Raw genomic sequence first — 57671 nt, 5'->3', positions numbered from 1 at the left:
TCGCCCGCCAACTCGTGCGGTACCCGGCGAGGGGAGCCCGATCGGTCGCTACTCGCCGCCCTCCCCGCGGTGGAGGTACGCCCCGCACGACTCCCGGACCACGAGCCGGGGCGACAGTGACACCCCCCGCGCCGGGAGCCCGGGATCGGTCACCCGATCGAGCATCGCCCGGAACGCGGCGGTCGCGATCTCCCGGCACGGCTGGTGGACCGTCGTCAGTGGTACGGACAGCAGGCCCGCGTACCGAACGTCGTCGAACCCGACCACCTGCACGTCCCGCGGTACCCGGACGCCCTCCCGCGCGAAGGCGCGCAAGAGTTCGGCCGCGAGGTGGTCGTTCGCGCAGATGACCGCGTCCGCGCCGCCGGCGCCGGTCAAGTCGCGCACCAGGGAGCGGTCGGCCGGGTCGCCGATCCGCACGAAGTCCGGCGGGGCGCCCGGTCCGCGGGCGATCACCGCCTCCCGGGCCCCCGCAATGCGGGCGGCGACGGTCGGGGCCGACAGCGGACGGGCCAGGTAGACGGGCCGCCGGCACCCGAGGCGGAGCAGGTGGTCGGCCTGCAAATACCCTCCGGCAAAGTTGTCCACCCCGACCAGATCGAACGGACTCCGGGCCGGGAACGGGACCACGTCCCGGTCCAGCAGAACCACCGCGATGCCCGCCTTCTGGAGCCGCTCGGTCACCCGCAGGTTAACGTCCCGCGCCCGCGGCGCCTGCTCGGCCGGGGCGAAGAACACCCCGCTCACCTCCCGTCGGACGATCTGCTCGCAGATCGCTTCCGCCGCCTCCGGGGACGTGTCGCCCTGCGCGCCGGCGAGGCTCCCACCGCCCCAGAACAAGCCGTACTCGTGGACCCGTGCCAGTCCGGCCAGCTCGCCGCAGACCGCCTCGAAGAACTCCGTCGTGCCCAGCCCCGGCGTCAGCAGCCCGAGTTGCCGCAGCGCCCCGGGTGCGGCCGGCGCGCGGCGGCTGACGAAGCTGCCGGACCCGACCCGCCGCTCGATCAGCCCTTGCTCCTGGAGGTCGCGCAGTGCCCGCGCAACCGTCGGGCGGGACGCGCCGAACCGGGCGACGAGCTGGGACTCGCTCGGCAGGCGGCCGGCCGGTGCGTACCGGCCCGCGGCAATTTCCGTCATCAATTCGCGGGAAATCTGACGGTGCTTGGGTTCACTCGGCATGATGCCTGCCAGTGACAGGTGGAACAATTGTTATGACAGGTATTTTAGCAGGAATGGCATCCTGTCAACACACAGGGCGATTACCGGGCTAAAGTGCCAATGGAAGAATGGCCTGTGGCGGGCACCGACGAGTTCCCCCTCCGGGACCATCCGCCGCCACAAATTGAAGAGCGCGGTGGGGCGTAAGGTCGCGTTCCGTGTCACCAGCGAGGGGCATTCGATGGATCGGGTTCTGGGCGGGTCCGGCGAGCGGCGGCGGGCGGTCTCGCAGTGGTTCCTGATGAACGGGTTCGTGACCGCCTCCTGGGTGGCCCACGTGCCCCGCCAGTCGGCCGCCCTCGACGCGCCCCCCGGGGCACTCGGCCTCGCCCTGTTGTGCATGGCCCTCGGGTCCGTCGTCGGAATGGCACTCGCTCCGCGGGCGATCGGGCGCTTCGGACCCGGACGGACGGCGTGGGCGGCGGGCCTGGTTTACGCCTTCTTGCTCCCGCTCCCGCTACTGGCCGGGTCGGTCCCCGCCCTCGGGCTCGCGCTCCTGTGTTTCGGGGCGGCACACGGACTGATGGACGTGACCATGAACGCGGCCGCGGCCGCCAGCGAGAAGGCCCTCGGGCGGCCGGTCATGGCCGGGTTCCACGGGTGGTTTAGCGTCGGGATGGTGGCGGGCGTGGGCGGCGGGGTGGCGGCGCTGGCGGCCGGGGGCGGGCCGCTCGCGCACGCGGCGGTAACGATCGCCCTGGCCCTGGCCCTGCTGCTGACCGGCCGGCCGGCGCGGGGATTCGCCCCGTCGCCCGCGGCGCCCGGACCGAATCGGCCGACTGGGGCCGATCGCCGCGTTCTCGCCCTCACCGGGCTGGCGTTCGCCTGCCTGTTTCTGGAAGGAGCGATGGCCGACTGGGCCGGGCTCCTCGCCGTCGCGTTCGGGGCGGGGCCGGCCGTCGCTCCGCTCGCATACGGGGCGTTCACCGCGGCCTGGGCCGGGGGCCGGTTCCTCGGCGACCGGTTGACCGCGCGCGCCGGAGACGTGGCCGTGGTCCGCGCCGGCGGAGTGCTCGCCGCGGCGGGCATCGGCCTGGGCCTCTGGGGTGGAACGCCGGGCTGGGTGGCGGCCGGGTGCGGGGTGGTCGGACTGGGGCTCGCGAACGTCGTTCCGGTCCTGTTCCGGGCGGCCGCGGGCGACACGTCCGGCCGCGGGCTCGCCCTGGTGACGGGAGTCGGGTACTTCGGGTTCTTGGTCGGCCCGCCCCTTGTAGGCTTCACGGCCGAGGCGGTCGGGCTCCCGCGGGCCATGCTGCTGGTCGTCGCCGGCGGGGCCGTGTTGGCCGCAGGGGCCGTCGCCCTCCGCCCCCGCTCGCTGGGCGCGAGTGGCCAAGTACCCGATCTCGGCCACCCGCGGACGAATTTACAATCCATTGAGGAGACCGATCGTGAACGACCCGAACGCATTAGCGTGTGATGCCGCCCCGCCCCGGCCCGACGAAGACCGATCGGACCGCGGAGCACCGCGCCCCGACTCCGGCCCATCGCCCGAGATGCCGCCGGCCGCGGGTGCGCCCTTTTCCCTCCTACCGGTCTGGCGGAACCTCATGCTGCCGTAACCACACTACGTGGGCCACCCAACTGGCACAGCACTTGCTGTAATTACCTCTGCCGAATCGCCCGCACTGACAGGGGATAGATCATGGGCAAGAAGAACAACACCGCCCCGGTGCCCGCTGGTAACCGGACGAATGCCGGAACTTCATTCGACGAGCCGAACTTCGAGGAGCCGAATCAGGACGAGTCCGGGAAGACCGCTGCACCCCAGAGCGAACAGGGGCTGAAAAAGGGGCAAGGCGAGGACGACGCGACGCGGCTCAGCAGTGCGAAACGGGACGAGCCCCGCCCGATGTGACCGAATCGTTCGAGCACTCAGCAAGGAGCCGCGAGATATTTCGCGGCTCCTTCGTTTGGATTCACCCCGGCACCAGTTCTGCGAACCCCTTCGCGATCTCATCCGACGGCGGCCGAACCGCTTGGCTCACGACCCGACCGTCGCGCAGGAACACCAGCGTCGGCCACAGTTTGACCCGGAACGAGCGCCCCAGCGGCTTTCCCTTGCCGTCTTCGACTCGAACGTGCCGCACCTGCGGGTACTTGGCGAGCAGGTCGGTCACGAGCGGCTGAATCGCTTGACAGTACGGGCACCAGTCGGCTCCGAACTCCAACACGACCGGCCCGGTCATCTGGTCCATTTCTTCGCGCGTCGGCTCGGACATGGGAACCTCGGTCGGGGGCGCCACCACGAACGCGCCGGTTACCCTTCAGAATACGCCGCCCGCGCGGTGCGGGATACACTCAGTGCCCAATGCAAGTGGTGCAGATCAGGTGCTTGACACATTTCAGATTGGCACATCACTTGCGTGACCATTTCCCGCACTCGCCCGCACAAGTGGAGAACGCGCCATGAGCAAGAAGAACCATAGCCCCGGACCGGTGCCGCCCGCGAACCAGCCGCACGCGGGCACGTCGTTTAAACCGCAAGACGACGAGCAGAACACGGTCGATCAGGACGGCACGGGCTTCCAAGAGGAAGACCCGAAGCGTCGCTTGGGCGACTTCACCGGCACGGGTGAGCACGCGAGGCAGCAACCCGGCCCGAAGAACGACGGCGGACAGCGGCACGGCGAAGACGCGGGGTGAGTCAACCACTGCGCACCTGACCCCGCACCTAAGGAGACACTCGTGCCAGAACGCACCCAGCGTGGCGAGGAAGACCGGCGGGCGTCGCTACAGTGGGGCCGGTCGGGAACGTTCGGTACGCAGGCCCTGAACGCGACCCGGATAAGGGCGCTCTACCCGCCGACGACTACCAACGCGGGGCCGACAAGAAGAGCTAAAGTCAAACGCGCCATTGAAGAAGCCGCGACATGGGTTCGCGGCTTTGTTCGTTTGGCGCCCGCCATCGGAATCGGCCTTGCACCAGCCCCGTGCCAGAGTCTACGCTCTCCCACCAATTCTACTGTTCGGAATGGAGGCCGACATGAAGACCCGTTATCTGATCGCCGTGGGTGCCGTCCTGCTGGCCGTGGTGGGGGCGACCGTCGCGCAGCAGCAGACCCAGCCGAAGCCTGTGCCGGGATCACCGGACGCGGCCCCACCGACCGCGATTCGGCCGGAGAGAACATTGCTGCCCTCACCGGCAACAGACCCGCTCGTCGTGGTCGGCCCCGCGCCCCGCACGCTATCCGCCGAGACCAAGCCGGAGTCCATGACCATCGAGCAGTTGATCGACGCGGTGGACGGGTTCCGCGAGCAGAAGGCGGAACTGGAGAAAAAGGAGCGGGCGTACCTCAAGGTGCTGCACCGGAAGGCCGAGAAGCAGAAGGAGCGGATCGACGGGCTGGGCGGGGACGTGCCCCATCTGCCGCCGACGCTGAACCCCGTGCCGATCGCGCCGTCCAGTTCGTACTAACCGTCCGTCACGCTGCTGAGGAAGAGCCGCGACCGAGTTTCGTGGCTTATTTGTGGCGCTCGGGTAACAGATTTTGGAAGCGATTTTGGAGCGATCAGACACCTTCGCCGATTGATCGCAAAAAACGCCACCGTCCCCCGCCTACCTCGGTGCGCGAGGGACGGTGGCGTTTGTGGGCCGGTTCGGGCACCGCAAAGGACAGGTTCGGGCGGGGCAATCGGGGCGAAATCCGGGATCGGCATTCGCGCGGGGCGATGTGCAGGGTATAATTCCCCTACGCGGGTCGACCGATCCGCATGTTAGGAGTCAACGCCCTGTTTTGCCCTCTTGGTTTGCCCTCTCTGAGTCAACCCCTCACAGTCCCCAAGACCGCTAAACTGTCGGCGCGGTACCTAACCGGCCCCGGCCATTCCGGCCGTCTGCCGTCCGTATCCCGGGCTCCGGCCCAAAAGGTGAGTGCATTTTGAAGAAGCTGTATGTTGGCAACCTTCCGTTCGACGCCACGGCCGACGAACTGCGGGAGCTGTTCTCCGCGCACGGCCGGGTGATGAGCGCGACCATCTGCACGGACCGCGAGACCGGCGCCAGCCGCGGGTTCGCGTTCGTCGAGATGGTGGAGGGTGCCGAGGAAGCGATCCAGGCCCTAAATCAGGCCCGGCTCGGGAACCGGAGCCTGACCGTGAACGAGGCCAAGCCCCGTGAGGATCGGCCGTCCGGCGCGGGCCGCGACCGGTACGCCCGGACCAACTGACCGGCCGACCCGGTGAGATAAACAGCTCCGGCGCCCACGAGGGATGCCGGAGCTGTTTGCGTTTGTGGGGCCGCAGCTACTTGCCCTCGCCTTGTCCCTCGTCTATCGCGTTCGCCGCCGCCAATGGTGTCGATCACGTTTTCGGCCCCCTGAACCCCGCCGGAGAGTCGCACCGGGCACCAACCGCGGCCACCAGAGTGTGGTGGACGTCCCAGTCGGCGGCCGCCGACTGAGTTTCTCCGGGTTGCACTTTCGCGCCGTGGTTGCCTCGTGGTAAGAACGGGCGCCCCGTGTCATTCCAACGGAGCCGGCTCTGCCGCGTGCGGATGCGCGGGTCGCTCCAGTTCCGCCAGCGGCACCACCCGCGGGCACCACGTTCTATTCGGTTCGGCGTCAAGTCGGGCGGCCCACCGAATCGATCTCGCGACCAGGCCCCGTACCAGAACCCTCCCGTCAGGCGCATGAACACTACGACACAACGACCCGCTCTGTACGTCCGAAAAGTCCGCGGCATGGGGCGCGGGGTGTTCGCCGGCCGGTCCTACCGGGCGGGCGAGGTGATCGAGGTGTGCCCGGTCATCCGCCTCCCGGCCTCGCCCGAGGGGGCCGGCGGGAAGGCGCTGGAGCACTACGTGTTCCAGTGGGGCGAGGGCACCGGCGAACTGGCCGTCGCGCTCGGGTACGGGTCGCTGTACAACCACTCCTCGGACCCGAACGCCCGGTTCAACCCGCGGGCGTCGCGGGACGACATCGTGTTCCGGGCGCTGCGGGACATCGAGGCCGGCGAGCAAGTGTTCATCGACTACCGGTGGGACGCGACCGAGTACGAAACGTTCCGTGAGGGCTCGTGACCGATCACCGGGACGTGTTCCTGGGCCAGCGCGTCCCGCGGTCCGGTCGGGGCGCCACCACCCGGGAACTGCTGTCGCGCGACTGTGCGGTTCCCCCACAGAAAAAGCTGACGGCGCGGGGACTCGCACACGGAGCTGAACTAACTGGCCGGGCCAAGAGGTGGTGTAAGCGCGCCGAGGGGAGCGGGGAATACTGCTTGTTGTCGGGTCGGGGGCGGGTAATATCTTAACACCAGGGCACGCCTTAAAGAGCCAAAACGCTCACCGACCCCGACGCACGTCCGAACCGCACGCGGAGTTCCCATGAGCGCTACCCCTCCGGCCGCGAACCGCACCCCGGAAGCCGCCACCGCGGTGGTCAAGTTCCATGCGTCGCTAAACGTCTCGGATCTCGCGAAATCGGTCGAGTTCTATACCGCACTGTTCGGTACGAAGCCGGTAAAGGTGTACGCCGACTACGTCAAGTTCGAGGTCGACGTCCCGCCGCTCGTTCTGTCGCTTAAACCCAAGCGGGCGTGTGCCGGCGGGCCGCTCAACCACCTCGGCCTCCGCGTGGTCACCGTCGAGCAATTGCGGGCGATCCAGGAGCGGTTGAAGGCGGTCGGGGCGCACATGGGCCAGCAGGATGATGTGAAGTGCTGCTACGCGCACCAGACGAAGATCTGGGTGACGGACCCGGATCAGACGATGTGGGAAGTGTACGTGCTGCACGATGATGTGCCGAATTGGGGCGAAAAGGACAAGAAACTCAAGCTCCTCGTTCCGCCGTTCAAGGCACTCGGACTGTGGGGTTCGATCCGCCGCGGTTGGAACAACAAGTTCGGCCGGAAGGCGTCTGCCACTGACGGCGGGGCTTCGATCGCCGAACACGCCGAACCGGTCGCGGCCCCCGCGCCGGTGAGCGCGGAGTCCTGCACGAGCGTCGCCGCCAAATGACCGCGAACCGGCCGCAACTCGGCCGTGCCGAACCCGCTGCGGTCCCCGCGCGCCGACACTGCGACGGCATCGGGTACTGGTTCGGCATCCCGTTCCGTTGGCTCTACCAAATGGGGCACAACGGTTTGGGTATCGTGCGCGTTCTCGACATCACAAAATTCCGCCCGATGGCGCACGGGCTCGTCGATGCCGATCACCCGTGGGTGACCGGCATCGACCCGGCCACCGGGCAGTACATCTGGCACGACAACGTCATTTTCCGCTCGCCGCGCGGCCCGAACGAGGACGCGCTCCCGATCGACGACTTCGTTGTCACGAAGACGGGCCAGTTCCTCGCGTACCGCGTGGGGCTGTCAACAGGTCCGGAAGAACTCCCGATCGGTCCGCGACGCCGGATGCCGCACGGCATCAGTTACATCCACGGCACCAGTCACTACAACAGCGGCCAGCTCATCTTCACGGACTTCCCGGACGCGATCTCTTACTTCAGCGACACGAAATTCAAACGCGAGATCTACCGCTTCGTGCGCGAAGAGCGCCGGGAAGTGCTGATCCTGTTCCGCAACCGCGAGTACCGCCCGCGCGACTACGCCTACTTCGTGTGCTGCCTGCGAACGATCTTCCCGTGGTTCTGCAACGCGAACGGCCCGAAGGGGAAGGTGCTGTGGGGTAATTCCGCGCCATATCCCGCAGCGAACCTGATTACCGGCCACTGGGCCGACGACGTGTACGCGGTCAAAAAAGACGGTGGGGCCGAAGCCGTGGTGCGCCCGGCCATCGAGAAGGGACGGTACTTCCAGGGAGAGTACGGAGGCGGTCGGCGGTTCGTGCGCTGGCCGGAAAAGGCGCTCGCTTGGGTGACGTACTGGCGCATCCGGATGCGCGGCGGAAAGGGCGGGTTGTTCTTCGTGAACCGCCAGAAAGCGTATGCGGACCACCTCGAACGACTGAAGAAAGTCGGCGTGGCCGAAGAGCCCATCGCGCGGATGTGAGCGCAGACTACTCTTTCTGCTGGTCGTTCAGCTTCCAGTCGTAGGGCAAAAACTCTACCCGGGTCGGCATCGAATCGATCTGATCGCGGGCCGCGTCGGGGAGAAACTTCCGTATCGCGGTCAGGAGATCTGCGGGCGTGGAGGTGAAGTCGGGTCCGTACCACTTGAACAACTTGGAGAGCGAAACCACCTGCTTCTCGGAATCGATACGGACGGCGTCCGGGCGCGCGAAGAACTCGCGGGCGCTCGCTTCCAATTCGTGCTGAACGGTGTCGCCAGTGAAGGCCCGCGGGCGCAGGACCGGGCAACTGTTGGACGCACACACGAGCGCGAAGTGAACCCGCGGGTCGCTCAACAGTCGCAGAACGCCGTGCTCGATTTCGGAGAGCGAAAACGTGCGATCGCCGATGTGCAGCCGGAGGTTTTTCCAGATGTTGAACCCGAACACGCGACCGGTGTGATTCCGGATGCTCGTGGTCGGGTACATGCGGAGAATGCCCGCGAGCGTGAGTGCGTTGTAGACGTTGATCCAGAACGCGAGGGCGGATTCGTGCGGAGCGGGGCCGTCGATGTCGGCCCGACCGACCGCGGTGAGGTACTTGTGGAGGGCACTCACGTCCGCGTCGCTCGCCTTCCAGTCCGCGTAGGCTACGCGCCCGTTGCTATCCACGAACTTGGCGAGGAGCGCGTCGAACGGGCCGTGATCCACCTCCGCGAGCGGAACGCGGTTCTCGCGAGGGCACGGTTCTCCGATGAACACTGTCGGGGCGAATAGCGGGAACTGCACGCGGCACCTCACTCGCGACGAAGAGACAACATACCTCTCCCACTGGATACCGACGAGCGCCCGAGCGCGGGCCACACACGAGAGCGCGAATGTTCGACGCCCGACTGCGCCGGCTGATTGATGATCCCCTGGACCGACTGGCCGCGGTGATGGCCCGGTGCGGGCTGAGTGCGAACGTTGTGACCGTGACGGGGTTCGCGTTCGGCGCGGCGGCGTGTGCGGCTCTGGCGTTTTGCCAGTACGAAGCGGCGCTCGCGCTGATCGCGTTGAACCGCGTCGCCGACGGACTCGATGGCGCACTGGCTCGGCGCCTCGGCCCGACCGATCTCGGCGGGTACCTCGATATCGCGCTCGATTTCCTGTTCTATTCGGGCGTGCCGTTCTTCTTCGCCGTCGGTCGGCCGGAATTCGCGCTACCGGCGTGCTTTCTCGTGTTCAGTTTCGTGGGCACGGGCAGTTCGTTCCTGGCGTTCTCCGCGTTCGCGGCCAAACGCGGCATCACCACGGAAGCCCGCGGAAAGAAGGCGATTTACTACCTCGGTGGCCTCACCGAAGGCGCGGAGACGATCGCGGTGTTCGTACTCGTCTGCCTGTTCCCGGACTTGTTCGCGTGGTTCGCGTGGATCTTCGGCGGGATGTGTTGGCTCACCACCGCGACGCGCCTCGCCACGGCGGTCGAGACCTTTCGCGTGACGAAGTAACATCAGGGCAGGTGTCGTGAATTTCCTGAAAGGTCGTTGACGCCGGGTGGTAATCTCCGCAACATAGTGATTATACGGCATACGTGAATGTTTTTCCGCCAGCTTGCTCTTCACCCGGGAGATCCCATGACCCGTCGTCGCGGGTTTACGCTCATTGAATTGCTCGTCGTGATCGCGATCATCGCGATCCTCATCGGACTGCTCCTCCCCGCGGTCCAAAAAGTGCGCGAGGCTGCCGCACGCATGAGCAGCCAGAACAATCTGAAGCAACTCGGACTGGCGTTCGCGAACTACGAGAGCTCGTACAACCACTACCCCAACGGGGGCGGGTACGATAACCCGAACACCAACAACACCGACCCGCTCTGCTCCACCGGGTTCCCCGGCGGCTCCAGCTACGTCCCGCGTTGGGGTAAGCCGAACCGAGCCGGTAAGTACCAACTCGGCTCCGCGTTCTACTCGCTCCTGCCTTACGTCGAGCAAGATGCGCTGTTCAAAGATCCGCTGGCGTGCTACCGGACTCCCGTCAAGACTTATTACATGCCCTCGCGGCGCTCGCCGACGGCCCAAACGGTGCCCGCAACGGACTCGGTTAACATCGGGTACACGTATTTCGACGCCGGCCTGGGAGCCAGCGCGCGGTCGGACTACGCGGCCAACGACCAGGTGTTCTGCACAACCTACGGCGCGAATTGGGGTAAGGTTTCGACCGTGGCAAGCGTCGCCGACGGGTTGTCGAACACGCTGTTTATGGGCGAGAAGGCGATGAACCCGCGGTCCTACGGCGCCGGCACTTGGTACTGGGACGAGCCCTACGTCATGGGTGGCACCGGTGGCACCGGGCGCTGCGGGGACGGTATCTATCAGGACCAGACGCTGATTAACTTCCCGACCCGGCCGGAAGAGCGAGGCTGGACGGAAGGCTCCGAGTATTGCGGTGGGGGCACGTGGGGCTCGCCCAGTCCCGCGGGGGCGCAATTCGTGTTCGGCGACGGGAGCGTTCGCACGGTTAACTACAGCATTACAAACGCCGTCCTGCGGTTGTTGATTCGTCAGGCCGACGGTCAAGTCATCCCCCAATACTGATTGCGCAATCTCACCGAGGCATTTCATAATGCGTTGTTTGTTCCTGGCCGTGGCGTTCGTCGCCGCGGCCCTTGTCGGGTGCGGGGGCAAGGGTGCTCCGAAACTCGCGCCGGTCACCGGTAAGGTGACTCAGCAAGGAACGGGACTGTCGGCCGGGGTCGTGTATTTTTACCCGGCCACCGGCAACACCTGGACCGGCGAGCCGCCCACCTCGCAGCTCCAGTTAGACGGTGGGTTCACAATAAGCACCTACCCGCACGGAGAAGGTGTGCCACCCGGGGAGTGGAAAGTGACCCTGTCGCCCGCTCTCGCCGGCCGCATCAAGCGCCCGGACTACGCCGATCGCAACAAAACGCCGTGGTCCCTCAAAGTGCCCGACGAGGGCGTCAAGGATCACACGTTCGAGGTCAAGTGACCGCACTCGCCCTCAGAGAGGCCGCACGTGATTCGGCGAATCGCTAACATCGCGTTCGGGACCGCGCTCGTCGCAATCGTCGCGGGGCTACTGCTCCCGGCGATCGCCAAGGCGCGGGCCGCGAACGCCGCGTCGCGGTCAAAAGAGAACCTGCGCACGATCGGCCAGGGGATGCAGTCGTTCACCACGACCTACCGCTTCTTCCCGGGGAACGGCGGGCCACCGGCCGAAGCGGTCACTACGCCCGACTGTCGAACCGGGTTCCCGGACAGTGAGACGTTCCGCTGGGGCTACGGGGATCCCAAGCGCGCGGGTCGGCTCCAAACCGGGTGCTGGGCGTACAGCATTCTGCCTTACATCGGCGAAGAAGAAGCGTTCCGCAAGCAGGACTACACGCGGGCGGTTCCGACCTACTACATCGGCACCCGGCGCCCTGCCGAAGCCCAACAGGTGCCGAAGGTCGATCCGATCTACGCGAAGTGGACGTACCAGGACGCGGGGCTGGGACCGTGGGGCCGCACGGACTACGCCGCCAACGATCAGGTGGTCCGCGGCGGCAACGGCAACATGATGAAGCCGGAACAAGTGAAGGACGGCCTCGCCGAGACTGCGCTGATCGCCGAGAAAGCGATGGACACCGACGCGATCAAGGCCGGCGTCTGGTACTGGGACGAGCCGATCATCTTCGGAGGGAGCGGCGGGACCGGGCGCAAGGGCGACAAACTGCTCCGCGACGCCCCGAAGCTCATCGAAACCGTTTCGGACAATTGGGGGTCGCCCGACCCCAACGGCGTGTGGTTTCTCTTCTGTGACGGACACGTGCGGAAGTTGCCCTACTCCACACCGAACAAGACCGTCGCGGCCGCCATATCGCCTACGGCCGGCGACGTGTTCGATCTCGAATGACCGCGTGCGGCTCGCACCGTTCCCGTCAGGACCATCACGCATGATTCGCTTCGCGCTCGCGCTGTTCGCCACCGCTCTCGGGATCAGCGGCGCGACAGGGGCCGCACCGGACCCGACCCAACTCGCGGCGCAAATCGACGCCCGGATCGATGCGAAATTGAGCGCTCACGGCGTGAAGCCGGCCGCGCCTGCGTCGGATGCGGAGTTCCTGCGCCGCGCGTCACTCGACATTGTGGGGCGCGTCCCCACCGTGGCCGAGGCACGTGCGTTCCTCGACGACAAATCGGCCAACAAGCGTGCGAAGCTCATCGACAAACTGCTCACCAGCCCCAGCGCAATCAACCACGCCGCGGCGGTCTGGCGCCTCGCGTTCGTGCCGCAATCCGCGGTCAACCCGCGAGTCCAGTTCCTCAACATCAGCCTCGAAGCGTGGATTCGCGACCGGCTCCGGGCCGGGCGGAAGGCCGACGAGTTGGTGCGCGACCTGCTCACGGCCCCACTCGACTACCTCGACCGCGAAGCGGACGGGCGCCCGCGCCCGGTCCCCGGCCCGTCGGCGCTTGCCTTCTATCAGGCGAACGACCTCAAAGCCGAAACGGTCGCGTCCAGCGCCGCACGGGTGCTGCTCGGGGTGAAGATCGAGTGCGCCCAGTGCCACAACCACCCATTCGACAAATGGACGCAGCAGCAGTTCTGGGAAACCGCCGCGTTCTTCGCCCCGGTGCCACCGCAGGGACCGGAAGAGAAGGTGGTCCCGGCCACGCAACTGCTCCTTCGCAAGACGGTCCCGGTCAACGACACCAAGACCGAGGCGACGCCGAAGTTCATTGACGGCGCCGACCCGGACTGGAAGGGCGTGACTGATACGCGACAGCAGTTCGCGGAGTGGGCCACGGCGAAAAAGAACCCGTTCTTCGCGCGGGCGACCGCGAACCGCATCTGGGCACAGTTCTTCGGCATCGGGATCGTTGATCCCGTGGACGACTTCAACCCGCAAAACCCGCCGAGCCACCCCGAGTTGCTCGACGATCTGGCTGCGGCACTCGTGGCCGCCGACTTCGACACCAGCGTCCTCGTGAAAGCGATCGGCCGATTGGCCGCGTATCAGCGGAGCAGCAAAGGGGCTGCGAAGACGCAGAACGACCCGCGATTGTTCGCGCGAATGAACGTGAAGGGGCTTTCGCCGGAGCAGCTCTTCGACAGTCTCGCCCAGGCGACTGGTTACCGCGAAGAGATCCCGGCCGCGTCGCGTGTCGCGTTCGGCGTGACTGCGGAATCCCCACGCGGGCAATTCCTCGCGAAGTTTGCCGGAGGTGGTCAACGTACCGACGCCCAGACGTCGATCCTTCAGGCGCTGGCGCTCATGAACGGCACGTGGCTCGCGCGCCAAACCGATCCCGAAAAGGGCGAGACGCTCATTGCGGTCGCGAGTGCCCCGTTCCTCACTGACGCGGAACGGATTGAAGTGCTGTTCCTCGCAACATACGCCCGCCGACCGACCGCCGCGGAGAGCGAGAAGTTCCTCGATCACCTCACGCGCGACGGCGACGCGGGGCGCAAGGCCCAACTCGCGGACATCCTCTGGGCGCTCGTGAACAGCCAAGAGTTCCTACTCAATCACTAACGTGGGAACGGGGAGCGCGGAATTCGGAACGCGGAATACGAAATACGAACCGAAATCGCCTTCGCTTTCTCACCTTCTCTAACACCGGGTGTGTCGTGTCTTCACTCCGCGCTCCGCACTCCGCATTCCGCGATTCTGTCGATCGGCGCCGGCTGATGCAACTCGCGGCCGCGGGCGTCGCGGTCGGGGAGGTCAGTTCACGGTTTGTTGGGGGCTAGCAGTGTTTCGAGGGCGGGATAGGAAATCCCCAACCCGTCGTCGACGCAACCTCAAGGCAGGACGAGCCATGCCGACGCCCCGCTTCACGCCCGAGGAACTCCGCCAACTCCACGACCTCGCCCGGCAGTGGGCCAAGATCGTCTCCAAGCGGGCCTTCGGCGACGACGGCCCCGGACTCGACGTGGACTTCCGAGCCATGGAGCAGATCGCCACCGCCGCGGCCCGGGGACTCACCGAGGGCACACTCGAACTGCTGCTCCAACAGCAGGCCGACAAGCTCTCCACCGAACAGCCGTGTCCGGCGTGCGGCACGCTCTGTCCCACGACGCCGCACACCCGACCGCTCACCGCGGACGGAGCCGAGGTCGAGCAGACGGAACGCAAGGCCCACTGTCCCGACTGCCGCCGGGACTTTTTCCCCCCTGCGGACGGCTCTGGGCCTGGATGAGCACGGGTACAGTTCCTCCGTCCTCGAGCGTATCGTCACCGCCGCCGCCCGGTTCGCGTCGTTCCGCGATGCCACCTTCGCCGTGCAGATGTCGCGGGTCGGCATCAGCGAGAGCCAGGTCCGCCGGCTGGCCCACAAGGTCGGGGCGGAACTGGTCGCCGAACGGGACCGGAAGGCGGTCGAGCACCGCCGCCGGCAACTGGCCTCGCGGACGGGGGTGGTTCCCGAGGTCGTCGTGGTGGAGGTCGATGGGGGGCGCATCCGTACCCGCGCGGCGGGGGCGGCCCCTGGTGTCCACGAAGCCCAGAACAAGGAGGACAAGATCGCCGGTCTGGCCACGTTGAAGGGTCCGACGTTCGCCGCCGACCCGTGCCCCGAACCGCCGGAGTCGTTCCTCTGCCCCCGCCGGGTGCAACGTCTGGTGAGCCAGATGAAGGGGCACTCGGGTCGGGACGATACCCAAGAAACCCCGGACGAATCGACCACGGCCGGAGTCGAGCCGATCGCGACCGGGTCGGCCGGGCGGTGGTCACCGGAGAAGTTGGTGCGGACGTGTGTGGCGAGCCTGGGATCGAGTTGTTCGTTCGGCCCGTTGGTGGCGGCGGAGGCCCAAGAGCGGCACTTCTACGAGGCGAGGCGCCGGGCGTTCGTGGCCGACGGGGCGGCGTACAACTGGTCGATCCACGAGGGGTACTTCCGGGACTTCGAGCCGGTCGTGGACCTGTTGCACGTGCTGTGCTACGTGTACTCGTCGGCGCGTGCGGTGGGCGGGGACGAGTCGGGCGGGTGGCGACAGTACGAGGCGTGGATGCGTTCGTGTTGGAAGGGCCGGGTCGCCGAGGTGCTGGTGGAGTTGGACGGGTGGCACGAACGCCTGGGAGAGTCGCCGGCGGGTGAGGCAAGGACGGCGGAGGACCGCCGTGACCCACGTCGGTTGGTGGCCGAGGCGAGGTGCTACCTGAGGAACAACGAGAAGCGGATGGACTACCCGAGATACCGGCGTGAGGGGTTGCCGACGACGAGCAGCCTGGTGGAGTCGCTGGTGGGTGAGTTCAGCGCTCGTGTGAAAGGGAAGCAGAAGCACTGGAACCGCCCGGACGGGGCCGAATCCATCCTGCAACTCCGGGCGGCCGTTCTGAGCGAGGACGATCGCTTGAGTCGGTACTTCACTGACCGATCCGGAAGCCCGTTCCGGAAACGGCAGCCAGTGGAGAAAGACGACACCCCAAACACGCAAACCGCGGCGTGACCTCGCGGTCGGGGCACAGGGCGGGTGGTTCAACCGGTTTGCTGAAGCCGCGGCCGCGGACCCGAAGCGGAAGCGCTCGTGCATTCTGTTGTGGATGCCCGGCGGTCCGTCGCAGCTCGACACCTTCGACCCCAAACCGGGCGAAGAAACGGGCGGGCCGTTCAAGGCCATCGAGACCGCGGTGCCGGGCATCAAAATCGCCGAGCACCTGCCGCTCGTCGCGAAGCAGATGAAGCACCTCGCGGTCGTGCGCTCGATGTCCACGAAGGAGGGCGACCACGACCGCGCCGCGTACCTGCTCCGCACCGGGCGCTTGCCGCAAGAGCCGCTCCAGTATCCGACGCTCGGTTCGCTAGTCTCGAAGGAACTCGGCGACCCAAAGGCCGAGTTACCGAATTACATCAGCATCGGCGGGCGCCGCGGATTGAGCGACGGCGGGTACAGTTCCGGCTACCTGGGGCCGGACTACGCCCCGCTCCTGGTCGGTGACAGCCCGGACGCGCCGTACACGCGGCGCCCGGGGTTGCGCGACCTGGCCGTTGCGGACATCAAGCCCGCCGTCGAGAGCAGCCGTGCGAACGATCGCGTGAAGCTGCTCGAAGGGCTGAACGCGGACTTCGCGCCCGGGCGCGAGGGGACCGTCACCGCGAGCATCCAGTCCGCCTACGAGCGCGGGCTGCGACTCGTGAACGGTTCCGCGAGCGCCGCGTTCCACCTCGACGACGAACCGGAGAAACTACGCTCCACTTATGGCAAGAACCCGTTCGGCCAGGGGTGCCTCATCGCACGGCGCCTGGTCGAGCGCGGCGTGCCGTTCGTCGAAGTGACGCTCAGCGGCGGGTTCATGGGCAGTTGGGACACGCACGCCCGAAACTTCGATCGCGTGAAGACGCTTTGCGACATTCTCGACCCGGCCTGGGCCGCGCTCGTGGCGGATCTCAAGGATCGGGGGCTGCTGGACACGACCACGATCGTGTGGATGGGCGAATTCGGCCGCACCCCGCGCATCAACGGAAACCTCGGCCGCGACCACTACCCGAATGCGTGGAACGTGGTGCTGGGCGGCGGCGGGATCAAGTGCGGCCAAGTGATCGGCCGAACGAGCAAGGACGGCTCGACGGTCGAGGAGCGCCCGGCCGACGTGCCCGACCTGCTCGCGACGATCTGCAAGGCGGTCGGCGTCGATTACGAGAAGCAACACCTCTCGAACATCGGGCGCCCCATTCGTATCGTCGATAAATCCGCGAAACCGCTGACGGAGGTGCTCTCGTGACCCCGGCTGCGTTCGCGCTAATCGCCCTTCTCCCAGGTACTGATCCCGCACCCGCCCACGACGTGCTGCTCGAAGTCGGCAGCGCGCCGGCGGTTCGCGTGCGGCTGAAAATCGAACTCGGTGGTTCGCCACTCGCGAAACTCGACGCCGACGCGAAACGTACCCGCGAAGCTCTGAAGGGCAAGCCCGGCGCGAGTGCGCTGGACAACCTCATGCCAGAGGGTTCGCTGTTTCGCGCCGAAGCACTGACCGCAACATCCCCGCACCCCGCCGCGCTTTCCCGCGCGATCTTCAGGGCGCTCGATAAGGACAAGGACGGAAAGCTCTCCGCCGATGAACTCGCGCACGCGGAGAAGGTGCTGCTCAACAGGTTCGACCTGGACGACGACGAATGTATTTCGCCGCTCGAACTGGTCCCTGACCTGCAAACCGTCGTCCCCGAAAAGCGTGCGACGCCGAGAACAGTGCGAGCGACCGTTGTTCCGGTGGAGGGCAAAGCCGACATCGAGCAAACGGTGAAACTCGGTCGCGATGCCTCGTACTGGCGCGGGAAGATCGGCGGAACGTGGGTGGAGATCCACGCGCGCCCCGGACTTCCCACCGAGAAGCCGGTTGTGCCCAAAGCACTCGCCGCCGGGCGCGAAGAAACCAAAGCCGCGTTCGAGAAGATCGCTCGCGGAGTTGTGTCGCTCACCGCGGTGCCGGGACCGGTCGGGCTGTTTGATCTGCTCGACGCCGATCGCGACGGGCAACTCAGTGTGGCGGAACTGCGGCGCGCGAAGACTGTGCTCGTGGACGCAGCGTCCACCGACACCGGCGTGTCGCTCGTGATCGTCTCGGGCATCGCGAAGCCGCCCGCCGTTCCGCTCATCCGCACCTTCACGCGCGAAGCCGGGCCGCAATGGTTCCGCGCGATGGACCGGAACGGCGACGGGTTCGTTTCGGTCCGCGAGTTCCTCGGCACCCCGGAGCAGTTCCGTAAACTGGACCGTGACGGCGACGGCCTCCTGAGCGCCGAAGAAGCCGAAAAGGTCGAGAAACCTTGAGTCGCACTTTTGTTTCTCACGCAGCGAGCACCGAGCGCTCGGCATGAACCCGCCCACAAACGACGGCGTGCGCCTCGACGCCATCACGTTCGGATACGGTCCGACGACTGTCGTTCGGGACGTTTCCCTAGCACTTCCGGCGGGAAAGCTCCTCGCGCTGCTCGGTCCCTCCGGGTGCGGTAAAACCACACTGCTGAAACTACTCGGCGGCTATCTCGCACCGAGCGCGGGGCGTGTGTTCCTGCGCGGGCGCGACGTGACCGCGTTGCCCCCAGAAGCTCGGAACGCGGGCACGGTTTTTCAGAACTACGCTCTCTTCCCGCACCTCACGGCCCGGCAGAACGTCGCGTTCGGGCTCGAAGTGCGGCGCGTGGCCCGAGCCGTGTGCGACCGGCAGGTCGATGACATGCTCGCCCGCGTCGGGCTGTCCGCGGAGGAGCGCGACCGCAAACCGGCCCGGCTCTCCGGTGGGCAACAGCAGCGCGTCGCGCTCGCCCGAGCGCTAATTATCGAACCAGACGTATTGCTTCTCGACGAGCCACTCGCGAACCTCGACCGCCACCTCCGCGACCAACTCCGCACCGAGTTGCGCACGCTACAACGGCAAACGGGTGTAACGGCAGTGCTGGTCACACACGACCAGGAAGAAGCGCTCGCGGTGTCGGACCTGATCGGCGTGATGGCCGCGGGGCGCGTGCTCCAGGTAGGTGCGCCGGCGGACGTCTACGACCGCCCGCGCACGCCGTTCGTGGCGAAGTTCCTCGGCGCAGCGAATCTGCTTCCCGGCAAAATGGTTGGCAGCGCGGCCGAGTTCGTCATGGTTCGCCCGGAACACTGCGCGCTCAATCCCGAAGGCGGGCGGTGGACGTGGACCGGCCGCGTCGCCGGCGTGACGTTCCTCGGTGCGGATTTGCTTGTTGATGTGACGTGCGACAACGGCCTGTCCCTCCGGGTTCGTTCGCGCGCCACCGAGCGCGTGCAACCCGGCGATCTGGTGACCGTGGGCGCTGCCGAACACCACCTGTGGCCGATCCCCGATGCGGACCCGCCCGAAGTGACGCTTACAGGCGCCGGAGGAGATGCGCTGTCACCCACATTCCCGCCAGCGTGAACAGCACGGTCACACACGACGCGGCCGCGAGGAGCGGGGTATCCTTATCGCGCGCTTCCGGCCAGAGCGCGGCGGGGAGCGTTCGCGCACCGGGAGTTCCCAGGAAGACGGCGAACGTGAACTCGTTCACCGACAGGATGAACGCGATCACGGCCCCGGCGAGGATCGCCGGCGCGATGAGCGGAAGGGTCACGCGCCGGAACGCGGTCCACGGCCTCGCTCCCAATCCGCGTGCCGCGCGTTCGAGTTCGGGATCGGCTTGTGCTAGTGCGTTGCGGAGCAGGAGAAACACAACGGGCAGGCTAACGAGGCAGTGCGCGGCAGCGAGTGAATAAGCCCTCCCCTGCAAGCCGGCGAGCATCACGAGTGGCAACAACCCCATTGCGAGCACCACTGCGGGCACGAACATCGGTAGCAGCACCGCGCTACTCAGAATGTACCGACCGCGAAAATGGAACCGCGTAACCGCGACCGCCAACCCCAACCCGCCAACGAGCGCACCTGCGACCGAGAGCGCTGCGACTTCGGCCGAAGTTCGGAGCGCCCGCGTCCACTTCACCGAGCCGAAGAACTCGCGGTACCACCGAACCGACCACTCTCCGGTCGGCGGTTCCAGCAATTCGCCCGGCGCAAACGACATCCACACCGCGCACACGAACGGCGCGACGAGCGCGAGAAGTGTGAGCCCACCGAGTAAGCGACCGAGGAGCCACACCGGTTTGAAGGCGCAATTAAGCACTCGCGCCTCCTAACCGGCGCAACGCACGCGCCGGCCACGAATACAGCGCCACGCATACGGCTACGGTCACCAGGCTCAGCACGGCCGTGGTCGCGGCCCGCGGCCAGTCGCCGTACCCCATACCGTCTTTTTGCACCTTCACGGCGAGCGTCGTTTGTTCCGGCCCACCGAGCAAGAGCGGGCCGACGAACGCGCCCAGCGCCCAAATCAAACACAACTGCCCCGCAACGGCCACGCCCGGCAAGGATAGAGGTAGCGTGACGCGGCGGAACGCGGTCCACGGTCCCGCCCCCAACCCGCGTGCGGCGGCAATAAGGGACGGGTCGATACGATCGAGTGCGGGCACCAGAACGAGGACCGCGTAGGGCATGATGAGGTACGTTTCGGCAACAAGTACCCCGAACAGATTGTGCGTGAGCAAGAGCGGTTCGGAGGTCAGGCCCAGTGCGAGGAGTACGCGGTTCACGGGACCGGTGCTCCCGAGCAGCAGGTTCACGCCGTAAAGGACGACGAATACGTTCGTCAGCTTCGGGAGGATCACCGCTCCGAGTGCGAGCGCCTTTGCGCGCTTGGGGAGCGAGTGAATGAAAAGTGCCAGTGGGTAGCCGATGGCCACACTCAGTGCCGCGACCGTTACCCCGAGCACGACCGTAAACGCAACGATGCCGCGCCCGAAGCGCTCACCGAGAAGTTCGGAATACGCGCTGAGCGACCACGTTCCAGGTCGGTAGAAGTCCGCGCCACCCGCACTCTGGTAAAAGCTGGTGCGGATGAGAATAAGAACCGGCCCCGCGAACAGTGCAATGAGGAGCACGATTGTGGGTGCCGCAAGCAGCCACGGTGTTGCTGAGTGGGTGGGGCGTGTCGTCACGACTTACGCAGGATCTCCTGCTCCCACGTCTTCTTGATGTGGTCCCAATCCTTGAAGTACGCCTCGTAGGGGAAATACTTCATCGTGCGGAACTGCTCGTCGGTCGAGGGGTACGTCCGCGCCCACGCCGCGTCTTCCTTCGCAACTTCCCGCGCGGCCTCGACGTGCGACGTTCCCGCGCCGCGCCGGGCCATCGCCGCTTGCACGTCCTTGGTGAGCAGGAAATCGATGGCGGCTTCGGCCAGGTCCGCGTTCGGGGTGTCGGCCGGGATCACCCACATGAGTTGCACGAACGCGCGATCGGTTTCGGGCGTTGTGAACCCGACCGTATCGGCCTTCTCTTTCGCCGTTTGTAGCATCGTGACACTGTGGGCGTTACCCGCCGCGAAGTTCCCTTGCAGCAGATCCTGGAACATCTTCGGGCCGGTCGGCCACCAGAACCGCACGCGGTCGCGCTCGCGCTTCGCAAAATCGAGCACGCTCCCGATGTCGTCGGTGAGAATTTTGTGCGCGGTTCCGGGCTTCCTGTCCGCAGCCGCCTTCATGCACGCGAACGTGTAGAGCGACATGTAGAACCACTCGTACAGCGCAACCTTGCCGTGTAAGTCGGCGCGCATCAGGTCGCCCCAACCGGTCGGCTCCGCGCCCACCTGCTTGTGGTTCCACGCAAGCGTCATTGCCGACTCGTGGAACGTGACCCCGTACCGCTCCTTTGCCACCCAGTTGTCGAGCGCGCCGGGAGCGAGCGCTTTGTGGTTCGGCACCTTGTCGAAGTCGATTTGCCGGAACATCCCGCTCTTGATTGCAGGATAGCCTTGCGTCGCGTCGGTCAGCACGAGGTCGAACGCGGGTTGTCCCTTGGGCGACGTTTTCAACTTGGCGATCGAATCTTCCCAGCCGGGATCGAGCACCACCGTCGCGCCGGTCTTGGCTTCAAACGGCCCGGCGAAGTGCTCCTGGAAGATCTTGTCCAGCCCGGAGTACACGAACACCGTGAGCGTGCGCCCGTGGAAGTCGCCCCCGCCCGGGGCGGGCTTCGAGCACCCACCTATAAGCCCGCCCGCGCCGAGCGCAGCGCCCACTGTTTTCAAGAACCCGCGCCGGTTCACATCGTGACAGTTCATAAGGTGTTACGATATCAATCGTCGATTGCGGTAACAAGCAACTGAAGCCCTCGGACGCACACAATCGGTTTCAGACCGCTCGCCCAGCCACGTCGAAGGCGGAGCCGGGATTAGCTGTCCCCCGCAGGCGTGGCCCCACGGGAGTAAGCGAGCGGTGCGGGCCGGAAACGAGCCCCGGCCCGCTCCGCTCCCCGGCACAGTTGCCGCTTTCATTCGCCGGCCCGTAGCATGTCCCGGTTGCACTCCATTCTCATCCGTCCCGCGTCCGAGTGTAACCTGGGGTGTAACCGAAACGGAAGGCACGCGCCAAGTGCTTAAATTCCCGGGTAGTCTGGTTCAGGTTGAGCAGTATACAACCCAAATCCACCCGGAGAACTTTCGATGCGCGAAGTTGCCGACGCGCTGGCCATCGTGCTGAAACACGCGAAGCCGCTAAAGCCCGAAGTGACCGCACTCGCAGCCAATGCACTCGGGCAGGTACTCGCAGCCGATGTCGTTGCGGACACGGATTCACCACCGTTCTCAAAGTCCCTACGCGATGGCTTCGCGGTACGGGCTGCGGATTGCGCCTCACCGAACGCGGAACTTCGGGTGATCGAAGAAGTGCCCGCCGGGAAGATGCCGACGAAATCCGTTGGGGCCGGCGAAGCGAGCCGCATCTTTACGGGCGCACCGATCCCCGACGGCGCGGACGCGATCGTGATGCAGGAGGACACTCAAACGCTGGAAGGCGGTCGCGTTCGCATTACCGATCCGGACGTGAAACCGCGCCAGTACGTGTACGCACGCGGCACGGAGATGCGGGCCGGCGAACCGGTCATGACCGCCGGTACGGTGATTAACCCGGCCGCATTGGGCGTGCTGGCGAACGTCGGACAGACCGCGGTCCCCGTGTTCCCGCGCCCGCGTGTCGGCATTATTGCCACCGGCGACGAACTGGTCGAAGCCGGTACGAAGCCAAGTGCCGGGCAAATTCGCAACTCGAACGGGCCGATGCTCACGGCCCAAACCGTTCGCGGCGGTGGACTTCCGCAATATCTCGGTATCGCGAAGGACGATCGCGTCGTCACAAAAGCACTCATCGCGAAGGGGCTCGCCGAATCCCAAGTGTTGCTGATCGCAGGCGGGGTGTCGGTCGGCGATTTTGACCTCGTCCCCAACGTGCTCAAGGAACTCGGAGTCTCCTTTCACGTGCAACAAGTACGCATGAAACCGGGCAAGCCACTGCTGTTCGGCACCACCGAAACCGGCGTGCTGGTGTTCGGGTTACCAGGCAACCCGGTGAGTTCGTTCGTGGGCTTTGAACTCTTCGTGCGCCCCGCCCTCCGAATCCTGGGTGGACACGAAGCCCCCGGTCCGCGCAAAATCCGTCTGCCGGTGACGGAAGGGTTGGCTGAGAGTAACGACCGCCCGACCTACCGACCAGCGCAGTTGGTGCCGGGCGAAACGGGTTGGAGCGTGCGGCCGCTGCCGAATTCCGGCGCGCCGGATCTGGCTGGCTTGCAACCGGCCGATGCGCTGCTCGTGCTACCCGCCGGCGAAGCCCGCGTCGATCGCGGTACACTCATGGAAGTGGTGCTGCTGTAACTGGCACCCCTGCCCGAATTTGGAAGGATTCCGCGTGAAGCTTCGCGTATTCCTGCCCGCGATCGCCTCCGGCGTATTGCTGTGGGCCGCGTTCTTCCCACTCGACCTGGGAATGCTCGGTTTCGTCGCGCTCGTTCCCTGGCTGACGCTCGTGCGCGCGCCCGTCTCGAACCGCTGGCGCTACCTCGCGGCCTACGCCGGTGGGGTCGTGTTCTTCGCGCTCGCGACGAAATGGGTCCGCGTCGCGCACCCCATGATGTTCATGTCGTGGATCGGGCTCGCGGTCGTGATGCCGGTATTTTGGCTGGCGGCTCTCGCGATCCTTCGGCGCCTCGATCGCGTCGGGGTGCCACTGGCGCTCGCGGTCCCGGTCGCGTGGGTGGCACTGGAATACTTTCGGATGCACTTCCCGACCGGCTTCCCGTTTATGAAGCAGATCGGCGCGTACCAGATGATCGGCTTCGGCTGGTACTATCTCGGCTACACGCAGCACTCGTTCCTGCAGCTCATTCAGATCGCGGACTTCGGCGGCGTGTACGCGGTGTCGTTCGTCGTCGGCGCCGTGAACGGCGCGTTGGCAGAGTGGATTCGACCGGCTTCTGCCCCCCTCTCTGAAGCGAAGGGAGAGCCTACTTCGAGTCCCCCCTCTCGCCAAGCGAGAGCGGCCCGAGTGGGAGGGCTCGTCTTCGCTCTCGCGCTCGTTGGTACGAGCATCGGCTACGGCTACTGGCGCTTCGATCACCCGGCGTTTACCAGCGGTCCGCTGGTCGCGGCGATCCAGGGGAACGTGTCGCAGGGCGACAAGATGGGGAATAAAGACCTGCTTATAGAATCGTATTTTTCTTTGCATCTCAAGGCGGTGAACTGGGACCAGGAGCGCAAAGCGTATAACGGGGCGCCGGTCCCGGATCTGGTCGTCTGGCCGGAGACGTGTTGCTCGACGGACTGGTGCGATGTCGGACCGGGCGCGAGAGCTGAAGATGCGCCGGACGTGTTCCAGCGGAAGCGGGCGTTCGCGCGGAAGGAGTTTCTCGGCAATCCGTGGGGAACATCGACTCTGCTCGGGCTGAACGGTCTCGAATGGGACGGTGCGCGCGTGTGGAAGTACAATTCCGCATTTCTCGTGAAGCCGCAACCGAAATCCGAAATGTGGAAGCCGGGCGATCCGACTCTGTTCTACACCATTCCGGTCGATCGTTACGACAAAATGCACCTCGTTCCGTTCGGTGAGTACGTTCCGCTCGGTGAGCAACTGCCGTTCATGAAGTGGTTCACGCCCTACGAAAAGGGCTACGAGTGTCGGCCCGGCGAAAAGTGGACGCGGTTCCCGCTCACCACGCGCGACGGGCGTTCCTTTACCTTCGGGTGCCTCATCTGCTACGAGGACTCCGACCCGTACCTCGCACGACAGTACGTTGCGACCGAGCCGGTCGATTTCCTTGTGAACATCTCCAACGACGGTTGGTTCGATGGCACCGAGGAGCACGAACAGCACCTCGCGATTTGCCGGTTCCGCGCCATCGAAGCCCGGCGCTCCGTGGTGCGCAGCGTGAACATGGGCATTTCTGGCTTGATCGATGCCGACGGGCGCGTGGTGAAAATTCCGGGCGAAACGTGGGGGCAATCGAAGAAGGTGGAGGCGGTCGTGACCGCCGTCGTACCGATCGACACGCGCCGCCCGCCGTATGCGGCCCTCGGTGACTGGGTGCCCGCCGCGTGCTGGCTGATCGCGCTCGTGGGCGTGGTCGCCGGATGGGTGAAGCGGAAATTGGTGTAACACTACCGATCGCGCAGTAGCGGGCAGGATGCCCGCGGTCCCGGGTAAGGAGGCCGCCGATTCGACTCGCGTCGCTAATTCGCGTTCGCTTCCCGCTTCCCGCAGTGCGGTTGGCGCCCGCGTTCGTCGCGGGGTGGTGCGCGTTCCTGTTCCTGTATGGCGCTGCGGCTGGTCCCGTTTACCGCACGGAATCACTGCGAGCGATCATCGGCCGATCGTGTTTAGAAGGCCACTGGCTCTACCCCGTTCTGTACGGCGAACCGTTCCTCACGAAGCCGCCCGGTCACTACGTCGCGATCGGGCTGTGCAGCCTGCCGTTCGGTGAAGTGACCGCTGCGGCCGCGCGGCTGCCATCGGTACTTGCGGCAACGCTCGCGGTCGTGCTCATGCACGGCATGTTTCGGCGCGTCTTGGGCGAACGGGCCGCGCTACTCGTCGCCGTCCTATTACCGTGCTCGGTGTTGTGGCTCGACAAAGTGCCGAGCGCGGAAATCGACATGACACTCGTCGGCTGGGTGACGGCCGTGATCGTGCTGTTCCACCGCGCGCTGGAATCGCGGGAGCGCGAGTCGTTGTGGCTTATTGTCGCAGCGCTACTCTGCGTCGCGGGCGGCACCCTGACGAAATGGACCGCGCCCGCGTTCTTCTACCTCACCGTGGTTCCGCTACTCGCATGGCGGCGGCAACTCGCGCTCCTTTTCGGCTGGCGGCACTTGCTCGCGGTGGGTGTCGCGTGCGCGGCGTGTGCGCTGTGGGCCGGCGCAGTAGTGCGAGAGGTCGGCTGGGACGCGCTCGCCGATACGATTCGCAAGGAAGCCGCGTACCGCTTCGCGCCGAAGGCGAGCAAAGGTTACCCGTGGACCGACGTCGCGACGTACCCGCTCGCCGTGTTCGCCGCACACTTACCCGTGTCCGCGTTCGCGCTGCTCACGTTCCGGCGCAGCTTCTGGGCGCAGTGGGACGAACGCGGGAAGCTCTTGCTCCAACTCCTGCACTGCTGGACCTGGCCGAATCTGTTGTTCTGGACGCTCGTGCCGAACCACAACGTCCGCTACGCGCTCCCCATGAGCGCGGGGCTGATGGGGCTGGGTGTGATGGGGCTGATCGCGTGGCTCAAGCGACCGAGCCGCCTTGAAGTGAAGGGGGAGGAAAGGCAACCTAACCCCCTAACCCCCTTCCCTAAAAAGGAAGGGGGAACAGAACCCACGATGGTTTTAAGCCCCTCTCCCCTTGGGGGAGGGGTTGGGGAGGGGTTACAGCCCCTTGCGGGCAGGGTTCGCCTGATCGTGGCCTTCCTCCTGTGTTGGCTCGTTGCGAAAGTCGTGTTCGTCGAGGTGGTAATCCCGCAGCGCACGGCGGGTCGCAACGCAGAAGCCACCGGTGCGGCGCTGCGCGAGCACGTGCCGGTCGGCGAACCGCTGTTCGTGCTCAAGCTCAAGGACGAGGGCGTCATGTTCTACTACGCCCGGCCCGCGTCGCGCCTGACGGACGTGCGGGCGTTACCACCGGGTGCGTTCGCGGTTCTCATCCGGCAGGAGTGGGAAGATCGGGCTGCATTCGGTCACCTGGAATTGGTATCGTGTATGAACGATCAGCAGGGTGATCCGATTTACCTTGTGCGCAATTCCCTGAAGTGATCGGAAAGTAATTCTGCCGCGCCGGGCCGCGAGGAACGAATGAGCGCTGTCCCCAAAACTGCCGTTCAGCCGCTCTCGGTGTCGCAGCTCACGGCACAGGTGCGCGGGACGCTGGAAGCCAAGTTCCTCTCCGTTTGGGTCGCGGGGGAAGTGTCGAACTTCACGCGGGCCGCGAGCGGGCACTGGTACTTCACCCTCAAGGACGCGAACGCACAGATCAAGACGGTCGCGTTCCGCGGGATCAACTTACGCCTGCGGTTCGATCCGCGCGACGGCATGGAGATCATCGCACGCGGGCGGCTCACGGTGTACGACCCGCGCGGCGAGTACCAGTTCATCGTCGAGGAACTACAGCCGAAGGGCGTCGGCGCCGCGGAACTCGCGCTGCGTCAACTCAAGGAGAAGTTGCTCGCGAAGGGCTACTTCAGCCCGGCCCGCAAGCGCCCCCTCCCGCGCCCGCCGCGTCGCGTGGGGTTGGTCGCGAGTGCGACCGGCGCCGCGATCCGTGACATGATCGAAGTGTTCGCCCAGCGGTGGCCTTTTACGGAACTGATCGTGCGCCCGTCGCGGGTTCAGGGCGAAGGGGCCGCACACGACATTTCGCTCGCGGTGCGACAACTAAACTGGCTGCACCGCAACAATAAGCTCTCGTTCGACGCGATCATCCTCGGGCGCGGGGGCGGCAGCGCGGAAGATTTGTGGGCGTTCAACGAGGAAGCCGTCGCGGACGCGATCTTCAACTCGAACGTGCCTGTCATTTCCGCAGTGGGCCACGAGATCGACGTCACAGTGGCCGACCTCGTCGCCGATCACCGGGCCGAAACACCGACGGCCGCGGTCGTTGCGCTCACACCCGATCGGCAGGAGTTGCTCGCCGCGCTGCGCGACCTCCGCACGCGGATGGGCGACGCCGCGGAGCGCCGGATCAAGTACGCCAAGCAGCAACTCGATCAGATCGCCACGCGCCCCGTGTTCCGGCTCCCGCTCCAGCGCATCGAGACCCTCGGGCAGCGCCTGGACGACACCAACGAGCGCCTCGCCCGGGTCGCGCGCCAGCGCCTCATTCAGATGAGGGAAAAACTCGCGTCCCTTTCTGCCCAACTGGAAACACTCAGCCCCTTGCAGGTTCTCGCTCGCGGTTATAGTCTGACGCACACGAGCGACGGCCAACTCGTTCGCGACGCGGGCGCCCTGCGCCCCGGCGACCTGCTCGTCACGCGGGTCGCCTCCGGGGTGATCCGGTCCCTCGTCACCGGCGCCCAAGGCACGGAACACGAACACTCAACGGCTCACGGCGAACCGTCACCACCGGGTGACGGATAAGTTTCGCCCCACTCGCGGGTGAAGTTCGCCGCCACGGACGGCTCCACGCTCCACGCACGGGACGCGCACTCATGCCCGACCCATCCCCGGAAGCTCCGTTGCGCTTCGAGCAGGCACTCGCCGAACTCGACGGCATCCTGCGCGAACTGGAAGACGGTACCACCACGCTCGAAGACGCGCTCGCCCGTTACGAGCGCGGGGTGGCACTCCTCCGGCAGTGCTACGGCCAGCTCCGCGACGCCGAGCAAAAGGTGAAACTGCTCGCGGGCGTCAGCGAAGATGGTGGGGCCGAACTGAAGCCGTTCGACCACGTCGCTTCCATCGAAACCGCGAAGGCCGCTGTGCGCAAACCCGCCCCCAAGTCCGCACGCGACCCGGGAATAACCGAATGACGCCGGGATCAATTACAGACGGCGCCCAAAGTCGTCTGGCTTTGCAACGCAAAGTTGATAACATTGAATCTTCCTCCGGAGCGGACCGAGGGTCCGAGGCGCGAGCGGGCGATCGGTTAATGGCCGATCTGAAATCGCGCCAGGACCGGGTGGAGCAGGCGCTTCGCGCTGCGCTCCGGGAGGTCACGCGGGACGCGCCGCCGGCTCTGGCCGAGGCGATGGCGTACAGCCTGTTTTCGCCCGGCAAGCGGCTCCGGCCGCTCTTGGTGGCGCTCGCGTGTGAGGCGACCGGGGGCTCGCTGGAGTTGGCGTTGCCGTCGGCGTGTGCGGTGGAGATGATTCACACGTACTCGCTGATTCACGACGACCTGCCGGCGATGGACGACGACGACCTGCGCCGCGGACAGCCGACGTGCCACAAGAAATTCGGCGAGGCTCTGGCCATCCTCGCGGGTGACGCGCTCCTGACGGGCGCGTTCGAGGTGGTCGCTGCGGGTTACCCCGCACGCACGGCTGCGGTTAGTTGTGTAGAGCTGGCCCGCGGCTCCGGGGCGGTGGGAATGGTCGGCGGTCAGACGCTCGACCTGGAAGCCGAAGGGCGATTGTCGGGGGAACCGGTTTCTGTCCCTTCGGAGGGAGATCGCGGGGTCGATCACCTCGAGAACATTCACCGCCGCAAGACCGGGGCGCTGTTCCGCTCCTCACTGCGGCTCGGGGTATTCGCGGCGCAGGCCGATCGGCCGACGGGAACCGACCCAAACGCGCTCAAAGCGGCTGATGACTTCGCCGCGGCGTTCGGGCTGGCGTTTCAAGTTACGGACGACCTGCTCGACGTTGAGGGCACGGCCGACAAGACCGGCAAGCGGGTGGGCAAAGACGCCGCCCGCGGAAAACTGACCTATCCGGGGCTCCTTGGAGTCGAGGAGTCCCGGCGCCGGGCAGAGGAGCTGGGCCAACACGCGGTCGCGGCGGCCGAGCAACTCGGTAGCGCGCTGCTCGCGGACTTGGCCCGGTACGTGGTCCAGAGGGATCGGTAGGCACGCACCGCCCACGAGGGGCGGATGACGGCCTCCACCCACCGCTCACACGGGCGGGGCTCGCCCAAGGGGAATGACATGACAAACTTGTTACCGCAGATCAAGTCCCCGGCCGACCTGCAGGAGCTCTCGGACGAGCAACTGCAGACCCTCTCCCACGAGATCCGCGACGAGCTGATCCGGGTGCTCACCAACCGCCCGGCGCACTTCGCCAGTAACCTCGGCGTGGTCGAGTTGTGCCTGGCGCTGCACCTGTCCTTCGACTTCTCGAAGGACAAGGACCGGCTCATCTGGGACACGGGCCACCAGATCTACCCGCAGAAGCTCATCACCGGGCGCTACGAGCAGTTCCACACGATCCGCACGAAGGGCGGGTTGATGGGGTTCCCGCACCCCGGCGAGAGCGAGTACGACCTGTTCATGACGGGGCACGCGGGCTGTAGCGTCTCCACCGCCTCCGGCCTCAAGGCCGGCGACGAACTGATGGGCCGCAAGGACAACCACGCGGTCGCGGTCATCGGCGACGGCGCGTTCCCATCAGGCATCGTGTTCGAGGCGCTCAACAACATCGGCGGGATGAAGCAGAACACGCTGGTCATCCTCAACGACAACAAGATGAGCATCTGCCCGCGCACCGGCGGGGTGGCTCAATACTTCGACCAGTGCCGCATGACGGGGCTGTACCAGGGGAGCAAGCGCAAGCTGAACCAGCTCCTCAACAACATCCCCGTAATAGGGGGTATGGCCCACTCCGCCCTGGAGCAGTTCCGCGACGGGCTGAAGGCGTTCTTCAAAGACGGAATGCTGTTCGAGGAACTCGGCTTCCGCTACTTCGGCCCGGTGGACGGGCACGACCTCGTCGGTCTACGGAAGATCCTCCGCGACCTGAAGTCGCAAGAAGGCCCGATCCTGCTGCACGTGTTCACGAACAAGGGGCACGGCGTCCCGCAAGCGGCGGAAGACCCGGTCACCTACCACACGCCCCCAGTGTTCGAGCAGGTCGGCCCGAACCGCGCCATCGTGTCCTTCAAGAAGGGCGGGGCGAAGGGGTACACGGACGCCATCAGCTTCGCGCTGCACCAGGCGATGCAGGACGACCCGACGATCGCGGTGATGACGGCCGCGATGTGCCAGGGGAACAAGCTCGAGAAGGTGCGCGAGGACTTCCCGCAGCGCTTCTACGACGTGGGGATCTGCGAGAGCCACGCGGTCGCGTTCGCCGCGGGCATGGCGAAGGCGGGCGCCAACGCCGTGGTGGACATCTACAGCACGTTCCTGCAGCGCAGCTTCGACCAGATCTTCCAGGAAGTGTGCCTCCAGAACCTGCACGTCACGTTCCTCATGGACCGGGCCGGGCTGACCGGGCCGGACGGCCCGACGCACCACGGCGTGTTCGACGTGCCGTACATGCGGCTGTTCCCGAACATGGTGAGCATGGCCCCGGGCGACGAGACCGACGTCCAGCCGATGCTGAAGTTCGCGCTCAAGCACACCGGGCCGATCTCCGTTCGCTACCCGAAGGCGAATCTGGAAAAGGTCGAGCGCACGGAAGCCCCGACGCCGATCGAACTCGGCAAGGCGGAAGTCATCGATTGGGGCGAGGACGGGTGCTTCGTCGCGTTCGGCACGCTGCTGTCCAATTGCACCGCCGCCGCGAAGAAGCTGAAGGCCCAGGGCATTCACATGGGCGTGATTAACGCCCGGTTCGTGAAGCCGCTCGACAAGGAAACCATCCTGCGGGCGGTCGAAACGCTCCCGCTGGTGGTGACGGTCGAAGAGGGGACCGTTGAGGGCGGGTTCGGCTCCGCGGTGTTGGAAGCTGCGAACTCGGCCGGGCTCGATACTCGGAACGTGGTGCGCCGCGGTATCCCCGATAAGTTCATCGAGCACGGCGAGCGCAACGAGCTGCTCGCGGACATCGGGTTGAGCGTGGACGCTCTGGTAGAACTGGTGCTCACGAGCCGCGCCGCTGAAGTCGCGAAGTGTGGGTAGCACACCCCAGATGGTGAACCCTGCCCGCAAGGGCAGCGGGTAATCCATCGGGCAGGGATCAGCTCCACCCGCTCGTTGACACCCGCGGTTCGCCATACGACTTAGGCGAACCGCGGGTGTCAACGAGCGGGTGGAGCTTTAAAGCCCCCCATCGCCCTTGCGGACGGGTTCGCTTGCAGCCCCCCGAACTCGCAGGCGGGGTTGACCGTCCATTCTGGTGTCATTCACCTATAATCACGACATCTTAGCGCACACTAGGGCGAAGCAATGTCGCTTTCGATTGAACAGGTCACGAAGGTCGCGAAGCTGGCACGGCTCGAAATGTCCGAGGCGGACCTCGCGCGGATGCAGCAACAGCTCTCCGCGATCCTCGACTACATCGACCAACTGAACCAATTGAACACCGACGGCGTCGAACCACTCGCGCACCCGCTGCCGGTGCAGAACGTGTTCCGCCCCGACGAGCCGGTCCCGTCGCTCCCCGTCGAGGCCGCGCTCCAGAACGCGCCGAGCAAGGCCGGCGAATACTTCAGCGTCCCGGCGGTCTTCGATACCGACGAACCCGTGAGCCACTAAGCGGCCGGTCCGCGCCCCTCACAGCCAAAACTCATCGAACCAATGCTTCACCGGCCGGCTCATACCGGCCGCTCGCCAGGACACATCATGAGTCTCATTGAGAAGACCGCGGCCGAACTCATTGCCCTTCAGAACGCGGGACAGGCGAGCGCGCTGGAAATCGCGGATGCGTTCCTCGCTGCGTCCGCCGTGCGCGAACCGAAGCTCAAGTCGTTCATGCTCCCGCCCGATCCGGATACGGTGCGCGCTCAGGCCAAAGCCATCGACGCGAAGCGCGCGGCGAAGGCCCCGCTGGGCAAACTCTCGGGCGTGCCCGTTGCGGTCAAGGACGTGCTCTGCACAAAGGGTGTCCGCACCACCTGCTCGAGCAAGATTCTGGAGAACTTCGTTCCGCCCTATGATGCGCACACGGTCGAGCGATTGAAGGCGGAAGACGCGATCGTCTTCGGCAAGACGAACATGGACGAGTTCGCGATGGGTTCGTCCACGGAAAACAGTGCTTATCAGGTCACCCGGAACCCGTGGGACACGGACCGGATTCCCGGTGGGTCGTCCGGTGGCAGCGCGGCGTGCGTCGCCGGGTGCCAAGCGCCGCTTTCGCTCGGAACCGACACCGGCGGTTCGATCCGGCAGCCCGCGGCGCTGTGCGGCATCGTCGGGATGAAGCCGACCTACGGCCGCGTGTCGCGGTACGGTCTGATCGCGTTCGCGAGTTCGCTCGATCAGGTCGGGCCGTTCACGCACGACGTGACCGACTGCGCCCTCATGATGGAAGCGATCGCGGGCCACGACGGGCGCGACAGCACCAGCGTGAACGAGCCGGTGCCCGCGTACACGAAGACGGTCAACGACCCGGTGAAGGGGCTGCGCATCGGCGTGCCGAAGGAGTTCTTCGGACAGGGCCTGGACCCGGAGATTGAGGCTTCCGTGCGGGCCGCACTCGACGAGTACAAGAAACTGGGCGCGACGCTCGTGGACGTGTCACTGCCGCACAGCCCTTACGCCCTGGCCGCGTATTACATCGTGGCGCCGGCGGAGGCGTCGAGCAACCTCGCGCGCTTCGACGGGATGCACTACGGGCACCGCACCGCGAAGAAGGGCGACCTCATCGCGACCTACTCGAAGTCGCGCGGCGAGGGCTTCGGCCCGGAAGTGCAGCGCCGCATCATCCTCGGCACCTACGTGCTGAGCAGCGGGTACAAAGACGCCTACTACGTGAAGGCGCTGAAGGTGCGGCGGCTCGTGAAGAAGGACTTCGACGAGGCGTTCGCGTCGTGCGACGTGGTGATGGGGCCGACCACCCCGTCGGCCGCGTTCAAGGCAGGCGAGAAGTCGGACGACCCACTCGCGCTGTACCTGTCGGACGTCTACACCGTGTCGTGTAACCTCGCGGGGATTCCCGGGCTAAGCATGCCCTGCGGCTTCACGAAGACCGGCCTTCCCATTGGTCTGCAACTGCTCGGTGCCCCGTTCGCGGAAGAGAAGTTGCTCCGCATCGCGCGCATGTACGAGGCCGCAACTGACTGGCACACGAAGCGCCCGAAGGTGTAGAATCGGGTCGTGAGTACCACGACGCTTCCCAGCCCCGCTCGATTTACAGCGGGGCTTCTTCGTTCGTATTCCCGACTTCCCGTTATCCCAGATTTTGCTGTGCTTGTGGGCGATCTCCTGCCCGTATGACACCCGTGCGTGTTGTCTCTCACTTTTCCGCGTGCGATAATCCTTGTGCGCTGTGGATCTGCTGCAGCGCCACCCACCACTGCGAGTTCTCCCATGCGCACCGCGTTGCGTTCGTTCGCCCTGTTTGCAATCGTCGCGGCACTGATCGCGGCCGCCGGGCTGTCCCCCGCGCCGGCGCTTCAGAAGAAGGCCGAGGAGGTCGGCACGATCGAGGTCTACAAGGCGAAGGACGGCTGGCGGTTCCGGGTTAAGAACACCGAGGGCAAGTCGGTCGCGATCGGCACCGTCGGCTACGAGAAGAAGGAAGAGGCGATGAAGGAAGTCGAGTTCCTCAAAGCGACGCTCGCGCGGGGGAAGGTGGTCGAGATCAAGGAAGAAAAGAAGTGATCTGCGTCGCAGGTCGTAAGGTCACAAAGTCGTAAAGTCGCGAGCCTTCACTGCTGAGATTTTCGACTTTACGACTTTCGACTTTTCGACCTTACGACGCGGCCCGTCAGGGGCCGCCAACGGTGAGCACCGTCCAAGGGTGCGGTTCGAGTGTCACAATTTCCGGGTAGTCGCGTTTCTGCTCGTCGGTCGGCTTCCACGCCTTGCCGTGCGGCGGGCCGTACATCGCGTGCGTGGCCAGCTTTTTCGCCATGTCCGCGGTGGCGAATTTCGCGTCCAGTGACGAGTCCTGGGCCAGCGTTTCGTTGGTGAACGCGACCTTCGCCGCCGCCGCATCGATCTTCCCCGCGTACTCCTTGTAGAACTTCAACCACGCCTTGTCGCGCTCGTCGGGTTCCCACTCGGTCTTTTCGGGGCGATCGTCCGCCTCCGCGGGAAGTGCTTCGAGGCGCACTGCCAGATCTTTCGCGTTGTTGTTGCCCCAATAGAAGCCCTTCGTCCCCTCGAACCATTCCTCTTTGGAACTGCGCCACAACTTCGTGGCCCTCGTGCCGAGTTCAAACATCGCGATTTCGTTCGTCTTCAGATCGCCGATGAGCCACTCGTTCGCGTACAGCCCGTTGTTCTTCTCGGAGAGCGCCTTCACGACCGCGTCGATGCTCTCGCCGTACTGAATCGCCTTGCGCGCCCGGCTCGTCAGGGTCATGCCCGTGGAGTCGAACGGCGACTGATTAATCGTCGTTTCGCACAACACGATGCCGGCGTCGTTGATGTAGTAGTCCTGGCTCGACCACACCCCGCCCGGGAACGCCTGCATCACGAACCGGTGCCCCTTCTTCGGCACCACGTCGATCCACACGTTGACGAACGGGGCACTGGTAAGCCCCGACATCGTGATGTGGCCGAACACGATCTTCCCGTCGGCCGTTGCGGGACCGGTCGCGATGAACGCCGAGCAGTGGTCCTTTTTCGCCGGCCGCGGCGCGGGGGCCTTGGGGAGCCCCGGGCGCGGGAACACTTTGTCTTCCAGACCGGTGGGCATCGTGTTGAGTGCGGAATCGAGCGACTCGAGTTCCATCCAGGTGTTCAGCACGACGATGTCGAGCAGATCAATGTCGCGCTGCTCGTAGGTCGCGCCGGCGTCGGTCGCGCCCTCCGCGATCCCCTTCATCTCTTCGAGGACTTCGCGATCGATCTTGCGGAGGAACAGCGCGTTGGCGAGTTGGCGGGCGGCCTTCCACCCGTCGGCGGGGGCCTTCACGCTGCGCTCGGTCGCGACCATCCGAATGTACGCGGCGATCTCTTTCGAGAGCAAGCGGCCCTGTTGGTACCCGCGGGTGTACGGCTCGCCCTCGACGTGGAGCACCACCCACCCGGCTTGCGGGTAGCGGTAGCCGTCGCCGTAGCGAACGACGGCCTTCGCGTCGGGCTTGTGTGCGGCGGGGATCTCGACCGCAACGGGCGGGGCCGAGATGGTGGGAGAGGCGACAAAAAGAGGGGAGAGGAGGATTGGAAGGAACAGTGCAAGGCGACGCATGAACGGAAGCCTCATCGTTTGGAAGGCAGCGTTGGGGCCGCACCCAGCATCGCACATTACCCAGTCGGTGGAAATGGCGAAACGGCTTACAGCGGGCAAGACCGGAATCGGGTACAACGTTCTGAGGCTGCTTTCCGTTACTTATCAATCCATTCCATCTATGCGCAGCGCACACTCATCTCCTACGCCCGACCCGAAAGATCTGAGTGCTGCGGTCGACGGTTTGCGCGCGTTCGCGACCGATCTGTACGCTCAACTCCGAGCCGATAGCGGCAACCTGCTCGTTTCCCCGTACAGTATCGGAACCGCACTGGCGATGGCTGCCGCGGGTGCGCGCGGAAGTACATTCGACGAGATGCAGAAGGTGCTGCACTTGCCGGCCGCTGAGAAGTTGGGAGCGGCGTATCGTGGTCTGGCCGCAACTATCGCGACCCCGCAATTGGGGGCGGGACGCACAGAACTGATCGTCGCAAACGCGCTCTGGGCGCAACAAGATCACCCGTGGAAGGTGGAGTATCTCGCACGAGTTCGCACCGATTTTCAGGCCGAACTGTTCGGCGCCGATTTTCGGACCGCGGCCCGGGACGTTCCCGCGCGCATCAACCGTTGGGTCGAAGAGCGCACGCGGAACCGAATCAGGAACCTGATCGCGCCCGGGGTGTTCGACCACAACACGCGGGCCGTACTCACGAACGCGATCTACTTTAAATCGCGCTGGGCGAACGTGTTCCAGACGCACGATACCAAACCGGCCGATTTCATCCTCTCAACGGGCGCGCAAGTGAAGTGCTCGATGATGTACCAGCGGACCCGTTTCGGGCTACTGGAATCGGAAGCTCTTCAGATATTACGGCTCCCCTACGATGACTTCTCCACGAGCATGTACATCCTGCTACCCCGAGAACCGGACGGGCTGCCGGACCTGGAGCGGCAATTGACCGCGGTACATCTGACCGGCCGTGCCGCAATCAACAACGCGACTGACGTGAAAGTGTGGCTGCCGAAGTTCACGTTCCCCGTGCCGACCGAACTCACCACCACACTCCAAAGAATGGGGGTGACCGAGGCCTTCGATTCACAGAAAGCAAATTTCCAAGGAATGACCGACCACCCCGAAGGGCTATTCCTCAATCGCGTCATTCACAAGGCGTTCGTCGCGGTGGATGAAATCGGTACCGTCGCGGCCGCCGCAACTGGGTGCGCTGGCGGCGGTTGTGCCGGCCCGCGAACGCCTCCTCCACCGCCGAAAGAGTTCCGCGCCGATCACCCGTTCCTGTTCGTCATCAAGCACGAGGAAACCGGGGCCGTGCTGTTCATGGGGCGCGTCCTCGACCCGACGCGCTGACCACATATTCGCGGTCAGAAAGCAGAAAGGGCGAGCCAATTGGCTCGCCCCCGCTGTTTCAAGAACGCCGCAGCGCATCGAGTTTACTTCTTCTTCGCCATTGCCTTCTGCACGGCGCTGCCCAGGTCGGCGGGCGTGGGGGCGACCTCGATCCCGGCCTTCTCCAGCGCCGCGATCTTGTCGGCCGCGCTCCCGCTCCCGCCGGAGATGATCGCGCCCGCGTGGCCCATGCGCCGGCCCGGGGGGGCCGTCTGGCCCGCGATGAACGCCGCCACCGGCTTCTTCACGCTCTTCGCTACGAATTCCGCCGCCGCTTCTTCCGCGGTGCCGCCGATCTCACCGATCATCAGGATCGCGGACGTCTGTGGGTCGTTCTCGAACATCTCCAGGAGTTCGATCTGGTTCGTGCCGATCACCGGGTCGCCGCCGATGCCGACGCAGGTGCTTTGCGGGAGCCCCAGGGCCGTAAGTTGGAACACGGCTTCGTAGGTCAGCGTCCCGGACCGGCTGATGACGCCGATGCCCTTTTCGCCCGCGCCACACGGCTTGTGAATGTGCCCCGGCATGATGCCGATCTTGCACTGCCCGGGGGTAATCACCCCGGGGCAGTTCGGCCCGACGAGCCGCGCGCCGGGCTTGGTCTTCAGGTAGCGCTTCGCGCGGGCCATGTCCAGAACGGGAATGCCCTCGGTGATGGCGACGATGAGCGTGACGCCCGCGTCCGCGGCTTCCATGATCGCGTCGGCCGCGCCGCCGGGCGGGACGAAGATCATGCTCGCGGTCGCGCCGGTCGCCTTTACCGCTTCGGCCACGGTGTTGAAGACGGGGAGCTGCTTTTCCGACTTCTCGCCCTTCCACGTCGTGCCGCCCTTCTTGGGCGTGACCCCGCCGACGAACTGCGACCCGTACAGCAGGCACTGGTCGGTGTGGAAGCTCCCGGCCGAGCCGGTGATGCCCTGGCAGATGACGCGGGTGGACTTGTCGACGAGGATGCTCATAGCGAGGGTCCGGATTTTTGTTGCGCGCGGATCAGGTCCGCCAGGTGCGCGGTGAGTCGGTTATTCGATTGATACAAGTGACTGCGGTGTCCGGCGAGCGCGAGGTACCCGCCGAGTGTGACGAGCAGCACCGGGCCGAGCCACGCCCACAGCGGAACTTCGGTTTCGGGGCGCACGGCGAGTTTCATCCCGCCGAACAGCCCCGCGGCTACCACAAACAGGCCGAACAGGATCTCCAATTTCGCCCACAGCGGGTTGAGCCGCTTCAGGCCGAGGTCGCGGTGCAGGCGGTCGAGCGAGTCGCCGGGCGACATTCTTCTCCCCCGAAGGGACCGACCAGGAGGCACGTGAAACAACGCGGTACGTGTTCCCACAGCGAAACATGAGACGTTCGCCGTGGGGCCACGCGCACGGCTACCTCGCTTCGGCCACCTCGCTCACGAGCCACTCGCCGGGGGTGGTGCCCTTCACGAGCTTCACGACGATCGTCTTCTTCCCGGCGGGCTTGGTGAGTTCCGCGCTGAACGTGAGGTCGGCGATTTTCGAGACGCTGAACTCCTTGGTCCCGCCGCCGTACTCGGTGGCTTTGACCGTCAGTTTGCCGGTGCTGTAGTCGTACCCCTGCTTGGTATCTCCCTCGAACGGGGGCGCCCACGAAACCCGAAGCGCGGGGACCATCGCGTGTGCGAGCGCCGGCGCACGGTTCTTCGGCTCCATCCCGCTCGCGTCGGCCAGCAGTTCCACGAACGACGTCGCCGCGAACTCCTGGAGCGCGGCGTCCGCGGTGCCGGTCGCGATGCGCCCCTTAATCTCAACGGACGTGATGACGAGCGCGTCCACCTTCCACGCGCCGGCGTCCTTAATCAGCCGTAAAGAGTACCCGCCCCCCGCGGGCGGGAGCTGGCGCCCGTTAACTTGCCCGCGCCAGTAGACCGCGTCCCCGGCCTGTTGCCGGTCCAGCACCAGCGAGAAGGTGTACCCCTCGCCGATGTACTTGAGCCACCGGGTCGCCGCGTCGGGGCTCACCCCATTCTTGATGTCGTCCGGCAGCTCGAGCGGCTTCCCCACGGCCTTGAGGAGCGCCGGCGAGAGCGCGTCCGCTTTCGCGGTCCCCTGGCCCAAGTCTTTCAGGAAGGCGTCCGCCATCGTTGCGGCGGCCGGCTCGACCGGACCGAGCGCGTTCTTCGGTTCGGCGACGGGCGTCGGGCTCTTTTTCGGGTCCGCGTCGGGGCCTTTTTTCGGGTCCGCGTCCGGCCCCTTCTTGGGTTCGTCTTTCTTCTCGTCCTTCTTCTCGGCTTGGGGCGCGGACCCGCCGCACCCGGGCAGCGCGGCCCACCCCAGCAGTGCTGCGAGAAGCGCGGCCGCCGCGCGACGGGACCTCACGGGGACAATCATCTCGGGTTCCTTTCCGGAAGAAGCGGGTAAGTCACTTGCTCAGCTCGACGATCAGCTTCGCGGCGCCCGTCAGGTCGGCGGCGGTCTTCAGGGTGGGGAGGTCGGCGGCCGCGGCCGCGAGAATGGCCCGCGCCTTTTCGACCTCGTTGCCCTCGAGCCGCACGACGACCGGCACCTTGAACCCGACCTCTTTGCCGGCCTTCACGAGCGCGTCGGCGATGGTCGCGCAGCTCGCGATCCCGCCGAACACGTTCACCAGAATGCCCTTCACCTTCGGATCGGAGAGGATGATGCGGAACGCCTCGACCGCCCCGGCCGCGGTCACGCTCCCGCCCACGTCCAGGAAGTTCGCCGGGCCGACGCCGTGGGCCGTCCCGTGGTAGTTGATGATGTCCATCGTGGCCATCGCCAGGCCCGCGCCGTTGACCAGGCACGCGATGGTCCCGTCGAGCTGAATGAAGTTCAGGTTGGCCTTGCCCGCCCGCAGTTCGGCCGGGTTCTCCTCGCTCTCGTCGCGCAGGGCCGCGACGTCCTTGTGGCGGAACAGCGCGTTGTCGTCGAAATCGAACTTCGCGTCGAGCACCACGACGTCGCCGGACTTCGTGACCGCGAGCGGGTTCACTTCGGCGAGGGTCGCGTCCTTCTCCAGGTAGACCTTCGAGAGCGCGAGCATGATCTTCTCGGCCTTCGCGACCTGGTCGCCGGTGAAGCCGAGTTCGTAGGCCAGGCGCCGGGCCTGGAACGCGAGCAGCCCGGTTTCCGGGCTGAACGGCACCTTGATGATTTGTTCGGGCGTGTCGTGCGCGACTTTTTCGATGTCCATCCCGCCGGCCGCGGACGCCATGAGTACCGGCAGCCCGATCCCGCGGTCGAACACGACGGCGACGTAGAACTCCTTGTCCGGCTCAGCGTCGGCCTGGACGATGAGCGTGCGGATCGGCTGGCCCTGCGGCCCGGTCTGGAGCGTCTTCAGCGGGTGCTTCAGCATCGTCTCGGCGACGGTGCGGGCCTTTTCTTTGCTGCTACAAAACTTGACCCCGCCGAGCTTGTCCGCGAACCCGACGAGCTGTCCGGCCCCGCGCCCGCCGGCGTGGATCTGGGCCTTCACCATGACCCCGCCGCCGTTACTGAGCTGGTCGAACGCGGCGGCGGCCTCGTCGGGCGTCTTACAGACGACGTGCCTGGGGACGTTCGCGCCCGCGGCGGCGAGCAGCTCTTTGGCCTGGTACTCGTGAACCTTCATCGTGCGGCTCCGGCAGTGAACGAGGGAGTTGTGCCGTTATAGCGGTAGTTGTTGATCGCTGAAAGAGGGACGAGGATAATGCTACCAACCCGCGTTGGCACACGGGCGCCCGCCGCGCGTAGCGCCGCCGCGGGGGGGCGATCCGGCCCCCGGTTCGGGGCCGCCCTTTGCAAAGACCGCGCTCGGGGTACATCAGACCTCATGCTCCCACTGCCACAACTGCTCGCCGAACTCGTGCGCCTCCCGTCCGTCAACCCGATGGGGCGCGCGGACATCGATCCCGCGCTCGTCCACGAATCGCGCGTGACCGACTTTCTGGAAGCTCAACTTCGCGCGATTGGGTGCGAGTTCTACCGCCAGCGCGTCGCCGCCGGGCGCGAGAACCTCGTCGCCACTTATACGCCGCCGGGACCGGTGCCGTTCCACGTGCTGTTCGAGGCGCACCAGGACACGGTGCCCGTTGACGGCATGATCGTCGAGCCGTTCGGCGCGAAGATCGAGGGCGGGAAACTTTACGGGCGCGGCTCGTGCGACGTGAAGGGCGGTGGGGCGGTCATGCTCACCGCGTTCGCGCGGCTCATCCGGGAAAAGCCGGCCGGCTCCGCGAAAGTGACGCTCGCGTTCACCGTGGACGAGGAGCACGGGGGCGCCGGGATTCAGGAACTGATGGCGTCCGGGTTCCGCGCGGACTGCGCCATTGTCGCCGAGCCGACGCTGCTGAACATCGTGAACGCGCACAAGGGCGTCGCGCGCTGGGCGCTCGAAACGACCGGGCGCGCGTGCCACTCGTCGCGGCCCGAGCAGGGCGTCAACGCCGTGTACCGCATGGCCCGGCTCCTGGGCGGGATCGAGGAGTACGCGCAGAAGTTACAAAGCGCGCCCGCCGATCCGGTTCTGGGCTCGCGAACGATCTCCGTGGGCCGCGTGACCGGCGGGGTGTCGCCGAACACCGTGCCGGACTTTTGCCGCGCGGACGTGGACCGGCGCTTGCTGCCCGGTGAGACCTACGAGAGTGCGACCGCTGAACTCGAAGCTGTTTTGAAGGCGCTACCGGGGGCGGATTTCCCGTTTGTACTCGCGCGCAGTTCCGCTGGGTGTCTCCCTCTCAGTCCGGCCCTCTCGGTGGACCTCGTGAAGCGGTTCGGCGCGGCCATCGATTCCGTTACGGGGGGACACATCGTTCACCCGGTGCCGTTCGGTACGGACGCCGCGACGGTCGCGGCCGCGGGCGTGCCGGTGGTGGTGTTCGGCCCGGGCGACATCGCGCAGGCGCACACCAAGGACGAGTGGATCGATCTCGCGCAGTTGGAACCCGCGGCCGAGATCCTGTTCCGATTTGCGTGCGGAAAATGAGCGCGGGCCGCACTCAAAGGCTCGGGCACCCGTGACAACGCGCCGAGTGTGACTTACACTAGTTCACGACGACCACAATTACTCGCACCAGGGGCTGCCATGAGCATCGTTCGGATGGGGATGTCGGAAGACAACAAGTTCGGCGAAGGGTACGACGCGATCTTCGGTACGAAGAAGCCGGGCGCCAAGAAGCCGGCCGCGAAAGCCGCTGTCGCCAAGAAGCCGGCCGCGAAAGCCGCTGTCGCCAAGAAGCCGGCCGCCAAGAAGAAGTGACCCGAACGCCGAAGCGACTAAGGACAGGGATTAAGAGTCGGACCCGCCGACTCGTCCCTGTCCTTCTCTTTTAATCACACCCGTCACTCCGGTTTCATTTCGTCGGGCGCAGTGGGCAACTTCTCCGGATCAGCGCCGACTTCGACCAGCTTCGAGCCGATCAGTTTCGAGTCGAGCGGGTCGGGGAAGTCGGCGTCCTTCACCACCACGTCCGCTGGCTTCACCGTAGCGAGTTCTTTCAGCCCGATCGGGAGCGCCGCGAACGTCACCTTCCCGATGCGTTTGCCGGTCACAGAGGCCGGTTCGCCCACGTTGCCGACCCAGTCGTCCCAGCCCCATTCCTTTGCGATCCCCTCACCGTGAGGGCGGATCAGCGCGACCACGGCCGAGGTATCGAAGTTCGCGTAGCGGTTGGCTTTCTTCACCTGCCAACTCAGTACCGATTTCCAGTCGGTCGGCTCGACGCCGTCGAGTTCCACGAGCGGGCGCCCGGCGAGCGGCACCGCGACGAACAGGCACTCGTCCGCTTCCACGTCCAGTTTCGTGAGCCCCGCGGTGCGCATCGTGTCGGCGGACTTCCCGCCGCGCATCTCGACAATCGGCCCGGCCACCAGTGCCGTGACGCGCAAGAACTTCGCGGTACTCGTACTCGTCGCGACCGGCTTGCCGCCCGCTTCGGACAACAGCACCGGGCCGTCGAGCGCGGTGAGCGTGTCGCTCAGTTCCAGGTTCAGCGGGCGGGTGACTTCGACCCACACGCCGCGCCCGCGCCCGCGGACCACGCAGTGGTCGAACGCCACCTTCGGCACCGATCGCGCGACCGGGTCCATCTCCATTACCGGCTTGAGGTTCGGCAGGTACACCGCCGCGACCTGGGCGTCGTCCTTCTCGGCGAGGGTGAACGTGCAGTTCTTGAACGTGCAGCTCCGGCCCCCCAGAACCGCGACCGCGGCCGTGACCTCGTTCTTCGCGCGGCTCGGCTTGAGTAGGAAGTGGATCCCGTTGAACGTCACCTCGCCGGACTTCAGTTTGAACAGGCTCTGATCGATCTCTTCGTCGCCCTGGCTCTCCAGAACGAACTCGCAGTTGGGGTACGGCTCGAACGTGACGCGGAACTCGCCCTCGCTCGGCTTGGTCGCGGCCTTCAGTTCCTCGCCGTCTACCCGCAGCACGCCGTGGTGCCGGATCTGGATCGTGTCGCCCGGGCGCACCACGCGCAAAAGAGTGCGCAACTCGGTGAACTCGCCCGGCGCGAGTTCCGTGCCCGCGGGGGCCTTGGGGTACCAGACTTTTCTCGGTCTCTCGGCGACCGACACCGGGCGCTTCGGCGGCCAGAACTTGATGTCCGGGTACGCCAAGCGGCGGCCGAAAGGTTTTTCGTCCTTCTTGTCGAACACGACACCGAACGGCTCTGTTGTCTCGCCCTTGTTCTTCATGAACAACAGGGGGTCGTCCTTCACATCGTCGTCCACTTTGAGCCGAAACGCCTTCCACGGCGCTTTCGAGACCACCGCCTCGACCGGCTTGCTCTCCGACCAGGGACTCTGGTCCAGACCGACGTGGTTCTTCTCGTCGGTCCGCAAGCCGAATGCGGCTTTACATTCCTCGAACGAGAACGAAGTGTTCGGTGCTCCGATCGGGTGGACGCGGTAGAAGGCGTTCGCGCGCCCGGGCGGAACGGAAAACTGCATGCCTTTCAGCTTCTCCAAATTCAACTTGTCACCGCGCACGCGCGTCACGACGCCGGCACCGTATTTCGTTGCGTCCGTCGAGGCGAACGGGGCGCGAAACGTCTTGTTGCCGACCAGCGCGAACAGGCAGTCGAAGGCGCCGACCGACAGGCGGCCCGGCGCGCCTTCCACCGCGGCCCCGTTGGGGTCGAGCATGAACGAGGAGCGCTTGAGCGTAACTACGGCCGGGGCCGCTGATTCGCTCACCGGTGCGTCCGTGATTTGCACGGCCGCGGTCGCGTGCGGGGCGAACCCGCTGTCGGTTACGTCCGCCGTCGAACCCGCGGGGAGCGCCAGCCCGACCGCGCCGGGGGCGAACAGGCACCGCGTTACGGTGACGGCCGCCGTGCCCTCGGCCGCCGGTGTGCGCGTAACGGCCACCGCACGGGCTTCGTGATTCGGCTGCGGGCTCTCCGGCATGAACACGCAGTCGGTAAGTTTGATCTCGGCCGCGTCCTCGATCTGGACCCCGACCGGCGTATCAAAAGTCAGGTTCTCCGTATCGGAACGCAGCTCGAACCACACGCCGCTAATCGCAACGGTGCGTGCGCTCACGGTCAGTGAACCCGAGGTGTCGCGATTCGTACTCGCACTCGCGTTCACAATGATCTTCGTCAGCCCGGCGCCAGCCCCCACGAGTTCCAGCGCATTTCCCTGGAACAAAATACCCTGGGGCAAGCGCCGCAAATCGAACTCTCCCGGCGCAAGTACCACCTTCGTGGTTGCCGGGTCTTTGAGCTTCATCGCCAATTCTTCGATCTTCCGTACTGGCACAACGGAGGCGGCCGGGTTCGCGGGAAGAGTCGGTCCCTTCGTGGCCGGGTCGCCCCCGTTATTCGCGTCTTGGCCGTTACCCTTCTCTTTGCCTTTGTCCTTAGCAAATGTGCCGGCGGTCCCGGGCAGGCCGGGTGCGGGACCGGGATTGCCGGTAGACACCACGAACGCGACCACCGCCAGGGCCACGGCCACAACGGCCATCACCCACCACGGGCGGAGCCGAGGGGTTTCGGGCAGGAGCCGGAGTTCGGCGGGAACCGCCTTCGTCGCGCTGTCGTGTGCGAGGGGATCGGCGACGTGCAGTCGTTCCGCGAGTCCCTTCAGGTGCGAAATCAGCTCGTTCGGCGTTTGGTAACGGGCGGCCTGGTCCTTCATCATCATGCGGGCGAGGATCGCGGCCAGTTCGTCGGAGATCGCGGGGTTCAGCTCGCGCGGGTCGAGGAAATCGTCCTCTTGGTGCGCGCGGAGCTTCCGGGCCGCGGTCCCTTCGGGAACGGGGGGCCGCCCGGTGAGCGCGTGGTAGAAGGTGCAACCGAGGGAGTAGATGTCGCTCCGCACGTCCGCCCGACGCGGGTCGAGTGCCTGTTCCGGCGAAATGTAGTCGAACGTACCGAGCGTCACCCCGGACTGCGTGACGGTGCCGTTCACCAGTTCCGAGCCGAGGTACCGCGCGAGCCCCATGTCGACGATCTTCGCGCGCCCGTCCGGGGTGATGAGGATGTTCGACGGCTTGATGTCGCGGTGAACGACGCCGCGCTCGGCCGCGTGGTTCAGCCCCGCGGCCACCTGCATCATGTAGCGCACGCACTCGCCGGGGGGCAGTTGCCCGCGCCGGTCGATAATGACCCGCAGGTTGTCGCCCTCGACGAACTCGAACGCGATGAAGTTCAACCCCTGGTCTTCGCCGAAGAAGTACACCCGGGCGACGTTCTCGTGATCGAGTTTCGCGGCGGACCGGGCTTCTTGCTTGAACCGCGTAACGCTTTCCGGGTCGCGTGCGGCTTCGGGCGGCAGGATCTTCAGCGCGACGATGCGCCCGAGTTCGAGGTCGCGGGCCTTCAGTACGGCCGCCATGCCGCCGGACCCGATGGCCTCAATGAGCTCAAAGTGTCCCAGGCGCCGGCCCGCGATCGAGGGCGGTTCGCCCGCAACTGTAAGCGGAACCGGCGGAGCGGGTTGGGCCTGCTTCGTGTTGTGCGTGATGACCGTGGGTGCGTCGTCGGAGTTCGCGGCACCGCCCTGCGGGTGCGCGAGGAACTGTGCGATATCGGACTCGTTCGACCGGGTCCGCGACGAGCCGCCGCTTTGAATCAGATCGGAGAGCGAATTGTTCGGTCGGTGCGAGTCCGTGGACCCGTCCTTGATGGGTTTCGGCTCCGGCTCACCCGACGACGGTACCGGCCCAGCAATTCTCTGCGAGGACGGACGGCCGGTCGGATCGGTCGGCGTTCCCATTTCGTTTCGTACCACGGTCGCGGGACGCGGCCCGCAAGAGTTCCAATCGGCCGCCCCGAAAGAAGGGATTGGCGGCTCATTTGAACGGCTTCCCACAGAAGGGAAACCAGCATCTTGCTCGCACGAGAGCGGACATCCGGCCCGCACGCAAAGACGCGATCACGAATTGAACGACTTAACTATAGCTTATTGCGCGCCCGGGTGTCAATTCGCACAATTTGTGACGACCGGGCGAAGCGCGTAACCAGCCCATTGTGTCGCGCCCCGTGCCGGGGCACAATGGGCGTCGAGATTCTACCGCGCGGAGCCAAAGATTACACCGAGATCGGCGTCGCAACGACGAAGCGAGATGGGCGAACCGTGCTGGGTACCGATGTTCGGGACGCGGGTCCGGTTCTGGGAGTGTGAATTGAGCAAAATCATCGTTATTACGGGTGCGACGCGGGGACTGGGCCGGGCGCTCGTTTCGGCGCTCGCGGTGGCCGGGCACACTGTCGTCGGGTGCGGGCGCAGCGACGGGCACGTGCGCGCCCTGCGCACCGAGTTCCCCGCTCCGCACGCCTTCAAGCAAGTGGACGTAACCGACGCCAACGCCGTGAGTTCGTGGGCGCACGAGGTGCTATCTCAATTCGGCCCGCCGGACCTGCTCGTCAACAACGCGGCGCTCATGAACACCCCGGCCCCTCTGTGGGAGGTGCCGGCGGACGAGTTTCATTCGATCATTGATGTGAACGTGAAGGGCATCTTCCACGTGATCCGCGCATTCGCTCCCGCGATGGTGGCGCGGAAGGCCGGCGTGATCGTGAACCTTTCGAGCGGGTGGGGGCGCAGCACCGCGCCGGAAGTGGCCCCGTACTGCGCCACGAAGTACGCGGTGGAGGGATTAACGCTCGCGCTCGCTCAGGAACTCCCGAACGGCATGGCCGCGGTTCCGCTAAATCCGGGAATCATCGACACGGACATGCTCCGGCAGGCGTTCGCGGGCGGCGCGAGTAGTTACCCCAAGCCCGACGCATGGGCGAAGCGCGCTGCACCACTCCTGCTGAATTTGAGCGCCAAGGACAACGGCCGACCGATGACCGTTTCGTAACCGGTTCGCGCCCAAGTACGCAGAAGGAGGCTTCGTGTTCCACTCACGGCTCGCGCGCACCGCTCTCCTCGCGGCGATCATCAGCACGTTCGTGCTCTCGGCTCCCGTAGCGCCCAGCGCACCGGTTCCGAAGCACCTGATGCCGAAGGACGAACCGGTGTGCTTCCCGACGCGGGTCGGTGACCGCATGGTGTCCGAGTTGCGCGGGCAAGAAATCGTCTGTGTCGTCACAAAGGTGGAGAAAACGGACGACGGGATCGCCGTGACACAGGAGTTTGAGGACAAACAGGGCGCGCGGATGCACGATCAAACGGTGATCGCGTCGACCGCGGGGTTGAAAGTCGTGCGGTACGCCGGCACCGCGATCGATAAGCCGGTGTGGTGGTTGAAGCTGCCGCACGGCGCCAACAATACCTGGACCGACAACTTGGGCGGGCAAGAAACCAAGACGGTCGACTGGGAAGAGATCGAAGTTCCCGCCGGCAAATTCAAGGCGATTCGCGTGGACCGAAACGATAGCCCCGATGGGTCCGCGAAGACGTCCTACTGGTTCGCTCCCGGCCTCGGTTGCATCAAATGGGCGGACGCAAACGCCTCGCGCGTTCTGACGTCATTCACACCGGGCAAGTAACCTCACTGTCCCCAATTGGAGCCTCTCCCCAATGACACCCGATCGCCGCACGTTCCTGTCCGCCGGCGCAATGGCCGCGCTGGTCCCGTCGACCGGCCGAGCCGAACCCGAGCCGAAAGTCGCCAAACCGGGGCAGACCAAGAACACGAAGTTCGCCGTCAACATCGAGATGTGGTGGCGCAAGGAGCGGGACTACCTCAAGCGGCTCGAAGCCGCGGCCGCGCTGGGCTTCAACGCGGTCGAACTGTGGCCGTGGGAGAACAAGGACCAAAACGCGGTCGCCGAGACGTGCGAGCGGCTCGGGATCAAAATCGTGCAGTTTACTGCGTGGGGCTTCAAACCCGGTCTCAACGACCCCAAGAACCACAACCAGTTCGTGGAGAAGATCGAGAAGGGGTGCGAGGTCGCGAAAAAGTGGAAGTGCTCGATGATGTGCGTGGTGGCCGGGGACGACATCAAGGGCGTGCCGCAAGAGAAGATGCACGAGAACGTCATTGAGGGCTTGAAGAAGGGCGCGCCGATCGCGGAGAAACACGGCATTACGCTCATCCTGGAGCCGATGAACGTCCGCGTCGATCACAAGGGCCACTGCTTGTACGGCTCCGCGCCGACCATAAAGATCGTCAAAGCGGTCAACTCGAAGCACGTCAAGATTTTGTGGGACTTATACCACATGCACATCACCGAGGGCGACCTCTGCGGTCACCTGCGCGAAGGCTTCGCGGCGGATGCCGTCGCGTACATCCAACTCGCCGATCACCCCGGGCGCAACGAACCGGGTACGGGCGAGATCCATTACCCGCGCGTGCTGAAGGAACTGAAGGCTCTCAAGTACACCGGGTACGTCGGCCTCGAATGCACACCGAAGGGCGCGGAAGAAGCCGCCGCACAAGCCGTTTACGCCGCCGACAACTGGTAATCACCTGCCGCAAAAGACCGCAAAGATAAGCCGCCACGGATAACACCGATAACGCGGGTTCAAACCAAGACGGATTGGCCACAAAAAAGCACAAAGGGCACAAAAAGAACAGCGTTCAGAAGGCAGAGGACAGAAGGCAGAACCGCGGATCTCGCAGATTACGCGGATCAGACAAACGAATGATTTCCAGCCCCGATCGAGGCTCAATCAACGCCTCCGGCCTTACTGTCTTCCGCGTTCTACTTCTGTTTTCTGATCTCTGTCTTCTGCTTTCTGATCTCTGCCTTCTGTTCTGCCCTCTGCTTTTTTGTGGCCAATCTGATTTAGTTTTGATCTGCGTTATCTGCGTTCATCCGCGGTTCATTCCCCCGCTCCCCGCCTCCCGCCTTCGAGCACATCCCCATGCCCAAGAAAAAGATCGCGGCCGTTGTTACCGAGTACCGCAAGTGGTCGCACGCGGACGTGATCCTGCGGAACCTTCTCGGCGGGTACCCTGGCGGCGCCAAGCCCGATCTCGAACTCGTGGCGCTCGTCACCGATCAGGTGCCGAAGAACGACATGAGCCGCGATCTCGCCAAGAAGCACGGCTTCAAGATTTGCGACACCGTAGCCGAGGCGCTCACGCTGGGTGGGAAAGGACTCGCGGTGGACGGTGTGCTCTCCATCGGCGAGCACGGGCAGTACCCGACCAACGATAAGGGCCAACTGCTCTACCCGCGGCGCCGGTTCTTCGACGAAATCTGCAAAGTGTTTGAAGAGACGAAGAAGTCCGTGCCGGTGTTCAACGACAAGCACCTCGCGGCGACCTGGGACGATGCAAAAGCGATGTACGACCGCGCGCGGAAGCTGTTCGTGCCGCTGCTCGCGGGGTCGTCGATCCCTGTGACGTGGCGAAAGCCGAACGTCGTTCTGCCGAAAGGCTGTGAGATCACCGGCGCGGTTCAGATCGGGTACGGCCCGTTCGAGGCGTATGGGTTCCACGCGCTCGAAGGTTTGCAGTGCATGGTCGAGCGACGCAAGGGCGGTGAAACCGGTGTGAAAGCCGTAACGTGCCACACCGGGAAGGCGATGTGGGACGCGATCGACAAACACGAGTGGACCAAGCCGTTACTCGAAGAGGCACTGAAACTCGCCACCGCACACGCGGCCGGCGACGTGCGCGCGCTCACCTCGAAAACTGATGACGCGGGCACGTTCGAGGTCGAGTACCGCGACGGGTTCCGGGCGTTCGTCGTGATTCCCAACGGCTGGGTCCACGAGAACGACGGCTCGCCGTTCATCTTCGCCGGTCAGCGCAAGGGGCAGGACAAGCCCGACGTGTGCCAGTTCTATTTACAGCAGCCGGACCCGTTCGCGCACTTCGCGGAACTCACGCGGGCGATCGAATCCCTCATCACCACGGGGCACGCCCCCTATCCCGTGGAGCGCACGCTGCTCACGACAGGCGCCCTCGACGCGGCGATGACGAGCAAGCACGAAAAGGGGAAGCGGATCGAGACGCCGCACCTGGGGATCGCGTACAAGCCGACCGAGTGGGGACCGGCCAAAGGTGACGTTCCGAAGCCGGACAAGAAGTGACCCGTGGGGCACAACTCATCCCACGATCAGCCGCCCCGCGACGAACAGCAACCCGGCCAGGAGCATGCACGCGGGCAACGTGAGCGCCCACGCGAGCACGATCTTCTGACACGTCGCGCGCTGGACGCCGGACCCGTTCGCGGCCATTGTGCCGGCCACGCCGCTCGAAAGTACCTGAGTCGTGCTGACCGGCAGGTGAACGAAATCGGCGGCGAGGATCGTGACCGCGGCGACGCCCTCGGCGGCGGCCCCCTGACCGTATGTCAGGTGCGATTTGCCGATTTTCTCCGCGACCGTCACGACGATGCGCTTGTACCCGATGCACGTCCCGGTTCCGAGCGCCAGTGCGGTACACACCACCACCCAGACCGGCACGAACTCGATAACGGGCGCGATGGCCGTTTTTCGGACCACTTCCACCTCTTTTCGGAACTCGTCCGGTCCGGTGCGCCCGGTCCCGACGCGCTTGAGTTCGCGGTTGGTGCGCTGGAGCGCCTGTCGCACTTCCCACCGCACGTTTACGAGGGCACCGGCCTCGTCCCGTTCTTCCAGCTTGGCCAGTTCGGTCAGGCTCTCGCGCCCCGCGAGCCGGTCCGCGACGAACTTCAGGTCTTTGTCCAGTTGCTCCGGCAACGAGATTCCGTGCTTGGCGTAGATCGCGCGCACGTTGCCGATCGCGGCGCACACGCTCGACGCCGTTTCCGGCTTATTTACCGTCAGCGCGTAGTGAACCGGCATGAACCCGATCAGCACGAGCAGCAAGAGCCCCATCCCCTTTTGCCCGTCGTTCGAGCCGTGCGCGAAGCTCACCCCGCCGCACGTGAAGATCAGCACCACGCGCACCCAGGCCGGCGGTCGGTCCCCGTCCCGCGGCGGTTCGTACAGCGTCGGCTCCCGGAGCACGCGGCGCATCACGAGCAGGAGCGCCCCGGCCGCGAGAAACCCGCACAGCGGCGACAACAGTAACCCGAGCCCGACCTCACCGGCCTTCGCCCAGTTCACCCCCGCCAGCCCCTCGTTGTTCCACAAACTGTTCGCCACCCCGACCCCGAGGATCGAGCCGATGAGCGTGTGCGAACTCGACACCGGGAGGCCCTTGTACCACGTGCCGAGGTTCCACACCACGCCCGCGAGCAACAGCGCCAGGACCATCACGAGAGCGGCGTTCGAGTCCGCTCGGATGAGCAAATCGACCGGGAGCAGGTTCACGATGCTGAACGCGACCGCGGCGCCGCCGAACAGAACGGTGACGAGCGCCCCGGTGAAGTTCATCAGCCCGGAGTACAGGACGGCCGGTGTCGCCGGGAGGGTGCGCGTGTAGATGACCGTGGTGACCGCGTTGGCGGTGTCGTGGAACCCGTTAATGAACTCGAACGCGAACGCGACGAAGAGGGCGACGATCAGGAATACGAGCGGCCAACCTCCGAGCTCCCCGACGGCGGTCCAGAAATTCATGCGCGGTCCTTGAGCGAGTAGCGAACCAAAGATCCGCAAAGGCACTGTGTCACGAAACTCCGGGCGCCCCGGGGCCGCGACTCGTCTCCGTGAATCTTCGATCCGCTTTTTCTACGGAACCGGTGGCGCGATTCGGCACACGGCTTGCATTACTTCCTGCAGGCCAGTCACGGACGGCCGACAATGGAATCATCGTCCCACTTCACTCCGATACGGAGATACCGATATGATGCCGCAAGACGAAGCCACTACTCGCTGGGGCAAAATTCGCTGGGGCCTAGCCGCACTGCTTCTCGGCTTGCCACTACCGGTGGTCATCATCGCGTTCCTCGCACCGGGCTGTGGCCGGTAACAGGCGCGCGATAAACGCGAGCGGGGCGGGGGTGGGAACTTGTCTTCCCACCCCGCCCCGCTCGCGTTTGTGAGCCACGGAAAGCTCACCGTGTCTTTTACGGCTTTTTTGCTTCTCGCGGCGGTGGGGCAATGCGCTCGGCCTTTTCCTTCAGGCTCTCCGCGAGATTGGCCTTCGCCGCGCTGTTGTTGGGATTGAGCCGGAGCGCTTCGCGGAACGCGGCGATGGCGCCGTCCAGATCCCCCGTGTCCTTCAGCGCGTTCCCCAACCCGTTATGCCCGGCGGAATGGTTCGGATCGAGGTCGAGGAGTTTGCGGTACGCGGCGATCGCGCCGGGCGCGTCGTCACTTGCACGCAGGGCGATTCCCAAACCGTAGTAGGCGCGTGCGTACTTCGGGTCGAGCCGGATGACTTCTCGGTACTCGGTGATCGCACCGGGCAGATCGCCCTTTTGCTTGAGGAGAAGCCCCAGGTTGTAGCGGGCGTTGATGAAATTTTTGTCGCTCGCGACCGCTTTACGGAAGCACTCTTCGGCTCCCGTCAGGTCGCGCGCATCCCACAACGCATTTCCCAGGGCGTTGAGCGCGTCCGGCATATCCGGTTGAATACGGACGGCTTCACGGTACTCGGCGAGTGCTCCTTTCAAGTCCCGCTGCGATCGTAACACGTTTCCCAAGTTGTACCGGGCGCCGGCGTATTCGGGATCGAGTCGGACGGCCTCCCGCAGTTCCGTAAGAGCGCCCGCCAGTTCACGGTTCTCGCCGAGCGCGCTCCCCAGGGCATCGCGAATTCGTGCTTCACCAGGATCGAGCCGGACGGCCTCTCGGAGCTCGGCGAGTGCGCCGGGCAAATCTCCGCTGTCCCTCAGTGCCTTCGCCAGGTTGTAGCGGCACCAAGCGTTCCCGGGTCCGAGCCGAACCGCATCCCGGAAGCACCGGATCGAGTCACTTTGTTTCCCCTGATCCCAGAGGGCGATACCCAAACTCATCCGCGGAACGAACGATTGCGGGCGAACCGAAACCGCCGCCTGGTACCACCGCACCCGCTCACCGGCCACGTCGGGGGCGGTATTCGGGTGCGCCCCGCCGAGCCCCATGAGGACCGCGAAATCGTTTGGAGTGCGGACCACAGCTCGCTCGAGAAGCGCCCGGCGCCGCTCCCGGGAGATTTCGGGGACGATCCCCACAGCCGCGACGAAGCGGGCCGGTTGCTCGAGCGCCGCGGTCCCGTCGGCAATGCCTTTGACCAACTCCCCCACCCGGTCCCACGCTTTGTGGCGCACATCCGCTCGAATCGCGTCTCGAACCGGATCGGCATCGGCCGCGTGGAGGATCTCGGTCAATCCGGGAACCGCGCCGAACAGGTGCCACAACTCCAGAGCCGCGAGCACGCGCTCCCGGATCGGGGAGTGTTCTAACAGCCGGCTCACGTCCGCAGGCGCCGTGGTTTTGGGAACGATCCCGTAATCGGCGAAGGCCCGTGCCCAGTGCGGGACCGCGGTCGATGGGGGCGGCACGGACCCGCGGGTCGGGGTCCAGCGCTGGTCATCGATCTGATTGAGGCGAACCAGCATCGCGCGATCCTTACGGCAGCGTTCGATGCGCGCGCGAAAATCTTCCGCGCCCGGCGCGCTCGCCCGGCGGTCGATCTCCACCAGGGCTGCGCCCGCGGCGAGTTCGCCGTTCGCGCTCAGCGCCTCCTCGCACCGCTTCACGAGTTCGGTGAGCGCCTGACGGTTCTCGGCCGCGGCCTCGTTGTCCTTCACCTGCTGACGGAACGCAGCCTCCCGTTTCTCGCGCTCGGTCCGTTCGATGTCGGCCCGGTGCTCGGCGGCCTGCCGGCTCGCTTCGAGTTTGCGCTCGGTCGCTTGCTGCTCTTCCCACACCGCGAACCCGGCGGCGCCGAACAGTAGCAGCGTCACCGCACCGGCCAGAGCGACCTGCACGCGGCGCCGTTTGCGTAACTCGATCGCTTTTGCCGCGTCCGCGGCGCGCTGGCGCTCGGACGTTCGCAACCGCTCCTCCACACCCGCGCGGTACGCTGCGACCGCGTCCGCTACGACCTTCCCGTCGGCGGGGCGGCCGGCCGCGTTCGGCGCCAGACAGCGCTTCGCCAGCGCGACCAGTTCGGCGTCCGCGCCGCACGCGGTCAACCGAGCGAGCGCGTCCCCGATGTCGTTGGCCGCCGCGCGCGCAACCGCCTCGGCCGACGTTTTCCCCGCAAACAGGCGCGCGCCGGTGAGGATCTCGGACAAAATCGCACCGAGGGCGAACACGTCGGCGCGGCAATCGACGGGTTCGCCCCGCGCTTGCTCCGGGGGCATATACGCAGGGGTACCCATGATCTGACCGGCCAGCGTTTCGTCGCCGGCTTCGTACCCGGGCGAATCCGGCCCGCGCTCGTCGGTTCCCGCCACCGACTTGGCCAGTCCCCAATCCATGACCTGGACTTCGCCGAACGCCCCGACCATGACGTTCGACGGTTTCAGGTCGCGGTGGATCATGCCCTGGGAGTGCGCGAAGCCGACGGCCAGGCACACCTGCTCGAACGTCCGCACGAACCGCGGAAGCTCGTCGGCCGGGGACGTTCGGTCCCGGAGTGCCACCGCAAACGTGGAACCCTCGACCAGTTTCATTGCCAGAAAGGGGGAACCGTCGGCGAGGGTTCCGAGGGCGTAAACGGGCGGGACGTTCGGGTGCGGGAGCCGCGCGGTGATTTTGGACTCGGTCACGAACCGCGGTACGGCGTCGTGTGTCGCGGTGCCCGGGAGCAGCACCTTGATGGCGACCTCGCGGCCGAGCGAGAGGTCGCGTGCGGCGAGCACCCGGCCCATCCCGCCCCGTGCGATCTCCCGCAGCACCTCGTAACCGGGAACGGTCGGCAAGCCCGGCGCCGTTGGACGCCACGAGCGGAGTGTCGAATTGCCGAGGAGCGCATCGGTGGCGGGCAAGTCGGCGGGGCGGACGATGGTCGGGGACGGTTCGTCGGCGGGTAGGTGATCGGTCGCGGGCAGGCGCGTGACGTCCGGATCGTTTGACACGGCGGATCTCCGGGGAGCGATAGAGAGATCATATCTCTACCCCCCGGACCGGTTACATCTTCTTCGTCGGCCCGATCGTTCCGCTTTTTGTCACGCTCAGCCCTTCTTCCACTTGGACTTGCGCTTGGCCCCGGCCGGCTGACTCACGGGGACGCTCTTGTTGCCGAGCACGCTCGGCGGGGCACCCGTACCGTGCTTCTTCTTGAGTTCGCCTTCGAGCTTCACGATCTGGTCGCGCAGCGCCTGTGCCCGCTCGAAGTCCAGGATTTTTGCGGCTTCGAGCATCTCCTCGTAAAGGCTCTGCACGTACTCGACGGTCACGTAGTCTTCCGCCGCGGCGGTGCTGCCGGTCGCGGCGGCCTGCGCCATCTGGTGCGCCGCGATCTCGTCCTCGATCTCGTTCTTGATCGCCGTTTTCACCGTTGTGGGTGTGATGTTGTGTTCCACGTTGTACGCGAGCTGAATCACGCGCCGGCGGTTCGTTTCGTTCATCGCGCGGCTCATCGAATCGGTCACGGTGTCCGCGTACAGAATGACTTCCGCGTTCACGTTGCGGGCGGCGCGGCCCATTGTTTGAATCAGCGACTTGTCGGACCGCAGGAACCCTTCCTTGTCCGCGTCCAGGATCGCGACCAGTGACACTTCGGGAAGGTCCAAGCCCTCACGCAACAGGTTCACGCCGATCAGCACGTCGAACTGCCCCTCGCGCAGTTCGCGCAGCACCGTGATGCGCTCGATGGCGTCCAACTCCGAGTGCAGCCACTTGCACCGCATCCCGGCGTCGCGGAAGTACGTCGTCAGGTCTTCGGCCATGCGCTTGGTCAGCACTGTGACGAGCGTGCGCTCGGTCTTCGCGGCGCGCGCGCGGACTTCCGCTTCCAGGTCTTTCACCTGTCCGCGGGCGGGTTTGACGTGAATGACCGGATCGACCAGCCCCGTCGGGCGGATCACCTGTTCGACGACCTCGCCGCCGACTTTCTCCAACTCATACGGACCGGGTGTAGCGGACAGACAAATACACTGCTTCATCCGCCCCTCGAACTCGTCGAACTTGAGCGGCCGGTTGTCGAGCGCGCTGGGGAGCCGGAAGCCGTGCTCGACGAGAGTTTCCTTCCGGCTGCGGTCGCCGAAGTACATCCCGCGCACTTGGGGCAGCGTGACGTGTGATTCGTCCACGACGAGCAGGAAGTCTTCGGGGAAGAAGTCGACGAGCGTGTACGGGGCTTCGCCCGGCGCGCGCCCGCTGAACCACCGGGCGTAGTTCTCGATGCCCGAGCAGTAGCCGACCTCGCGCAGCATGTCGAGGTCGTACCGGCAGCGCGCTTTGAGGCGCTCCATTTCGAGAATCTTGCCCTCGTTCTTGAACTGCTCGAGCCGGGCGTTCAGTTCGTCTTCGATGCCCTTCACCGCGGCCTGCACGCGCTCTTCGGGCGTGACGAAGTGTTTGGCCGGGTAGATGTACAGGTCGTCGAGCGGTTTAATTGTCTCGCCCGTGAGCGGGTGAATCACCGAGAGCGTTTCGACCTCGTCGCCGAACAGCTCGATGCGGTACGCGAACTCTTCGGACGCGGGCCACACGTCGATGGTGTCGCCGCGCACCCGGACCGTCCCGCGCTCGAACGCGATGTCGTTGCGCTTGTACTGGATGTCGATGAGCCGCAGGAGCGTGTTGTCGCGGTCGAGTGCCTCGCCCTTCTGGATGTAGACCACCATCCGCTTGTAATCGGACGGGCTACCGAGGCCGTAAATGCACGACACGCTCGACACGATGATGACGTCCTCGCGGCTGACGAGCGCGGCCGTTGCAGCGAGCCGGAGCCGGTCGATGTTCTCGTTGATCGAGGAGTCTTTTTCGATGTAGATGTCGCGCTGCGGGATGTACGCTTCGGGCTGATAGTAGTCGTAATAGCTGACGAAATAATGGACCGCGTTGTTCTTGAAAAACCCCTTGAACTCCTTGTAGAGCTGCGCCGCGAGCGTCTTGTTGTGCGCGAGCACGAGTGTGGGCTTCTGGAGCTTCTCGATCATGCAGCTCGCGGTGAAGGTCTTCCCGGTGCCGGTGGCTCCGAGCAACACCTGCATCTTCTTGCCGTTGGCGAAGCCCTGCGTGAGTTGCTCGATGGCCTTGGGCTGGTCGCCCGCGGGGGCGTACTGGCTGGTGAGCTGGAACTTGGCGGCCATCGTCTCGTCTCCGGTGGATCGCGCGAGAAAGAACTGGTAGCGTAACGCTATCAGACCGAGGAACGGAAGGTCAGTAGGGCTTGGGAGCTTGCGATGATTCACCGGGCGAAGTTCCAGAACTTCAAGGCGCTGCGCGACGTGGAGGTCACGTTCGACTCGCGGCTCACGG

At 65.6% G+C, this 57671-nt stretch carries 52 protein-coding genes (1 of these 52 running past the window's edge); 37 read left to right on the top strand and 15 right to left on the bottom strand.

Annotated elements, in window-relative coordinates; translation table 11 throughout:
- Window positions 1-48 precede the first annotated feature (48 nt).
- Window positions 49-1179, bottom strand: coding sequence for a GntR family transcriptional regulator (locus tag J8F10_RS23945; protein WP_210658173.1), 1131 nt, complete (start codon window positions 1177-1179; stop codon window positions 49-51).
- Window positions 1180-1399: 220 nt separating this feature from the next.
- On the opposite strand from J8F10_RS23945, the gene J8F10_RS23940 reads away from it, so the two are divergent.
- Both J8F10_RS23940 and J8F10_RS23935 read left to right on the top strand, forming a co-directional pair.
- Window positions 1400-2635 (top strand): MFS transporter, encoded by a 1236-nt coding sequence (locus J8F10_RS23940; RefSeq protein WP_210658171.1) that lies wholly within the window; start codon window positions 1400-1402, stop codon window positions 2633-2635.
- Between the two features lie 225 nt (window positions 2636-2860).
- A complete protein-coding gene (locus tag J8F10_RS23935) occupies window positions 2861-3073 on the top strand; it encodes a hypothetical protein (RefSeq protein ID WP_210658169.1) in 213 nt (70 codons plus the stop codon).
- Window positions 3074-3134: 61 nt separating this feature from the next.
- Here J8F10_RS23935 and J8F10_RS23930 read toward each other — a convergent pair whose 3' ends face one another.
- Window positions 3135-3437 (bottom strand): thioredoxin family protein, encoded by a 303-nt coding sequence (locus J8F10_RS23930; RefSeq protein ID WP_210658167.1) that lies wholly within the window; start codon window positions 3435-3437, stop codon window positions 3135-3137.
- Window positions 3438-3624: 187 nt separating this feature from the next.
- On the opposite strand from J8F10_RS23930, the gene J8F10_RS23925 reads away from it, so the two are divergent.
- The 6 genes from J8F10_RS23925 to J8F10_RS23900 all read left to right on the top strand — a co-directional run bounded on the left by J8F10_RS23925 (window position 3625) and on the right by J8F10_RS23900 (window position 8163).
- Window positions 3625-3861, top strand: coding sequence for a hypothetical protein (locus tag J8F10_RS23925; protein ID WP_210658165.1), 237 nt, complete (start codon window positions 3625-3627; stop codon window positions 3859-3861).
- Window positions 3862-4201: 340 nt separating this feature from the next.
- The gene (locus J8F10_RS23920; RefSeq protein ID WP_210658163.1) at window positions 4202-4633 is read left to right on the top strand and encodes a hypothetical protein; all 432 of its coding nucleotides are present in this window, start codon (window positions 4202-4204) and stop codon (window positions 4631-4633) included.
- 463 nt (window positions 4634-5096) lie between these two features.
- Window positions 5097-5384 (top strand): RNA recognition motif domain-containing protein, encoded by a 288-nt coding sequence (locus J8F10_RS23915; RefSeq protein ID WP_246523552.1) that lies wholly within the window; start codon window positions 5097-5099, stop codon window positions 5382-5384.
- Window positions 5385-5845: 461 nt separating this feature from the next.
- Entirely contained in the window at window positions 5846-6235 is a 390-nt protein-coding gene (locus tag J8F10_RS23910) for an SET domain-containing protein (protein WP_210658161.1), read from the top strand.
- 303 nt (window positions 6236-6538) lie between these two features.
- Window positions 6539-7171: an ArsI/CadI family heavy metal resistance metalloenzyme gene (locus J8F10_RS23905; RefSeq protein WP_210658159.1), complete on the top strand. Its 633-nt coding sequence runs from the start codon at window positions 6539-6541 to the stop codon at window positions 7169-7171.
- Entirely contained in the window at window positions 7168-8163 is a 996-nt protein-coding gene (locus J8F10_RS23900; RefSeq protein WP_210658157.1) for a hypothetical protein, read from the top strand. Before J8F10_RS23905 ends, J8F10_RS23900 begins: the two co-directional genes overlap by 4 nt.
- 7 nt (window positions 8164-8170) lie before the next feature.
- Here the strand turns inward: J8F10_RS23900 and J8F10_RS39220 are convergent, their stop codons facing one another.
- Entirely contained in the window at window positions 8171-8950 is a 780-nt protein-coding gene (locus J8F10_RS39220) for a DUF547 domain-containing protein (protein ID WP_210658155.1), read from the bottom strand.
- An 89-nt stretch (window positions 8951-9039) separates the two neighbouring features.
- On the opposite strand from J8F10_RS39220, the gene J8F10_RS23890 reads away from it, so the two are divergent.
- The 10 genes from J8F10_RS23890 (at window position 9040) to J8F10_RS23845 (ending at window position 19028) form a co-directional block, all read left to right on the top strand.
- Complete coding sequence (locus tag J8F10_RS23890) at window positions 9040-9651, top strand: CDP-alcohol phosphatidyltransferase family protein (protein ID WP_210658153.1); 612 nt, start codon at window positions 9040-9042, stop codon at window positions 9649-9651.
- Window positions 9652-9777: 126 nt separating this feature from the next.
- The gene (locus J8F10_RS23885) at window positions 9778-10737 is read left to right on the top strand and encodes a DUF1559 family PulG-like putative transporter (RefSeq protein WP_210658151.1); all 960 of its coding nucleotides are present in this window, start codon (window positions 9778-9780) and stop codon (window positions 10735-10737) included.
- Between the two features lie 28 nt (window positions 10738-10765).
- Window positions 10766-11152, top strand: a complete 387-nt coding sequence (locus tag J8F10_RS23880; protein ID WP_210658149.1) for a hypothetical protein — start codon at window positions 10766-10768, stop codon at window positions 11150-11152.
- A 27-nt stretch (window positions 11153-11179) separates the two neighbouring features.
- Entirely contained in the window at window positions 11180-12058 is an 879-nt protein-coding gene (locus J8F10_RS23875; protein WP_210658147.1) for a DUF1559 family PulG-like putative transporter, read from the top strand.
- A gap of 40 nt (window positions 12059-12098) precedes the next feature.
- Window positions 12099-13682, top strand: coding sequence for a DUF1553 domain-containing protein (locus J8F10_RS23870; RefSeq protein WP_210658145.1), 1584 nt, complete (start codon window positions 12099-12101; stop codon window positions 13680-13682).
- Window positions 13683-13968: 286 nt separating this feature from the next.
- The gene (locus tag J8F10_RS23865) at window positions 13969-14349 is read left to right on the top strand and encodes a hypothetical protein (RefSeq protein WP_210651472.1); all 381 of its coding nucleotides are present in this window, start codon (window positions 13969-13971) and stop codon (window positions 14347-14349) included.
- Between the two features lie 88 nt (window positions 14350-14437).
- On the top strand, window positions 14438-15598 hold the full coding sequence (locus tag J8F10_RS23860) for a LysR family transcriptional regulator (RefSeq protein WP_210661683.1): 1161 nt from the start codon (window positions 14438-14440) through the stop codon (window positions 15596-15598).
- A 94-nt stretch (window positions 15599-15692) separates the two neighbouring features.
- Window positions 15693-16871 (top strand): DUF1501 domain-containing protein, encoded by a 1179-nt coding sequence (locus J8F10_RS23855; RefSeq protein WP_210658144.1) that lies wholly within the window; start codon window positions 15693-15695, stop codon window positions 16869-16871.
- Window positions 16868-17917: an EF-hand domain-containing protein gene (locus tag J8F10_RS23850; RefSeq protein WP_210658142.1), complete on the top strand. Its 1050-nt coding sequence runs from the start codon at window positions 16868-16870 to the stop codon at window positions 17915-17917. The genes J8F10_RS23855 and J8F10_RS23850 overlap by 4 nt, the downstream gene beginning before the upstream one ends.
- A 43-nt stretch (window positions 17918-17960) precedes the next feature.
- Window positions 17961-19028 (top strand): ABC transporter ATP-binding protein, encoded by a 1068-nt coding sequence (locus tag J8F10_RS23845; RefSeq protein WP_210658140.1) that lies wholly within the window; start codon window positions 17961-17963, stop codon window positions 19026-19028.
- Here J8F10_RS23845 and J8F10_RS23840 read toward each other — a convergent pair.
- The 3 genes from J8F10_RS23840 to J8F10_RS23830 are packed head-to-tail and all read right to left on the bottom strand — an operon-like array spanning window position 18979 to window position 21762.
- Entirely contained in the window at window positions 18979-19767 is a 789-nt protein-coding gene (locus J8F10_RS23840) for an ABC transporter permease (RefSeq protein WP_315854153.1), read from the bottom strand. The two genes, J8F10_RS23845 and J8F10_RS23840, sit on opposite strands and share 50 nt — an antisense overlap.
- Complete coding sequence (locus J8F10_RS23835) at window positions 19760-20638, bottom strand: ABC transporter permease (RefSeq protein ID WP_210658138.1); 879 nt, start codon at window positions 20636-20638, stop codon at window positions 19760-19762. The genes J8F10_RS23840 and J8F10_RS23835 overlap by 8 nt, the downstream gene beginning before the upstream one ends.
- Complete coding sequence (locus J8F10_RS23830) at window positions 20635-21762, bottom strand: ABC transporter substrate-binding protein (RefSeq protein WP_210658136.1); 1128 nt, start codon at window positions 21760-21762, stop codon at window positions 20635-20637. The genes J8F10_RS23835 and J8F10_RS23830 overlap by 4 nt, the downstream gene beginning before the upstream one ends.
- 381 nt (window positions 21763-22143) lie before the next feature.
- On the opposite strand from J8F10_RS23830, the gene J8F10_RS23825 reads away from it, so the two are divergent.
- The 10 genes from J8F10_RS23825 (at window position 22144) to J8F10_RS23780 (ending at window position 34150) form a co-directional block, all read left to right on the top strand.
- Entirely contained in the window at window positions 22144-23349 is a 1206-nt protein-coding gene (locus J8F10_RS23825; RefSeq protein ID WP_210658134.1) for a molybdopterin molybdotransferase MoeA, read from the top strand.
- Window positions 23350-23383: 34 nt separating this feature from the next.
- The gene (lnt, locus tag J8F10_RS23820; protein ID WP_210658132.1) at window positions 23384-25126 is read left to right on the top strand and encodes an apolipoprotein N-acyltransferase; all 1743 of its coding nucleotides are present in this window, start codon (window positions 23384-23386) and stop codon (window positions 25124-25126) included.
- Between the two features lie 104 nt (window positions 25127-25230).
- A complete protein-coding gene (locus J8F10_RS23815) occupies window positions 25231-26763 on the top strand; it encodes an ArnT family glycosyltransferase (RefSeq protein WP_210658130.1) in 1533 nt (510 codons plus the stop codon).
- A gap of 39 nt (window positions 26764-26802) precedes the next feature.
- Window positions 26803-28086 carry an exodeoxyribonuclease VII large subunit gene (gene xseA, locus J8F10_RS23810; protein ID WP_210658128.1) on the top strand — a complete coding sequence of 428 codons (1284 nt, stop codon included), beginning with the start codon at window positions 26803-26805 and terminating at the stop codon, window positions 28084-28086.
- 71 nt (window positions 28087-28157) lie between these two features.
- On the top strand, window positions 28158-28478 hold the full coding sequence (locus J8F10_RS23805) for an exodeoxyribonuclease VII small subunit (RefSeq protein ID WP_210658126.1): 321 nt from the start codon (window positions 28158-28160) through the stop codon (window positions 28476-28478).
- 119 nt (window positions 28479-28597) lie between these two features.
- On the top strand, window positions 28598-29515 hold the full coding sequence (locus J8F10_RS23800) for a polyprenyl synthetase family protein (protein WP_210658124.1): 918 nt from the start codon (window positions 28598-28600) through the stop codon (window positions 29513-29515).
- 78 nt (window positions 29516-29593) lie between these two features.
- Window positions 29594-31507 (top strand): 1-deoxy-D-xylulose-5-phosphate synthase, encoded by a 1914-nt coding sequence (gene dxs, locus J8F10_RS23795; protein ID WP_210658122.1) that lies wholly within the window; start codon window positions 29594-29596, stop codon window positions 31505-31507.
- A 267-nt stretch (window positions 31508-31774) separates the two neighbouring features.
- Window positions 31775-32083 (top strand): Asp-tRNA(Asn)/Glu-tRNA(Gln) amidotransferase subunit GatC, encoded by a 309-nt coding sequence (gene gatC, locus J8F10_RS23790; protein ID WP_210658120.1) that lies wholly within the window; start codon window positions 31775-31777, stop codon window positions 32081-32083.
- 87 nt (window positions 32084-32170) lie between these two features.
- Entirely contained in the window at window positions 32171-33634 is a 1464-nt protein-coding gene (gene gatA, locus J8F10_RS23785; protein ID WP_210658117.1) for an Asp-tRNA(Asn)/Glu-tRNA(Gln) amidotransferase subunit GatA, read from the top strand.
- Between the two features lie 222 nt (window positions 33635-33856).
- Complete coding sequence (locus tag J8F10_RS23780) at window positions 33857-34150, top strand: hypothetical protein (protein ID WP_210658115.1); 294 nt, start codon at window positions 33857-33859, stop codon at window positions 34148-34150.
- Between the two features lie 106 nt (window positions 34151-34256).
- On the opposite strand, the gene J8F10_RS23775 is transcribed toward J8F10_RS23780, so the two are convergent.
- Complete coding sequence (locus J8F10_RS23775; protein WP_210658113.1) at window positions 34257-35687, bottom strand: C45 family autoproteolytic acyltransferase/hydolase; 1431 nt, start codon at window positions 35685-35687, stop codon at window positions 34257-34259.
- 160 nt (window positions 35688-35847) lie between these two features.
- On the opposite strand from J8F10_RS23775, the gene J8F10_RS23770 reads away from it, so the two are divergent.
- Entirely contained in the window at window positions 35848-37032 is a 1185-nt protein-coding gene (locus tag J8F10_RS23770) for a serpin family protein (protein ID WP_210658111.1), read from the top strand.
- 83 nt (window positions 37033-37115) lie between these two features.
- Here the strand turns inward: J8F10_RS23770 and sucD are convergent, their stop codons facing one another.
- The 4 genes from sucD to sucC all read right to left on the bottom strand — a co-directional run bounded on the left by sucD (window position 37116) and on the right by sucC (window position 40668).
- Window positions 37116-38030 carry a succinate--CoA ligase subunit alpha gene (gene sucD, locus J8F10_RS23765; protein WP_210658109.1) on the bottom strand — a complete coding sequence of 305 codons (915 nt, stop codon included), beginning with the start codon at window positions 38028-38030 and terminating at the stop codon, window positions 37116-37118.
- Window positions 38027-38344, bottom strand: a complete 318-nt coding sequence (locus J8F10_RS23760; protein WP_210658107.1) for a hypothetical protein — start codon at window positions 38342-38344, stop codon at window positions 38027-38029. The genes sucD and J8F10_RS23760 overlap by 4 nt, the downstream gene beginning before the upstream one ends.
- 100 nt (window positions 38345-38444) lie before the next feature.
- Window positions 38445-39413 carry a hypothetical protein gene (locus J8F10_RS23755; protein WP_210658105.1) on the bottom strand — a complete coding sequence of 323 codons (969 nt, stop codon included), beginning with the start codon at window positions 39411-39413 and terminating at the stop codon, window positions 38445-38447.
- Window positions 39414-39456: 43 nt separating this feature from the next.
- Window positions 39457-40668, bottom strand: a complete 1212-nt coding sequence (gene sucC / locus J8F10_RS23750) for an ADP-forming succinate--CoA ligase subunit beta (protein WP_210658103.1) — start codon at window positions 40666-40668, stop codon at window positions 39457-39459.
- Window positions 40669-40869: 201 nt separating this feature from the next.
- Here sucC and J8F10_RS23745 point away from each other — a divergent pair, with 201 nt between their 5' ends.
- Both J8F10_RS23745 and J8F10_RS23740 read left to right on the top strand, forming a co-directional pair.
- Window positions 40870-42021, top strand: coding sequence for a M20 family metallopeptidase (locus J8F10_RS23745; protein ID WP_210658101.1), 1152 nt, complete (start codon window positions 40870-40872; stop codon window positions 42019-42021).
- A gap of 99 nt (window positions 42022-42120) precedes the next feature.
- Complete coding sequence (locus J8F10_RS23740; protein ID WP_210658098.1) at window positions 42121-42294, top strand: hypothetical protein; 174 nt, start codon at window positions 42121-42123, stop codon at window positions 42292-42294.
- Between the two features lie 83 nt (window positions 42295-42377).
- Here the strand turns inward: J8F10_RS23740 and J8F10_RS23735 are convergent, their stop codons facing one another.
- Window positions 42378-46256: a serine/threonine-protein kinase gene (locus J8F10_RS23735; RefSeq protein ID WP_210658096.1), complete on the bottom strand. Its 3879-nt coding sequence runs from the start codon at window positions 46254-46256 to the stop codon at window positions 42378-42380.
- Window positions 46257-46665: 409 nt separating this feature from the next.
- Here J8F10_RS23735 and J8F10_RS23730 point away from each other — a divergent pair, with 409 nt between their 5' ends.
- From J8F10_RS23730 to J8F10_RS23715, 4 genes are all read left to right on the top strand, one after another.
- Window positions 46666-47346 carry an SDR family oxidoreductase gene (locus J8F10_RS23730; RefSeq protein ID WP_210658094.1) on the top strand — a complete coding sequence of 227 codons (681 nt, stop codon included), beginning with the start codon at window positions 46666-46668 and terminating at the stop codon, window positions 47344-47346.
- Window positions 47347-47380: 34 nt separating this feature from the next.
- Complete coding sequence (locus J8F10_RS23725; RefSeq protein ID WP_210658092.1) at window positions 47381-47977, top strand: hypothetical protein; 597 nt, start codon at window positions 47381-47383, stop codon at window positions 47975-47977.
- Window positions 47978-48008: 31 nt separating this feature from the next.
- Complete coding sequence (locus J8F10_RS23720; protein ID WP_210658090.1) at window positions 48009-48896, top strand: hydroxypyruvate isomerase family protein; 888 nt, start codon at window positions 48009-48011, stop codon at window positions 48894-48896.
- A 402-nt stretch (window positions 48897-49298) separates the two neighbouring features.
- Window positions 49299-50474, top strand: a complete 1176-nt coding sequence (locus tag J8F10_RS23715; RefSeq protein ID WP_210658089.1) for a hypothetical protein — start codon at window positions 49299-49301, stop codon at window positions 50472-50474.
- 15 nt (window positions 50475-50489) lie between these two features.
- On the opposite strand, the gene J8F10_RS23710 is transcribed toward J8F10_RS23715, so the two are convergent.
- Window positions 50490-51929, bottom strand: a complete 1440-nt coding sequence (locus tag J8F10_RS23710; protein WP_210658087.1) for an inorganic phosphate transporter — start codon at window positions 51927-51929, stop codon at window positions 50490-50492.
- Between the two features lie 226 nt (window positions 51930-52155).
- Here J8F10_RS23710 and J8F10_RS39980 point away from each other — a divergent pair, with 226 nt between their 5' ends.
- Window positions 52156-52281: a hypothetical protein gene (locus J8F10_RS39980; protein WP_261363079.1), complete on the top strand. Its 126-nt coding sequence runs from the start codon at window positions 52156-52158 to the stop codon at window positions 52279-52281.
- 97 nt (window positions 52282-52378) lie between these two features.
- On the opposite strand, the gene J8F10_RS23705 is transcribed toward J8F10_RS39980, so the two are convergent.
- Together J8F10_RS23705 and uvrB are read right to left on the bottom strand one after the other, a co-directional pair.
- Complete coding sequence (locus J8F10_RS23705) at window positions 52379-55321, bottom strand: tetratricopeptide repeat protein (RefSeq protein ID WP_210658085.1); 2943 nt, start codon at window positions 55319-55321, stop codon at window positions 52379-52381.
- A 96-nt stretch (window positions 55322-55417) separates the two neighbouring features.
- Complete coding sequence (uvrB, locus tag J8F10_RS23700) at window positions 55418-57502, bottom strand: excinuclease ABC subunit UvrB (RefSeq protein ID WP_210658083.1); 2085 nt, start codon at window positions 57500-57502, stop codon at window positions 55418-55420.
- Between the two features lie 93 nt (window positions 57503-57595).
- Here uvrB and J8F10_RS23695 point away from each other — a divergent pair, with 93 nt between their 5' ends.
- Window positions 57596-57671, top strand: the 5' end (the start) of a protein-coding gene (locus tag J8F10_RS23695) for an AAA family ATPase (protein ID WP_210658081.1). Its footprint extends 1049 nt past the window's final position; 76 of the gene's 1125 nt are visible here — the first part of the coding sequence; its start codon is at window positions 57596-57598; the stop codon falls past the right edge of the window.

The organism is Gemmata palustris (assembly GCF_017939745.1).
Lineage (GTDB): Bacteria > Planctomycetota > Planctomycetia > Gemmatales > Gemmataceae > Gemmata > Gemmata palustris.
The sequence above is the reverse complement of the archived record's forward strand: the minus strand, read 5'-3'. Positions and strand labels throughout refer to the sequence as shown.

Bases quoted from the DNA above. Each gene is read 5' to 3' on its own strand.
- J8F10_RS23780 (WP_210658115.1), top strand. From the start codon at position 33,857: ATGCGCACCGCGTTGCGTTCGTTCGCCCTGTTTGCAATCGTCGCGGCA.
- J8F10_RS23925 (WP_210658165.1), top strand. From the start codon at position 3,625: ATGAGCAAGAAGAACCATAGCCCCGGACCGGTGCCGCCCGCGAACCAG.
- J8F10_RS23900 (WP_210658157.1), top strand. From the start codon at position 7,168: ATGACCGCGAACCGGCCGCAACTCGGCCGTGCCGAACCCGCTGCGGTC.
- J8F10_RS23825 (WP_210658134.1), top strand. From the start codon at position 22,144: ATGCGCGAAGTTGCCGACGCGCTGGCCATCGTGCTGAAACACGCGAAG.
- J8F10_RS23910 (WP_210658161.1), top strand. From the start codon at position 5,846: ATGAACACTACGACACAACGACCCGCTCTGTACGTCCGAAAAGTCCGC.
- J8F10_RS23880 (WP_210658149.1), top strand. From the start codon at position 10,766: ATGCGTTGTTTGTTCCTGGCCGTGGCGTTCGTCGCCGCGGCCCTTGTC.
- J8F10_RS23905 (WP_210658159.1), top strand. From the start codon at position 6,539: ATGAGCGCTACCCCTCCGGCCGCGAACCGCACCCCGGAAGCCGCCACC.
- J8F10_RS39980 (WP_261363079.1), top strand. From the start codon at position 52,156: ATGATGCCGCAAGACGAAGCCACTACTCGCTGGGGCAAAATTCGCTGG.
- J8F10_RS23945 (WP_210658173.1), bottom strand. From the start codon at position 1,179: ATGCCGAGTGAACCCAAGCACCGTCAGATTTCCCGCGAATTGATGACG.
- J8F10_RS23890 (WP_210658153.1), top strand. From the start codon at position 9,040: ATGTTCGACGCCCGACTGCGCCGGCTGATTGATGATCCCCTGGACCGA.
- uvrB (WP_210658083.1), bottom strand. From the start codon at position 57,502: ATGGCCGCCAAGTTCCAGCTCACCAGCCAGTACGCCCCCGCGGGCGAC.
- J8F10_RS23855 (WP_210658144.1), top strand. From the start codon at position 15,693: ATGCCCGGCGGTCCGTCGCAGCTCGACACCTTCGACCCCAAACCGGGC.
- xseA (WP_210658128.1), top strand. From the start codon at position 26,803: ATGAGCGCTGTCCCCAAAACTGCCGTTCAGCCGCTCTCGGTGTCGCAG.
- J8F10_RS23800 (WP_210658124.1), top strand. From the start codon at position 28,598: ATGGCCGATCTGAAATCGCGCCAGGACCGGGTGGAGCAGGCGCTTCGC.
- gatA (WP_210658117.1), top strand. From the start codon at position 32,171: ATGAGTCTCATTGAGAAGACCGCGGCCGAACTCATTGCCCTTCAGAAC.
- J8F10_RS23930 (WP_210658167.1), bottom strand. From the start codon at position 3,437: ATGTCCGAGCCGACGCGCGAAGAAATGGACCAGATGACCGGGCCGGTC.
- J8F10_RS23920 (WP_210658163.1), top strand. From the start codon at position 4,202: ATGAAGACCCGTTATCTGATCGCCGTGGGTGCCGTCCTGCTGGCCGTG.
- gatC (WP_210658120.1), top strand. From the start codon at position 31,775: ATGTCGCTTTCGATTGAACAGGTCACGAAGGTCGCGAAGCTGGCACGG.
- J8F10_RS23710 (WP_210658087.1), bottom strand. From the start codon at position 51,929: ATGAATTTCTGGACCGCCGTCGGGGAGCTCGGAGGTTGGCCGCTCGTA.
- J8F10_RS23740 (WP_210658098.1), top strand. From the start codon at position 42,121: ATGAGCATCGTTCGGATGGGGATGTCGGAAGACAACAAGTTCGGCGAA.
- J8F10_RS23940 (WP_210658171.1), top strand. From the start codon at position 1,400: ATGGATCGGGTTCTGGGCGGGTCCGGCGAGCGGCGGCGGGCGGTCTCG.
- J8F10_RS23735 (WP_210658096.1), bottom strand. From the start codon at position 46,256: ATGGGAACGCCGACCGATCCGACCGGCCGTCCGTCCTCGCAGAGAATT.
- J8F10_RS23745 (WP_210658101.1), top strand. From the start codon at position 40,870: ATGCTCCCACTGCCACAACTGCTCGCCGAACTCGTGCGCCTCCCGTCC.
- J8F10_RS23935 (WP_210658169.1), top strand. From the start codon at position 2,861: ATGGGCAAGAAGAACAACACCGCCCCGGTGCCCGCTGGTAACCGGACG.
- J8F10_RS23775 (WP_210658113.1), bottom strand. From the start codon at position 35,687: ATGCGTCGCCTTGCACTGTTCCTTCCAATCCTCCTCTCCCCTCTTTTT.
- J8F10_RS23885 (WP_210658151.1), top strand. From the start codon at position 9,778: ATGACCCGTCGTCGCGGGTTTACGCTCATTGAATTGCTCGTCGTGATC.
- J8F10_RS23845 (WP_210658140.1), top strand. From the start codon at position 17,961: ATGAACCCGCCCACAAACGACGGCGTGCGCCTCGACGCCATCACGTTC.
- J8F10_RS23715 (WP_210658089.1), top strand. From the start codon at position 49,299: ATGCCCAAGAAAAAGATCGCGGCCGTTGTTACCGAGTACCGCAAGTGG.
- J8F10_RS23830 (WP_210658136.1), bottom strand. From the start codon at position 21,762: ATGAACTGTCACGATGTGAACCGGCGCGGGTTCTTGAAAACAGTGGGC.
- J8F10_RS23770 (WP_210658111.1), top strand. From the start codon at position 35,848: ATGCGCAGCGCACACTCATCTCCTACGCCCGACCCGAAAGATCTGAGT.
- J8F10_RS23860 (WP_210661683.1), top strand. From the start codon at position 14,438: ATGTCGCGGGTCGGCATCAGCGAGAGCCAGGTCCGCCGGCTGGCCCAC.
- sucD (WP_210658109.1), bottom strand. From the start codon at position 38,030: ATGAGCATCCTCGTCGACAAGTCCACCCGCGTCATCTGCCAGGGCATC.
- dxs (WP_210658122.1), top strand. From the start codon at position 29,594: ATGACAAACTTGTTACCGCAGATCAAGTCCCCGGCCGACCTGCAGGAG.
- sucC (WP_210658103.1), bottom strand. From the start codon at position 40,668: ATGAAGGTTCACGAGTACCAGGCCAAAGAGCTGCTCGCCGCCGCGGGC.
- J8F10_RS23870 (WP_210658145.1), top strand. From the start codon at position 12,099: ATGATTCGCTTCGCGCTCGCGCTGTTCGCCACCGCTCTCGGGATCAGC.
- J8F10_RS23760 (WP_210658107.1), bottom strand. From the start codon at position 38,344: ATGTCGCCCGGCGACTCGCTCGACCGCCTGCACCGCGACCTCGGCCTG.
- J8F10_RS23720 (WP_210658090.1), top strand. From the start codon at position 48,009: ATGACACCCGATCGCCGCACGTTCCTGTCCGCCGGCGCAATGGCCGCG.
- J8F10_RS23865 (WP_210651472.1), top strand. From the start codon at position 13,969: ATGCCGACGCCCCGCTTCACGCCCGAGGAACTCCGCCAACTCCACGAC.
- J8F10_RS23805 (WP_210658126.1), top strand. From the start codon at position 28,158: ATGCCCGACCCATCCCCGGAAGCTCCGTTGCGCTTCGAGCAGGCACTC.